This window comes from Leisingera sp. S232, from assembly GCF_049800895.1.
GTDB lineage: Bacteria > Pseudomonadota > Alphaproteobacteria > Rhodobacterales > Rhodobacteraceae > Leisingera.
The window spans coordinates 1-56,193 of the sequence record NZ_JBNAFX010000011.1; the positions used below are offsets into that span (position 1 = coordinate 1).

General features: G+C 61.6%; 55 protein-coding genes. 20 read left to right on the forward strand and 35 right to left on the reverse strand.

Annotated elements, in window-relative coordinates:
• The 4 genes from ACP151_RS09125 to ACP151_RS09140 form a co-directional block, all read right to left on the reverse strand.
• A partial coding sequence (locus ACP151_RS09125) for a transposase (RefSeq protein ID WP_424976771.1) occupies window positions 1–183 on the reverse strand: 183 nt, incomplete at its 3' end.
• The gene (locus ACP151_RS09130) at window positions 131–853 is read right to left on the reverse strand and encodes a PhzF family phenazine biosynthesis protein (RefSeq protein ID WP_424978578.1); all 723 of its coding nucleotides are present in this window, start codon (window positions 851–853) and stop codon (window positions 131–133) included. The genes ACP151_RS09130 and ACP151_RS09125, both read right to left, overlap by 53 nt.
• Window positions 854–968: 115 nt before the next feature.
• Window positions 969–1,193, reverse strand: a complete 225-nt coding sequence (locus tag ACP151_RS09135) for a DUF1150 family protein (RefSeq protein WP_424978579.1) — start codon at window positions 1,191–1,193, stop codon at window positions 969–971.
• A gap of 5 nt (window positions 1,194–1,198) precedes the next feature.
• A complete protein-coding gene (locus ACP151_RS09140) occupies window positions 1,199–1,612 on the reverse strand; it encodes an Hsp20 family protein (protein WP_019298576.1) in 414 nt (137 codons plus the stop codon).
• A 181-nt stretch (window positions 1,613–1,793) separates the two neighbouring features.
• Here ACP151_RS09140 and ACP151_RS09145 point away from each other — a divergent pair, with 181 nt between their 5' ends.
• Window positions 1,794–2,018, forward strand: a complete 225-nt coding sequence (locus ACP151_RS09145) for a YdcH family protein (protein ID WP_424978580.1) — start codon at window positions 1,794–1,796, stop codon at window positions 2,016–2,018.
• 230 nt (window positions 2,019–2,248) lie between these two features.
• Here the strand turns inward: ACP151_RS09145 and ACP151_RS09150 are convergent, their stop codons facing one another.
• Window positions 2,249–3,298, reverse strand: coding sequence for a helix-turn-helix transcriptional regulator (locus ACP151_RS09150; RefSeq protein ID WP_424978582.1), 1,050 nt, complete (start codon window positions 3,296–3,298; stop codon window positions 2,249–2,251).
• Between the two features lie 128 nt (window positions 3,299–3,426).
• On the opposite strand from ACP151_RS09150, the gene ACP151_RS09155 reads away from it, so the two are divergent.
• Entirely contained in the window at window positions 3,427–4,452 is a 1,026-nt protein-coding gene (locus ACP151_RS09155; protein WP_424978583.1) for an alpha/beta hydrolase family protein, read from the forward strand.
• A 109-nt stretch (window positions 4,453–4,561) separates the two neighbouring features.
• Here ACP151_RS09155 and ACP151_RS09160 read toward each other — a convergent pair whose 3' ends face one another.
• Window positions 4,562–6,631 (reverse strand): FAD-dependent oxidoreductase, encoded by a 2,070-nt coding sequence (locus ACP151_RS09160; protein ID WP_424978584.1) that lies wholly within the window; start codon window positions 6,629–6,631, stop codon window positions 4,562–4,564.
• 207 nt (window positions 6,632–6,838) lie between these two features.
• Between ACP151_RS09160 and ACP151_RS09165 the strand changes: the two genes are divergently transcribed.
• Entirely contained in the window at window positions 6,839–8,125 is a 1,287-nt protein-coding gene (locus ACP151_RS09165) for a uracil-xanthine permease family protein (protein ID WP_424978585.1), read from the forward strand.
• A 36-nt stretch (window positions 8,126–8,161) separates the two neighbouring features.
• Here ACP151_RS09165 and ACP151_RS09170 read toward each other — a convergent pair whose 3' ends face one another.
• The gene (locus ACP151_RS09170) at window positions 8,162–8,476 is read right to left on the reverse strand and encodes a DUF1272 domain-containing protein (protein ID WP_424978586.1); all 315 of its coding nucleotides are present in this window, start codon (window positions 8,474–8,476) and stop codon (window positions 8,162–8,164) included.
• Between the two features lie 291 nt (window positions 8,477–8,767).
• On the opposite strand from ACP151_RS09170, the gene purE reads away from it, so the two are divergent.
• On the forward strand, window positions 8,768–9,256 hold the full coding sequence (gene purE, locus ACP151_RS09175) for a 5-(carboxyamino)imidazole ribonucleotide mutase (protein WP_424978587.1): 489 nt from the start codon (window positions 8,768–8,770) through the stop codon (window positions 9,254–9,256).
• On the forward strand, window positions 9,249–10,325 hold the full coding sequence (locus ACP151_RS09180; protein WP_424978588.1) for a 5-(carboxyamino)imidazole ribonucleotide synthase: 1,077 nt from the start codon (window positions 9,249–9,251) through the stop codon (window positions 10,323–10,325). Before purE ends, ACP151_RS09180 begins: the two co-directional genes overlap by 8 nt.
• Window positions 10,326–10,454: 129 nt before the next feature.
• Here the strand turns inward: ACP151_RS09180 and ACP151_RS09185 are convergent, their stop codons facing one another.
• The 8 genes from ACP151_RS09185 to ACP151_RS09220 all read right to left on the reverse strand — a co-directional run bounded on the left by ACP151_RS09185 (window position 10,455) and on the right by ACP151_RS09220 (window position 17,671).
• Window positions 10,455–10,688, reverse strand: a complete 234-nt coding sequence (locus tag ACP151_RS09185; RefSeq protein WP_424978589.1) for a hypothetical protein — start codon at window positions 10,686–10,688, stop codon at window positions 10,455–10,457.
• Window positions 10,689–10,806: 118 nt separating this feature from the next.
• Window positions 10,807–11,955 (reverse strand): alpha-D-ribose 1-methylphosphonate 5-triphosphate diphosphatase, encoded by a 1,149-nt coding sequence (locus ACP151_RS09190; RefSeq protein WP_424978590.1) that lies wholly within the window; start codon window positions 11,953–11,955, stop codon window positions 10,807–10,809.
• Entirely contained in the window at window positions 11,952–12,728 is a 777-nt protein-coding gene (locus ACP151_RS09195) for an esterase/lipase family protein (RefSeq protein WP_424978591.1), read from the reverse strand. Before ACP151_RS09195 ends, ACP151_RS09190 begins: the two co-directional genes overlap by 4 nt.
• A gap of 45 nt (window positions 12,729–12,773) precedes the next feature.
• Window positions 12,774–13,631, reverse strand: a complete 858-nt coding sequence (locus ACP151_RS09200) for a DMT family transporter (protein ID WP_424978592.1) — start codon at window positions 13,629–13,631, stop codon at window positions 12,774–12,776.
• Between the two features lie 49 nt (window positions 13,632–13,680).
• Window positions 13,681–14,262, reverse strand: coding sequence for a GNAT family N-acetyltransferase (locus tag ACP151_RS09205; RefSeq protein ID WP_424978593.1), 582 nt, complete (start codon window positions 14,260–14,262; stop codon window positions 13,681–13,683).
• A 199-nt stretch (window positions 14,263–14,461) separates the two neighbouring features.
• Window positions 14,462–16,114, reverse strand: coding sequence for a chaperonin GroEL (groL, locus tag ACP151_RS09210; protein WP_424978594.1), 1,653 nt, complete (start codon window positions 16,112–16,114; stop codon window positions 14,462–14,464).
• A 66-nt stretch (window positions 16,115–16,180) separates the two neighbouring features.
• On the reverse strand, window positions 16,181–16,468 hold the full coding sequence (groES, locus tag ACP151_RS09215; protein WP_424978595.1) for a co-chaperone GroES: 288 nt from the start codon (window positions 16,466–16,468) through the stop codon (window positions 16,181–16,183).
• A 531-nt stretch (window positions 16,469–16,999) separates the two neighbouring features.
• Window positions 17,000–17,671 (reverse strand): DUF2161 domain-containing phosphodiesterase, encoded by a 672-nt coding sequence (locus ACP151_RS09220; RefSeq protein WP_424978596.1) that lies wholly within the window; start codon window positions 17,669–17,671, stop codon window positions 17,000–17,002.
• Between the two features lie 148 nt (window positions 17,672–17,819).
• On the opposite strand from ACP151_RS09220, the gene ACP151_RS09225 reads away from it, so the two are divergent.
• The 3 genes from ACP151_RS09225 to ACP151_RS09235 all read left to right on the forward strand — a co-directional run bounded on the left by ACP151_RS09225 (window position 17,820) and on the right by ACP151_RS09235 (window position 20,865).
• Entirely contained in the window at window positions 17,820–18,803 is a 984-nt protein-coding gene (locus tag ACP151_RS09225; RefSeq protein WP_424978597.1) for a TraB/GumN family protein, read from the forward strand.
• Window positions 18,804–18,847: 44 nt separating this feature from the next.
• Window positions 18,848–19,828 (forward strand): TraB/GumN family protein, encoded by a 981-nt coding sequence (locus ACP151_RS09230; RefSeq protein WP_424978598.1) that lies wholly within the window; start codon window positions 18,848–18,850, stop codon window positions 19,826–19,828.
• Between the two features lie 116 nt (window positions 19,829–19,944).
• Complete coding sequence (locus ACP151_RS09235; RefSeq protein ID WP_424978599.1) at window positions 19,945–20,865, forward strand: manganese-dependent inorganic pyrophosphatase; 921 nt, start codon at window positions 19,945–19,947, stop codon at window positions 20,863–20,865.
• 234 nt (window positions 20,866–21,099) lie between these two features.
• Here the strand turns inward: ACP151_RS09235 and ACP151_RS09240 are convergent, their stop codons facing one another.
• Window positions 21,100–23,043: a methyl-accepting chemotaxis protein gene (locus ACP151_RS09240; protein ID WP_424978600.1), complete on the reverse strand. Its 1,944-nt coding sequence runs from the start codon at window positions 23,041–23,043 to the stop codon at window positions 21,100–21,102.
• 196 nt (window positions 23,044–23,239) lie between these two features.
• Here ACP151_RS09240 and ACP151_RS09245 point away from each other — a divergent pair, with 196 nt between their 5' ends.
• Both ACP151_RS09245 and ACP151_RS09250 read left to right on the forward strand, forming a co-directional pair.
• Complete coding sequence (locus ACP151_RS09245; protein ID WP_424978601.1) at window positions 23,240–24,115, forward strand: TIGR01459 family HAD-type hydrolase; 876 nt, start codon at window positions 23,240–23,242, stop codon at window positions 24,113–24,115.
• Between the two features lie 200 nt (window positions 24,116–24,315).
• Window positions 24,316–24,759, forward strand: coding sequence for a MaoC family dehydratase (locus ACP151_RS09250; RefSeq protein WP_424978602.1), 444 nt, complete (start codon window positions 24,316–24,318; stop codon window positions 24,757–24,759).
• A gap of 549 nt (window positions 24,760–25,308) precedes the next feature.
• Here the strand turns inward: ACP151_RS09250 and ACP151_RS09255 are convergent.
• Window positions 25,309–25,929 (reverse strand): hypothetical protein, encoded by a 621-nt coding sequence (locus ACP151_RS09255; RefSeq protein WP_424978603.1) that lies wholly within the window; start codon window positions 25,927–25,929, stop codon window positions 25,309–25,311.
• A gap of 169 nt (window positions 25,930–26,098) precedes the next feature.
• Between ACP151_RS09255 and ACP151_RS09260 the strand changes: the two genes are divergently transcribed.
• The 4 genes from ACP151_RS09260 to ACP151_RS09275 all read left to right on the forward strand — a co-directional run bounded on the left by ACP151_RS09260 (window position 26,099) and on the right by ACP151_RS09275 (window position 29,159).
• Entirely contained in the window at window positions 26,099–27,031 is a 933-nt protein-coding gene (locus ACP151_RS09260) for a bifunctional riboflavin kinase/FAD synthetase (protein ID WP_424978604.1), read from the forward strand.
• Complete coding sequence (locus ACP151_RS09265; RefSeq protein ID WP_424978605.1) at window positions 27,028–27,507, forward strand: YcgN family cysteine cluster protein; 480 nt, start codon at window positions 27,028–27,030, stop codon at window positions 27,505–27,507. The genes ACP151_RS09260 and ACP151_RS09265 overlap by 4 nt, the downstream gene beginning before the upstream one ends.
• 25 nt (window positions 27,508–27,532) lie before the next feature.
• The gene (locus tag ACP151_RS09270; protein WP_424978606.1) at window positions 27,533–28,567 is read left to right on the forward strand and encodes a threonine aldolase family protein; all 1,035 of its coding nucleotides are present in this window, start codon (window positions 27,533–27,535) and stop codon (window positions 28,565–28,567) included.
• Window positions 28,568–29,006: 439 nt separating this feature from the next.
• Window positions 29,007–29,159, forward strand: coding sequence for a hypothetical protein (locus ACP151_RS09275; protein WP_424978607.1), 153 nt, complete (start codon window positions 29,007–29,009; stop codon window positions 29,157–29,159).
• 99 nt (window positions 29,160–29,258) lie between these two features.
• Here ACP151_RS09275 and ACP151_RS09280 read toward each other — a convergent pair whose 3' ends face one another.
• Together ACP151_RS09280 and ACP151_RS09285 are read right to left on the reverse strand one after the other, a co-directional pair.
• Window positions 29,259–30,017 (reverse strand): nuclear transport factor 2 family protein, encoded by a 759-nt coding sequence (locus tag ACP151_RS09280; RefSeq protein ID WP_424978608.1) that lies wholly within the window; start codon window positions 30,015–30,017, stop codon window positions 29,259–29,261.
• Between the two features lie 247 nt (window positions 30,018–30,264).
• The gene (locus ACP151_RS09285; protein WP_424978609.1) at window positions 30,265–30,867 is read right to left on the reverse strand and encodes a 2-hydroxychromene-2-carboxylate isomerase; all 603 of its coding nucleotides are present in this window, start codon (window positions 30,865–30,867) and stop codon (window positions 30,265–30,267) included.
• Between the two features lie 107 nt (window positions 30,868–30,974).
• Here ACP151_RS09285 and ACP151_RS09290 point away from each other — a divergent pair, with 107 nt between their 5' ends.
• Window positions 30,975–31,997: a ribose-phosphate pyrophosphokinase gene (locus ACP151_RS09290; RefSeq protein WP_424978610.1), complete on the forward strand. Its 1,023-nt coding sequence runs from the start codon at window positions 30,975–30,977 to the stop codon at window positions 31,995–31,997.
• Window positions 31,998–32,181: 184 nt separating this feature from the next.
• The gene (locus tag ACP151_RS09295; RefSeq protein ID WP_424978611.1) at window positions 32,182–32,418 is read left to right on the forward strand and encodes a hypothetical protein; all 237 of its coding nucleotides are present in this window, start codon (window positions 32,182–32,184) and stop codon (window positions 32,416–32,418) included.
• Window positions 32,419–32,424: 6 nt separating this feature from the next.
• Here the strand turns inward: ACP151_RS09295 and ACP151_RS09300 are convergent, their stop codons facing one another.
• The 7 genes from ACP151_RS09300 to ACP151_RS09330 all read right to left on the reverse strand — a co-directional run bounded on the left by ACP151_RS09300 (window position 32,425) and on the right by ACP151_RS09330 (window position 40,265).
• Window positions 32,425–32,775: an H-type lectin domain-containing protein gene (locus tag ACP151_RS09300; RefSeq protein WP_424978612.1), complete on the reverse strand. Its 351-nt coding sequence runs from the start codon at window positions 32,773–32,775 to the stop codon at window positions 32,425–32,427.
• Window positions 32,776–33,079: 304 nt separating this feature from the next.
• Window positions 33,080–34,297: a PAS domain-containing protein gene (locus ACP151_RS09305; RefSeq protein WP_424978613.1), complete on the reverse strand. Its 1,218-nt coding sequence runs from the start codon at window positions 34,295–34,297 to the stop codon at window positions 33,080–33,082.
• Window positions 34,298–34,412: 115 nt separating this feature from the next.
• Window positions 34,413–36,014 carry a class I SAM-dependent methyltransferase gene (locus tag ACP151_RS09310; RefSeq protein ID WP_424978614.1) on the reverse strand — a complete coding sequence of 534 codons (1,602 nt, stop codon included), beginning with the start codon at window positions 36,012–36,014 and terminating at the stop codon, window positions 34,413–34,415.
• Window positions 36,015–36,079: 65 nt separating this feature from the next.
• The gene (locus ACP151_RS09315; protein WP_424978615.1) at window positions 36,080–37,087 is read right to left on the reverse strand and encodes a glycosyltransferase; all 1,008 of its coding nucleotides are present in this window, start codon (window positions 37,085–37,087) and stop codon (window positions 36,080–36,082) included.
• Window positions 37,084–38,082: a glycosyltransferase family 2 protein gene (locus ACP151_RS09320; protein WP_424978616.1), complete on the reverse strand. Its 999-nt coding sequence runs from the start codon at window positions 38,080–38,082 to the stop codon at window positions 37,084–37,086. Before ACP151_RS09320 ends, ACP151_RS09315 begins: the two co-directional genes overlap by 4 nt.
• A 20-nt stretch (window positions 38,083–38,102) precedes the next feature.
• Window positions 38,103–39,026 carry a glycosyltransferase family 2 protein gene (locus tag ACP151_RS09325; RefSeq protein ID WP_424978617.1) on the reverse strand — a complete coding sequence of 308 codons (924 nt, stop codon included), beginning with the start codon at window positions 39,024–39,026 and terminating at the stop codon, window positions 38,103–38,105.
• 3 nt (window positions 39,027–39,029) lie between these two features.
• On the reverse strand, window positions 39,030–40,265 hold the full coding sequence (locus ACP151_RS09330) for an oligosaccharide flippase family protein (RefSeq protein ID WP_424978618.1): 1,236 nt from the start codon (window positions 40,263–40,265) through the stop codon (window positions 39,030–39,032).
• Between the two features lie 200 nt (window positions 40,266–40,465).
• Here ACP151_RS09330 and ACP151_RS09335 point away from each other — a divergent pair, with 200 nt between their 5' ends.
• Window positions 40,466–41,662, forward strand: a complete 1,197-nt coding sequence (locus ACP151_RS09335) for a polysaccharide biosynthesis/export family protein (protein ID WP_424978619.1) — start codon at window positions 40,466–40,468, stop codon at window positions 41,660–41,662.
• On the opposite strand, the gene ACP151_RS09340 is transcribed toward ACP151_RS09335, so the two are convergent.
• From ACP151_RS09340 to ACP151_RS09355, 4 genes are all read right to left on the reverse strand, one after another.
• A complete protein-coding gene (locus ACP151_RS09340; protein ID WP_424978620.1) occupies window positions 41,659–44,154 on the reverse strand; it encodes an ATP-binding protein in 2,496 nt (831 codons plus the stop codon). The two genes, ACP151_RS09335 and ACP151_RS09340, sit on opposite strands and share 4 nt — an antisense overlap.
• Window positions 44,155–44,247: 93 nt before the next feature.
• Window positions 44,248–44,742, reverse strand: coding sequence for a molybdopterin-dependent oxidoreductase (locus ACP151_RS09345; RefSeq protein WP_424978621.1), 495 nt, complete (start codon window positions 44,740–44,742; stop codon window positions 44,248–44,250).
• A 114-nt stretch (window positions 44,743–44,856) separates the two neighbouring features.
• Entirely contained in the window at window positions 44,857–45,744 is an 888-nt protein-coding gene (locus tag ACP151_RS09350; RefSeq protein WP_424978622.1) for a UTP--glucose-1-phosphate uridylyltransferase, read from the reverse strand.
• Window positions 45,745–45,767: 23 nt separating this feature from the next.
• Window positions 45,768–47,159 carry a WecB/TagA/CpsF family glycosyltransferase gene (locus tag ACP151_RS09355; protein WP_424978623.1) on the reverse strand — a complete coding sequence of 464 codons (1,392 nt, stop codon included), beginning with the start codon at window positions 47,157–47,159 and terminating at the stop codon, window positions 45,768–45,770.
• Between the two features lie 247 nt (window positions 47,160–47,406).
• Here ACP151_RS09355 and ACP151_RS09360 point away from each other — a divergent pair, with 247 nt between their 5' ends.
• From ACP151_RS09360 to ACP151_RS09370, 3 genes are all read left to right on the forward strand, one after another.
• Window positions 47,407–48,021: a response regulator gene (locus ACP151_RS09360; RefSeq protein WP_424978624.1), complete on the forward strand. Its 615-nt coding sequence runs from the start codon at window positions 47,407–47,409 to the stop codon at window positions 48,019–48,021.
• A 132-nt stretch (window positions 48,022–48,153) separates the two neighbouring features.
• The gene (locus ACP151_RS09365; protein ID WP_424978625.1) at window positions 48,154–49,596 is read left to right on the forward strand and encodes a hypothetical protein; all 1,443 of its coding nucleotides are present in this window, start codon (window positions 48,154–48,156) and stop codon (window positions 49,594–49,596) included.
• On the forward strand, window positions 49,593–50,849 hold the full coding sequence (locus ACP151_RS09370; protein ID WP_424978626.1) for an O-antigen ligase domain-containing protein: 1,257 nt from the start codon (window positions 49,593–49,595) through the stop codon (window positions 50,847–50,849). Before ACP151_RS09365 ends, ACP151_RS09370 begins: the two co-directional genes overlap by 4 nt.
• Before the next feature lie 319 nt (window positions 50,850–51,168).
• Here the strand turns inward: ACP151_RS09370 and ACP151_RS09375 are convergent, their stop codons facing one another.
• The 5 genes from ACP151_RS09375 to ACP151_RS09395 are packed head-to-tail and all read right to left on the reverse strand — an operon-like array spanning window position 51,169 to window position 56,073.
• Window positions 51,169–51,582 (reverse strand): F0F1 ATP synthase subunit epsilon, encoded by a 414-nt coding sequence (locus ACP151_RS09375; RefSeq protein WP_424978627.1) that lies wholly within the window; start codon window positions 51,580–51,582, stop codon window positions 51,169–51,171.
• Between the two features lie 55 nt (window positions 51,583–51,637).
• Window positions 51,638–53,062, reverse strand: coding sequence for a F0F1 ATP synthase subunit beta (gene atpD, locus ACP151_RS09380; RefSeq protein WP_424978628.1), 1,425 nt, complete (start codon window positions 53,060–53,062; stop codon window positions 51,638–51,640).
• A 21-nt stretch (window positions 53,063–53,083) separates the two neighbouring features.
• Complete coding sequence (locus tag ACP151_RS09385) at window positions 53,084–53,959, reverse strand: F0F1 ATP synthase subunit gamma (RefSeq protein ID WP_424978629.1); 876 nt, start codon at window positions 53,957–53,959, stop codon at window positions 53,084–53,086.
• A 14-nt stretch (window positions 53,960–53,973) separates the two neighbouring features.
• On the reverse strand, window positions 53,974–55,512 hold the full coding sequence (gene atpA / locus ACP151_RS09390) for a F0F1 ATP synthase subunit alpha (RefSeq protein ID WP_424978630.1): 1,539 nt from the start codon (window positions 55,510–55,512) through the stop codon (window positions 53,974–53,976).
• Entirely contained in the window at window positions 55,513–56,073 is a 561-nt protein-coding gene (locus ACP151_RS09395) for a F0F1 ATP synthase subunit delta (protein WP_424978631.1), read from the reverse strand.
• Window positions 56,074–56,193: the final 120 nt, after the last annotated feature.

Below are 56,193 nucleotides of genomic sequence, written 5' to 3' on the forward strand. Positions count from 1 at the left end.
ACTAAGGCAGAACTGGATGGCCGCATCGGAGAAGGTCTCCGGTCGTCCGCGTTTGCCGCATCGCTCGGCGAACCAGGTCATGTCGCGGTCAAACCAGACCAGCAGAGAGCCGCGCTTTCGAAGTGATGCGTTATAGTTGGACCAGTTCGTTGTTCGATAGCGGGAAGAGGCAGGCTTCGGCATGCCGCCGATCTAACCTACGGGATTCGCAAAGTGAATCCTCTACGGCCTTTGTGCAACAACGCCCCGTCGCGCCCTCCAGCGTGACCAGAAACGGCTCCATCATGTCGATGCCATCGGCGCCCAGCGATTTTTCCAGCGCCGCAAGCGCCTCCAGATTCAGCTCTGCCGCCTCCAGCGCCGCGCGGTCCTTCAGCACGGTGACGCAGAACGGCAGCCCGGTGGACACCTTCTGCGGCCGTCCAACGATGGCCTCCACCGGCAGGTTCACCGCCGCCGCCACCAGTTCCGGGTTGGCAAAGGGTCCGAACTCCGGCGCCACTTGCGTCATCTCGATCAGATCACCGTCCAGCCGCACCGGCACGATGCCGGCACCGGTTTCCAGAGTGATGCTGTCGCCCGCAATCAGCCCCCGGCCCCGCATCGCCGCCACCGTTGCGATGGTCGGATGGCCGGCAAAGGGGATCTCGCGGCTGGCCAGGAAATAGCGCACCTTCACATCCGCCACCTCCGACGGGCCGGTAAAGGTGCATTCCACCAATGAGGTTTCCCGGACGTAAGCGGTGCAGACATCCACCGGCAAATGCGCCGCGCCATGCACAACCGCACAGCCGTTGCCGCCAAAGGCCCGGGCCGAAAAGGCATCCACCCAGTCAAAATCATTGCGCGCCATCTGCAACTCCCGGCTTGAAAGCATCAAAAAGACGGGCCTTCGCCCGCCTTATGCAACATTGAGACCAAAACCCTAGCGTCAATCCGCTGCCTCAGCATCAGGCCGCAGACTAGGCTTAGTGCACCGCAACCGGCGTCATGTCGTTTTGCCGCGCCAGCACAAAGGCCAGGTTGCGGTCAGCCACCAGCGCCAGCTGGCCGCCTGTCGCGTCATGCACCGCATAAAGCTGCGCGCGATCACCGGCGCTCTCCTGCACCTCCTTGGGAAGATCCGCAACCGCAACCGCCTTCACATAAACGGTCCGGTCGCCAGTCTCCTTGAAATCAAACGGTGTATGCATTGCTCTTACCCCTTTCTGATACTGATCGTCTGGACCACGGTTTCGGGCCGTGCGCGGGTCAGATCCACATGCAACAGCCCGTTTTCCATCACCGCCTCGCCCACTTCAACGCCATCAGCCAGCACGAACATGCGCTGGAACTGGCGCGCCGCGATGCCGCGGTGCAGGAACACCCGCCCTTCGCTGTCATCGCGCTGGCGGCCGCGGATCACCAGCTGGCGGTCCTCGACGGTGATCGCCAGATCCTCTTCGGCGAAACCGGCCACAGCCAGGGTGATACGGTAGGAATGATCGGAAGTCTGTTCGATATTGTAGGGGGGATAGCCCTCGTTGCCCGATTTTGCCGAGCGTTCCAGAAGGCGTTCCAGCTGCTCGAACCCCAGCATATGCGGGTAGGAGCCCAAAGTTAGTTTCGACACGCTGTTCGTCCTTTATGCCAAAGCGACGGATATGCGCGGCCCCGCTTCCGGCAGCCGCCTCATTGAGAATATGGGAAGTTCTTGCAGGTTTCACAAGAGCATGCACTCTCAGGTCTAGCGGAAAAGCCGTTAACGAAGTATCTTTGACGCCACTTCATTCATCAGCCTGATTGAGTCGCCCATGAATGCACCTACAGATGTGTCAATGAAGACCGATGAGGTCCTCAAGATTGAGCTGGAAGTTTTCCGCACGCAGCACAGGGATTTGGACGATGCGATCAGCGCGCTGGAAGAGCGCGCTGTCAGCGACCAACTCACGATCCGCCGCCTGAAGAAACAAAAGCTGATCCTCAAGGACAAGATCGCTCTGATCGAAGACCGGCTGACGCCGGATATCATCGCCTGACCAAGTGCCGTCCCAACGGCGCCTGATACCGGCCAAAGCTGCCGGTTTACTGACTGCAGAAGGCAGCCTTCCCCAGTTTTCGCAGCGGCGCTCCCGCCCCCTAGCCAAGCAGCAAAGCTGCCCGGCCCAGGCGTTGGGCGTGGCAGCACGCCTTGCGGCGCGCTGTGGGCCCACCTGCTTCTTTCTGGGTGAAAATACCCCCGCCGGAGGCACCGCGCGTCAGCGCGGGTTCAAGCGTCAGCTTCTTTTGCCGCGCGCGACTTGCGGTATTGCGACGGCGTCTCGCCGTAGACCCGCTGAAACGCGCGGTAGAAATTGGACCGCGACAAGAAGCCCGATCCGGCGGCGATATCGGTGACACTCCTGTCGCTGCTTTCCAGCAGCCCGGCCGCATGCGCCAGGCGGAAGCGGTTCACATATTGCGACACATTCTGGCCTTGCGTGCGGTTGACCGCAGCGGACAGCTCCCGCGCGGGGATATGCAAACGTTTGGCCAGCCGCTGCACCGATAGATCCGGATCCAGAAACAGCTGCTCCTCCTGCAGCAGGTGCCGCAGCCTCTCCTCGGTGTCGGCAGTCACCCTGCCGGCGGGGGCTGCGGCTGCGGCTGCCCGACCCGGCGCGGAAAACACCGCAGGCAGGACGCTCAGCAGGGCCAGCAGCATGACCAGCAGTGGCACCGTCCCGGCTGAAATCAACGCTGGAACATGGCTGCCGCCGAACAGGGCGAAATCGGCGGCGATGGCCGTGTCCAGCAGCAGCACGAACACCAGCAGACCCACCGCCCGCAGCATCCACCGGTGCAGCAGGCCCGCCCGGTCCAGCCGCGCCTGCGCCAGCGCGTCCGGCCCCTTGCGCCAAAGCCGTAGCAGCGCCGCGGCATAGGCGAGGTAGCTGGCGCTGATCAGCCAGTCCAACTGCCGCATATCCGCAACCAGCAGCCAGAACAGCGCCAGCGCCGCAACAGGCGCCGCCAGATGCCGCAAAGCCCGGCGCAGAAACCCACTGGCATCCGGCAGTAAGGCCGCAAACCCCAGGTACAGAAACGGCCCGAAGTAAAGCGGCAGGATACGCTGCAGCGGGATCAGCGGGCTGAGGCCATAGCCGAATCGCAGACCGACCAGAAGAGACGACACTGCACTCAGGCCAAAAAACGCGACAAACAGCAGGTTCGCCCGGCGGCAGCCAAGCTCTGCCCGCCAGACCAGTACTGCCAGGGCGCTGCACAAGGCTGCGGTCATCACCGGCAGCGGAAAGGTGAGCATTGCACTGCTGTCCATCTGTCCTCTTTCACGGCTGTTTTGTCCTGCATCAGGTTTCAGGACAGCTATAGGGCGCCCCGGCCATTGCTGCAATCGCGCCGCCGGCGCAGGTTCCAGGACATCCAAAACAGAACCCGGAGACCATCATGAAATCCTTCCTGCACCTCCTTGCCTTCCTGTGCACTGCCGCATCGGCAACCGCCCAGGATTACATACCCGGCCTGCGGGACCTGCATATCCCGGCCGCCGCAGACAGCCGCCCGCTTGACGGTCTTCTCTGGTATCCAGCAGCAAACGCCGCAGCGCTGGAGCCAATCTATGACAGCAAGGTCTGGGAGGCGCCCCTGGCCGCACGGGAGGCCGCGCCTGCCACCGGTCCCTTCCCGCTGGTGGTGCTGTCGCATGGCATGTACGGAAACGCGCTCAATCAGGCCTGGCTGGCGGAGGCGCTGGCGCGGCAGGGCTTTGTGGTGGCAGCCATCAGCCATCCGGGCACCTCCACCTGGTCGCGCGAGCCGGATCTCAGCCGCCAGCTGTGGCAGCGCCCGCGCGATATCTCCCGTGTCATTGATCACCTGCTGGCGGCGCCACAGCTGGCCGCGCTGGCTGATCCGGCCCGCATCTATATGGCCGGGCACTCGCTTGGCGGCTTTACCGCTGCCCTGCTGGCTGGCGCGCGCTATGATGCGGACAGGTTCTCGCAAATGTGCGACACGCTGCCGGATGACCTGGTCTGTGGCATCCTGAAAGGCTGGAAAATCGCTGAAACACCTGAAGATCGCGCCCATATGCAGGCGGAACTGTCCGACCCGCGGATCAGGGCCTTTGCCCTGTTCGACCTGGGCGGCACCCAAAGCTTTTCAGAGGATAGCCTGGCACGGATCACACGTCCGATGCTGGTCTACGGCGCCCCCATTATGAATTCCGGCCTGACACTGGATATCGAATCCCGGGCGCTGGTTCAGGCGCTGTCAGCCGCCGATGTACGCTATGTCGAACCACAGACACTGTCGCATTTCGATTTTCTGGGCCAGTGCCAGCCGGACGGGCTGGCAATCCTGGCTGCAGAAGCCCCCGGTGATGAAATCATCTGCCGCGGCGGCGGCATGGAACGGGCCGCCAAACACCAGCAGATCATTACGGAAGTTGCCGCCTTCTTCCACAGCAACTGAACCACCAGCCAGGTCTCCCGCCCCCTGCGCCCGCAGCAAAGCTGCCCGGCCCAGGCGTTGGGCATGGCAGCGCGCCTGGCGGCGCGCTGCGGAGGCGTTGGGCAGCAGGCTACAGATCCTTGCAGAGCCGCAGCGCGTCATAGACGGCAGCATGGATATTGCGGCCCGCCACCGCATCACCTGCACGAGCCAGCCAGAATTGCCCTTCGGGGTTCGTTTGCGCAAAAGGGCTGCACCCGGCAATCATTGCCTGATGATCCAGCTGACCCAGATTGCGCGATGCGGGTTTCAATGCGTGATACAGATCCTCGGCCGGCACCACCCCATGCTCGCAAATCACATGGTCCACGGTCCTTTCGCTCTGAGCCCCCGTCAGCACATGACGCAGGGTGACACGCTTGCGGTGACCTGCGGCGGCCACCGACACAGGCTCCAGCAGGTTTTCGAACACCACCCCCTGCCGCGCCAGATCCCGCAGGACCACAGCAGAATTTGTCGGCCCCAGATCATGCCCCGCCATCCGGTCCGGTGTCGCCAAAGTGACAGACCCCCCTGCCCGCGCCATCACATCGGCGCAGACCAGCGCCGCGTGATCTCCGACCTCGTCCAGCAGCAGCACCTCGCCTGAAACCCGCGCCTCGCCGCCCAGCACTTCCCAGCTGGAGGTGATCAGATGCCCACCAGGAATGTCCAAACCTTCCGGCCAGCCGCCGGTGGCGACAATCACCGCATCCGGGTTTTCCCCCAGCACGTCCTCTGTCTCAGCATAGGTATTGAGACGCAGATCCACGCCCAGCCGTTCCGTTTCGGAGATCAGCCAGTCTGCCACGCCCCAGATCTGCCGCCGCGTCATGCCTTTGGCCGCCAGCGCAATCTGGCCGCCAAGATGCCCGCTGGCCTCAAACAGCACCACGTCATGACCGCGCTCTGCCGCCACACGTGCCGCCTCCAACCCCGCAGGGCCGCCGCCGATCACCACCACCTTGCGCCGCACCTCTGCAGGCGCAATGACATGCGGCATCACCCTTTCGCGCCCCGTCGCCGCGTTATGACCGCAGACCGCCGGTTTCCCCTGATTGACCCGGTCGACGCAATAGCCCAGCGCCACGCAAGGACGGATGCGTTCCTCCGCGCCCTGCTGCAGCTTCTGCACCAGATAGGGATCGGCCATATGGGCGCGGGTCATGCCGATCATGTCGGCCTGCCCCTCGCGGATGGCGTGACGCGCGGTGGCAATATCGGCCACCCCGCCCGCATGGAACACCGGCAGATCCACCGCCGCGCGGATCGCGCCCGCCACATTCAGATCCGGCGCCGCGGGCATGCCCATCGGCGCCACCCAGCCGGCCAGGCCCAGATCGTCATAAGGCGCGCCTGCCAGCACGTTCAGGAAATCCACCGCACCGGTCGCGGCAATCTTCTGTGCCGCCTCGATGCATTCGGCAGCACTGAGCCCGCCCGCCGCCAGCTCATCCCCCGTGATCCGCATGCCGAGGATCAGATCCGGCCCTACCGCCGCGCGCACGGCCTCCAAGACCTGCAGCGTCAGCCGCAACCGGTTATCCAGCGAGCCACCATAGTCATCCTCGCGCGTGTTCACCAAAGGCGACAGAAACTGCCCCAGAAGATGCGAATGCGACAGCAGTTCGATCCCATCAAACCCGCCCTGCTGACAGCGCTCCGCTGCAGCGGCGAAATCCCTGATAACGCGGGCGATATCCTCCGGCTCCATGACCTTGGGAAACGCGCGATGCGCCCGCTCGCGCCGCCCGGACGGCCCCAGAACCGGCAGCCAGTGCCCGTCGTCCCAGGCGGTACGTCGGCCCATATGGGTGATCTGGCACATCACTGCCGCGCCATGGCTTTGCACCCCTTCCGTCAGTTTCTGAAACCACGGGATGATACTGTCATCCCCCGCATACAGCTGCCCGAAGACCGAAGGGCTGTCCGGCGCAATATTGGTCGAGCCGCCAATCACCGTCAGCGCAACACCGCCGCGCGCCTTCTCCTCGTGATACAGCCGGTAGCGGTCGCGCGGATGGCCGCCTTCCTGGAACGAAGGCGCATGCGCCGTGCTCATGATCCGGTTGCGCAGGGTCAGATGGCGCAGCTGCAGGGGCTGGAGAAGCGGGTCGCTGTCGTGGCTCATGGCGCAGGTTCCGTCAGTGGCTTTGCTCAAGGATAAGCCTCTGTGCGCGCCCTGTCAGCTTGCAGAAAACCGGCATCCGCCCGCCCCAGTTGCGACACCCTGTTCGGGGCCTGCGGTTTCTCCTTCTGACCGGATGGTCAAAGCCGGATTTTCCGGTTAGGAGCACTGCAATTTTGCCCGAAGCACTCGCATCAGCCTGCCTCGGGCAGACTTCAAAGACCCTGGAAAAGAACGAAAATGACCTCCGCAAGCGATCCCTCCCCCGCGCCCGCACCCGCCGCCGGCAGCGAATACATATTCTCCCCGAAACAGGCGCTGATCGGCGCCCAGATGCTGTTTGTCGCCTTCGGCGCGCTGGTGCTGGTGCCGCTGCTCACCGGGCTGGACCCCAGCGTTGCGCTGTTCACCGCAGGGCTTGGCACGCTGATCTTTCAGATCGTGACCCGCGGCCAGGTGCCGGTGTTCCTGGCCTCTTCCTTTGCCTTCATCGCGCCGATCATCTACGGCGTGCAGACCTGGGGCATGGCGGCGACGACCGGCGGGTTGGCGGCAGCGGGCCTCCTGTATGTCGCGCTCAGCTTCGCCATCCGCGCCTTTGGCGCAGGCTTTCTGCACCGGCTGCTGCCCCCCGTTGTGGTCGGCCCCGTGATCATGGTCATCGGCCTGTCATTGGCGCCAGTTGCGGTCAACATGGCCACCGGCCTGGCAGGCGACACCCAGGTGATGCCGCGCAACACTGCCCTGCTGCTCGCCGCCGTTTCGCTCGGCACCACCATGCTGACGGCAATCCTGGGCCGCGGCATCATGCGGGTGGTCCCGATCCTCGCAGGCGTCGCAGCGGGATATATCGCTGCGCTGGTGCTGGGTGCCATCACCGGCGAGGCGCTGGTCAACACCGCGCCCCTGGCCGACGCACCCTGGTTCAAGGTCCCCGGCTTTGTCGCGCCTGAATTCAATCTCGCCGCCATCCTGTTCATCCTGCCGGTTGCCATTGCGCCTGCGATTGAGCACTTCGGCGACATCATGGCGATCTCCAATGTGACCAAGCGCAACTATATGGAAAAGCCCGGCATCCAGAACACCATGCTGGGCGACGGTCTTGCCACCGCCGCCGCGGGCCTCTTGGGCGGGCCGCCCAACACCACCTATTCCGAGGTCACAGGCGCCGTCACTCTGACCCGCGCCTTCAACCCGGCGATCATGACCTGGGCGGCAATCTTTGCCATTGCGCTCTCCTTTGCGGGCAAGCTCTCCGGTGCGCTGTCGACCATCCCGATGCCGGTGATGGGCGGCATCATGATCCTGCTCTTTGGCATGGTCACCGTGGTCGGCCTGTCGGTGCTCGCGAAACTGGGCGAAAGCCTCTCTGAAGCGCGCAACATGGTGATCATTTCCACTGTGCTGATCATCGGTCTCGGCGGCCTGACCCTGCAATTCGGCGAAGGCCTCACTCTCGCAGGTATCGGCCTCTCCGGCGTTGCGGGCTTGCTGCTCAATCTGATCCTGCCGCAGCAGCGGGACTGATCCCGCAAAGGTGCAGGGCCGCGCAAGCGGCTCTGCTCAGCGCTCCTCCGGCTTCAGATGCCGGATCCGCGCCACATGCGCGGCGATGTCCGCGCGGCTGAATTTCGAATGCACCTGTGTCCCTGACGCTGGATGGTTTTCCAGCCCCAGTTCCAACTCCGGCCGCCACGCCTGCTTGGGCCGGACAGGGCGCGGCGCAAAGCCGCCGCCGCAGGTCGGGCAGACATTCTGCAGCAGCTGCTCCACGCACGCCGCGCAATAGGTGCACTCGTATGTGCAGATCCGCGCATCCGCCGCATCCGGCGGCAGGTCCTTGTCACATAGTTCGCAATTAGGGCGCAGTTCCAGCATCTTGCTCTCCTTATCCGGCGGCCACCCTGCCCCGCTTGCCAATGTCCCGCAAGCCCCGCCATGGTCACCCGCGCCGCGCACCAGCGCGGCGCCACGCCCAACCGCGGGGCGGGGCGGGCCTGGCCGCATCCCGCACGGGCGGGAGCCCGCCCCTGCCCCAAGGCCTGTGGCACAGTGCCAAACCCTGCAAAACAGGGAAAATCCCGTGGTTTTCCAGCCCGGCCCGCATTGCGAAAACCGCAACGTTCCCTATAGTGCGCGCTCCACAAGCCGCGACAGGAGCCACCATCCATGGGTGACATCAAAGTGGGCATCATCATGGGCAGCCAATCCGATTGGCCCACCATGAAGGAAGCCGCCAATATTCTGGACGAACTGGGCGTTGAATACGAGGCCAAGATCGTCTCTGCCCACCGCACCCCGGACCGGCTGTGGAGCTACGGCAAATCCGCCGCCGGCCGCGGCTTGCAGGTCATCATTGCAGGCGCCGGCGGGGCGGCCCACCTGCCTGGCATGGTCGCCTCCAAGACCCGCGTACCCGTCGTGGGCGTGCCGGTCCAGACAAAGGCATTGTCCGGCGTCGACTCGCTTTATTCCATCGTGCAGATGCCCAAGGGTTTCCCGGTTGCCACCATGGCCATTGGCTCTGCTGGTGCAGCCAACGCAGGCCTGATGGCCGCAGGCATCCTGGCACTGCAGGACGCGGATCTGGCCCAGCGTCTCGACGACTGGCGCGAAGCACTCTCTGCCTCCATCCCCGAGGAACCCTCTGATGACTGATCCCCTCGCACCCGGCGCCACCATCGGCATCCTCGGCGGCGGCCAGCTGGGCCGCATGCTCTCAGTTGCAGCCTCCCGCCTCGGCTTCAAAACCCATATCTTTGAACCGGGCACCAACCCGCCCGCAGGCCATGTCGCAGACCGCGTGACCACCGCAGGCTACGAGGACGCCGAGGCACTGACCGCCTTCGCGGCGTCTGTCGATGTGATCACCTATGAGTTCGAGAACATCCCGACCTCCGCCCTCGACCTGCTGGAGTCGCAAAAACCGATCCGCCCGGGCCGCGAAGCCCTGCGGATCAGCCAGGACCGGCTGACCGAGAAGACATTCCTGCAGGATCTCGGTCTGCAAACCGCAGCTTTTGCCGACATCACCGACCAGGCCAGCCTCGATACAGCGCTGACAGAGATCGGCGCGCCCTCGATCCTGAAGACCCGCCGTTTCGGCTATGACGGCAAGGGCCAGGCCCGCATCAAGGCAGCAGAAAACGCAAGCGAAGCGCTCGCCGCCATGGCCGGTGCGCCCTCGATCCTCGAAGGATTTGTGAACTTCAGTCACGAAGTCTCGGTCATCGCCGCTCGTGGCACTACTGGCGAGATCGCCTGTTTCGACCCGGGCGAAAACGTCCACCGCGATGGCATCCTGCATACCACCACCGTGCCCGCAAGGCTGAGCACCGGACAGCGCATGGACGCAGTGCTGATGGCCGGCAAGATCCTGAACGCGCTCGACTATGTCGGTGTTCTGGGTGTCGAACTCTTCGTCACGCCTAAGGGTCTGATCGTCAACGAGATCGCGCCGCGCGTCCATAACTCCGGCCACTGGACCCAGAACGGCTGCACCGTGGATCAGTTCGAACAGCATATCCGCGCTGTGGCAGGCTGGCCGCTCGGCGACGGCCAGCGCCATTCGGATGTGGTGATGGAAAACCTGATCGGCGCTGACGTGGACCGCATTCCGGCGTTGGCCAAAGAGGCCGATTGCGCCATCCACCTGTACGGCAAGGCAGAGGCCAAGCCGGGCCGCAAGATGGGCCATGTGAACCGTGTAGTGAAGGCGGAAGGCTAACCGCACCCAAATCTGGGGGCACCAGCGCCCCCAGATTCACCGAAGTATTGAAGACCAGAAAGAAGCAGGCGGAGGCAGCTACCTTCTGGAACACCCCGCAATCCCTACGGCGGACAGACTAGCCTCAGGTCAGTCAAGCTCGGTGCTCTTCCCTTGTGATTTCCGCCACTCACGCCACAGGTAATACACAACTGCCCAGGCTAACGCGCAGCAAAAAGTTGCAAGGAACGCCATATTGTGAATGGATTCAAACCAATAGCGCAGTGCAGTTGTCTCAGCCCATTCAGCAGGTTCTCGGCCTAGGCGAAGCAAGAGAAGATAGCGCCCCTCATCAGTTTTGGTGTCCAGCACGTAGCCGTCCAAGAAAATCGCAGCCCATAAACCTGCTGCAAGAATTGCCCACAAAGCATAAGCGACAATATCGCGTATTTTTCTAAGCGCACAACGCATATCTAGCCCTACTAACCGAGGCGGAGCGCAGCTACCCCACAAGCCGCGCGGCGATATCGCCCGACATATAGCTGATGCGCCCGCCGGCAATTGTTGCCGCAACCCGCTGGGTCTGCTTGTCCAGCACCACGATATCGGCGCGTTTGCCAGCTTCCAGCGTGCCGCGATCCGTCAGACCCAACAGCTGTGCAGGCCCGTCGGAGACCATCCGCCAGGCGCCCGCCCAGTCCAACAGGCCCGAGCGTTCCAGCATCAGCGCCGCGCGCCGCGGGCTGGGATAGTGGTAATCCGAGGCCAGTGCGTCGCACAGCCCCATGGCGATCAGCTCCACGGCTGAAGCATTTCCCTTGTGCGAGCCGCCCCGCACCACGTTGGGCGAACCCAAGATCACCGGATCACCAGCGCCCCGTGCTGCCTCCGCCGCCTCCAGCGTCTCTGGAAACTCGGAAATCCGTGCACCGCGTTCGCGCCAGACTGTGCGGTCTTCAGCCGTCTTGTCGTCATGGCTGCCCAGCCGCACCTCCAATGCCGCCAGTTCGCGGCACAGCGCATCCAAGAAGCCCGGCACTTCATCCCGGCGTGCGTGCATGTCTTTCAGCATCTGCCAGTGGACGTCCGGGTTGCGCCCCGCCTTCAGCGCCTGGCCGGTCAGCCGCGGCGGCTTCTTTCCCTGCGCCAACCGCTCATGCGGCAGGTGGTCATTGAACACCACATAGGGCACCTGCCATTCCGCCACCCTGACCGCCAGCCCGGCGTAATCCTCCAACATATGGATCTCAAACCGCAGCTGCGGCAGCAGATCTGTCACCAGCGACCCGCGAACCGCCTTGATGCCCTCAAACACCTGCGCTGCAAACTCCGGGCCCCGCAGCCCCCCTTCCCAGGAATAGAACTGCGCCAGGACGGCTGTTGTGATCCCGTTGGCTGCCAGTTCTGCCTCGGCGGCAACAACACCTTCTGCCATCTGTTTCATCGCCCCGCGACGCGGCGCCAGATGGCGCTCAAACCCGTCGCCATGCACATCCACAATACCCGGCAATACAAGATAGCCAGAAAGATCCACAACCCGACCCGCAGATGTCTCTGCCACCAGCCCGTCCGCAATGGCGAGTTCACCGCCCATCTCCAGCCCGCCCGGGCGCAGCACATCACCGCCCTGCAGGGTCAATTCCAGCGTCATTTCTTTGCCTCTTCACAGCCGCCATTCAGTTGGCAGGCCTCGCTGATAATCTCTTCCACCGCCGCCAGCCAGCCCAGGCCGGGCTGAAACCGCCCCTCTTCCAGAAAATGCAGCGCCTGCGCCATAACTTGCGGGTTGTTCATCATGAACGTATGGGTGACCGGCAGTGTCAGATGCGCGGTCATGCCCGCCACTCTGGTACTTTCAACAGAGACCTTGCCGTCATCCGCGCCGGGGATCAGGCTCGAGAACACAGGGTTCAATGTTTCGCTGCCCGCAATCACGCCCAGCTCGAAATCCACCGGCGGCAGGCTTTTGGGCAGGCTGTCCGCCCCGGTTCCCAGCTGCAGCCCGGCCGGTCCGTTCAGGTAGCCAAAGACCTCCCAGTCCCCCAGCTCATCCACCAGCTCGCTACCCTGGTTTGGCGGCCCCATCATCACCACCCGGCCCAGAGTGTCCGGTCGGTTGTCCTGCAGCCAGCGGCGCAGCAGAATGCCGCCCATCGAATGGGTCACCACATGGGCTGTCGCTCCACCGCAGGCGGCAAAGGCCTCCGGCAGGGTTTGCTCTGCCAGCACTTCAACCGGCTGTTCGGTCGAAGGGTATCCGGGCCGCACCACGTCAAACCCGCGCGACTGCAGCACCTCCTCCATCACTGCAAAAGACCTCTCGGACCGCGCCAGCCCGTGCAGCAGGATCACACAATCAGCGGCCGCCGGCAGCGGCAACAGCACCGCAGCAGCGGCAAAGAAGGATTTCAGAACATCACACATGAGGCCCAGATAAGCGCAAGCGGCGGCGCAGGAAAGACCCAGTCGCTATTTGACGGCCAGCGCCTTTCGCGCCGGTGCCTGCAGCACCACCAACGCGATGCCGCCCAGAACCGCAGCACTGCCAAAGATCAGCCGCAGCCCGATTGCCTCGCCCAGCAGGACCGCCCCGGCCAGGATTGCAATGACCGGCACGCTCAGCTGCACCGTGGCGGCCACCGCTGGCAGGATCTGCGGCAGCAGCCGGTACCACAGCGCATAGCCGATGCCGGAGGTCACCGCGCCTGAGAGAACCGCCAATACCGCACCACAGAGGCTCATTGTGCTGCTGCCCAGCCACAGGGCAATCGGCAGAAACATCGCCGTGGACCACAGGAAATTCACCGCCGTCGCCGCCAGCGGCTGCGCCGCCCCGCGCCCCAGGATGCTGTAGATCCCCCAGCCCAGGCCTGCCGCAGCCATCAGCAGTGACGCGCCCAATGGCACTGCGCCGGAACCATCAGGCCAAACCACATAGGCCAGCCCCAGAAAGGCCATCACCGCACCGGCCACCTGCCCGCTGCTGACCGCAGTGCCCCGCAGAACGCCCCAGACAAACATCGACATCTGCACCACACCAAACAGCACCAGCGCCCCTAGCCCTGCATCAAGCTGCTGATAGGCCAGCGAAAACCCGGCGATATAAAGCGTCAGCGCCGCACCGCCCTTCAGGCTCGCCCGCAAATCCTGGCGGGCCGCCACCCCCTGCATCCGGCACAACACCATCAATACGGCAGCGCCAGACGCCAGCCGCAGCAGGCCAAAACTGCCCGCATCCATATGCTCGGACCCAATGGCCATCCGGCTGAGGATCGAGTTCGCAGCAAAGGCGATCATGGTGAGGCAGACGAGACAAAACAGGCGCATGGCGCACCGGTAGCCTGCAATCTCCGGGCGGGCCAGTGATATTTTCGTGTTACTGGCCTGCGAACGCCCGTGGATAGATCAGCTCACCCTCCGGCACGTCGTCGCCATGGCGCAGGATCAGCGTGTATTCCAGCGGAAAAGGACTTTTGAGCCGGCGTGCCCGCTGCTGACTGAAACCATGGCGCCCATAAAAAGAGGGGTTGCCCAGAACGACAATCGCTTCAGGCAAACGCTCCCGAACCTTTTCGGAACGCAATTCGTACCAGCTTTCAAGCTCCTGCAGCATCCGGGTCCCAAACCGCCACGGGCGGCGATACAATTCATCCTTAGGCCCGCCAACTTCCATATTCGGATTGTTCTCGGCCAGTTTCCCACCCTGCCACTCGGGCCGCACCGCCATCGGTGCCAGACAGGCCCAGCCGTTGGGGGCCTGCATCCGGCTCAGAGCGAAGTATCCCCCGATCCTGCCATCCCAGGGCTTGCGGCACTCAAACCACATGTCCCCATCTGCCCGCAGCTGCCGCACAAGCCGAGCCTCAGCATCCGTAGGGAACGCCGCCTTCAACAGCGCATCCACGTCTTCATAATGCTCTTCTTTTACGCTGCTTGAAAAATCCGGCCCAACAACCATGCCCTGGCTCCCGCTTCTTTCTGGTTCAAAATACCCGCGCCGCAGGCAGGCCCGCAAGGCGGGCCATTCCTGATCCAAAAGAAAAGGGGCTGCCCAATGGCAGCCCCAAATCTTGCAGTCATCAGCGGTGGGCTTCCGGCAGATTGGCCTGTTTGGCCAATCGCCTGTCGCCTGATCCCAAATCCCAAAGGATTTGTGATTACATCATGCCACCCATGCCGCCCATGCCGCCCATGTCGGGCATGCCGCCACCGGCGCCTGCGCCGTCTTTGGACGGTTTGTCAGCAACCATGGCTTCGGTGGTGATCAGCAGGCCAGCAACCGATGCCGCGTCTTCCAGCGCGGTACGGGCGACTTTGGCCGGGTCGATCACACCAAAGGAGAACATGTCGCCATATTCTTCGGTCTGCGCGTTGAAACCAAATGCGCTGTCAGAGCTTTCGCGGACTTTGCCCGCAACCACAGCACCGTCAACACCGGCGTTTTCAGCGATCTGGCGCAGCGGCGCTTCGATGGCTTTGCGCACGATGACGATACCGGCGTTCTGGTCGGCGTTGGCGCCTTCCAGGCCTTCCAGTGCCTTGCCGGCCTGAACCAGAGCAACACCGCCACCGACGATCACGCCTTCCTGCACAGCTGCGCGGGTCGCGTTCAGAGCATCGTCCACACGGTCCTTGCGCTCTTTCACTTCGACTTCGGTCATGCCGCCGACGCGGATCACGGCAACACCGCCTGCCAGTTTGGCAACACGTTCCTGCAGCTTCTCACGGTCATAGTCAGAAGTGGTTTCTTCGATCTGCGCACGGATCTGGCCAACACGGGCTTCGATCTCGGCTTTCTCGCCTGCACCGTCAACGATGGTGGTTTCGTCTTTGGTGATTTCGATCTTCTTGGCGGTGCCCAGCATGTCCATGGTGACGGACTCGAGCTTCATGCCCAGATCCTCAGAAATCACCTGGCCGCCAGTCAGGATTGCGATGTCCTGCAGCATGGCCTTGCGGCGGTCGCCAAAGCCCGGAGCCTTGACAGCAGCAATTTTCAGGCCGCCGCGCAGTTTATTGACAACCAGAGTTGCCAGCGCTTCGCCTTCAACGTCTTCTGCAATGATCAGCAGCGGCTTTTGCGACTGGATCACCTGCTCCAGCAGCGGCACCATGGCCTGCAGCGAGGACAGTTTCTTTTCGTGCAGCAGGATCATGCAGTCATCAAGTTCTGCAATCATCTTGTCTGCGTTGGTCACAAAGTAGGGCGACAGGTAACCACGGTCGAACTGCATGCCTTCGACAACAGTGGTCTCGGTTTCCAGACCCTTGTTTTCTTCGACGGTGATCACACCTTCGTTGCCGACTTTCTGCATCGCGTCGGCAATCTGCTGGCCGATTTCAGCTTCGCCGTTGGCAGAAATGGTGCCAACTTGCGCAACTTCAGCGGAGTCTTTGACTTCGCGCGCCATGTCCTTGATGCCTTCGACGACTTTGGCAGTTGCCAGGTCGATGCCGCGCTTCAGGTCCATCGGGTTCAGGCCCGCTGCAACCTGCTTCAGGCCTTCTTTGACGATTGCCTGCGCCAGAACGGTCGCGGTGGTGGTGCCGTCACCGGCTTCGTCGTTGGTGCGGGAAGCAACTTCCTTCACCATCTGGGCGCCCATGTTCTCGAACTTGTCTTCCAGCTCGATTTCCTTGGCAACCGACACACCGTCTTTGGTGATGCGCGGCGCGCCAAAGGATTTGTCCAGAACCACGTTGCGGCCTTTCGGGCCCAGGGTCACTTTCACAGCGTCAGCCAGCACGTTCACGCCGGCCAGCATGCGGTTGCGGGCATCAGTGGTAAATTTGACGTCCTTAGCAGCCATTTGTCACTCTCCTAGAGAAATTCTGTAATTGTCAGCGATAGTTGGGATCAGAGCAGGCCTGCGGGCTTACTCGATGATGCCCATGATGTCGCTTTCCTTCATCATCAGCAGCTCTTCGCCGTCGACGGTCACTTCGGTGCCGGACCATTTGCCGAACAGGATGGTGTCGCCGGCTTTGACAGCCATTGCGATCAGCTCGCCGCTGTCTTTGCGCGCACCTTCACCGGTTGCGACAACTTGGCCTTCGCTCGGCTTTTCCTTGGCGGAATCGGGGATGATCAGGCCGCCAGCGGTTTTTTCTTCGCTTTCGGTGCGGCGCACCAGCACACGGTCATGAAGCGGTTTCAATGCCATCTTTGCAGCTCCTTAAAGGCTCAAAGGTTATTATCTTTTGCCCCGCTCCCTGGCGGGGCAGTTATCACTCACATCTGCTGAGTGCTAACGAGGGGAAGCTAGGAACGCCCCCGGTTCTTGTCAACACGGAATCTGCAAAAATAATGAGGGCACCTAACCGCCCAGGTTCCTGCCTTGCCCGCCGCCTTATGCAGCCGCGTCTTTCAGATGCGGAAAACTGTCCTTGAACTGGCCAAATCTATACGCGCAGCATGTTACAGGCTGGTAGCGCGCCGGGGCCTCCGGGCTGACGCAGACCGGCAGCGGCTCAAACCGGGCGCCCGCAGGCGATCCCAAGGCCGGTCAATGTCCGGTTCTGCCAATCCTGTCGCCCCTTGTGCAAAGCTGGCGCAGTCATCAGCGCAGACAAGGGCTTTCTCAACAGGAAAATGCGCCCCAATTGAAGTCAAACAATGTGTGTGTGCAAATTCACCTAAAACCAGATCGATCTCCGAGAATATGCATTACCCAGAACAGACGACCGACTGAAATTCACTCTTCCGTCCAGCTCTCAGCCCAATGCACCAGCCCGGCCCGGCCTGCGTCAGTCAGCTGGTAGACACCGGTCGCCACGCGGTCGAACCAGCCATAGTGATTATCAGCCATCAGCCGAGTAGCCCGTGCAACGCCGGTGGCTTCAGCCACGTCCCGGCCACGCGATGCACCGGCCTCTGCCAGATGCGCCGCGCAGACCAGGGCATCCTGGCGGTAGGCGGTCACGATTCCGTGCCGCGTGGCTCCGCCCGCATTGGGATCCCCCCGCAGAGCTTGGAATTCCCGCAAAAGCCGCGCCTGTTTCTTCTTCGATTTGCGCGGAGCGTAAGCTCCGGGATCGCAGTGCACCTCTGCCCGCCCGTCTGCCAGCACCGTGATCAGGCCCAGCCCCAGTCGTCGGCACAGGCCCAGATTGTCCTTCATCATCCGCCGTGCCTGCCGGCCGCCGGGGCGCGGCACTGCAATATAGACGTGATCTGTGACCGAAAGCCGGGCAATAGCCTGATGAAACAGCGACAGCGAGAACCTCAGCTTCAGCTCGACAATCACCGGCGGCTCAGCGCCGCGGACAGCCATCACATCAGCGGCACCCACCTCGCCCTTCACCGCATAACCCTGGTCCTCCAGCAGCGCCTTCACCGGCGCATACAGCTGATCTTCGCGCTCCATGCCCCATGACTGGCAGGAAGCGCGCGCCTTGGCAATCCACCGCCGGGTTTTACGGGGCAATGCAGGGTTTTACATTGCCGCCGCCCCTGCCCCGCCCTAGGCTTTTATGTTCAGGCCATAGTTCCAGCACATTGGGAAAGGGCACTTGATGAAACTGTTTGCACTGGCATTTGCTCTCCTGCTTCCGGCCTCTGGCCTATTCGCGGCCTGCCGCGGCATCGACTACCGCGACCATCTGCCATCCGCCACCCGGGCACAGCTGGACCGCGAAATGGCGGCCACTCCGTTTTCCGACGGCAACCACTGGGTCGCCACCAGGGGGAACCGCACCATCCATGTGATTGGCACCATGCACGGCGGCGATGCCCGCATGGCCAAGGTGATGCGCACCCTGCGCCCGGCGCTGCTGTCAGCACAGGCGATTTTTCTGGAAACCTCCGACCAGGATATGGAGCGACTGGACCGGATGCCAACGGCGCTGACTCGCAGCTTCCTGCTGCCGCAAGGCCGCGAGCTGCGGCACCTGCTGACGCCCGAGGCCTGGCAGCGGTTCAAACTGACCGTACAGGCCACAGGCGCCAACCTGGACAGCATGAACCGGATGCAACCCTGGGCCATCTCGATGTTCCTGGTGCAAAGCGGCTGCCGCCCCTACGGCTTTGGCCTGCGCCGCGGGCTGGACGACCGGATCGCCGGGTTTGCCCGCCGCAAGAAAATCCCGCTGGGGGCGCTGGAAACGCCGGAACAGGCGCTGGCAGCCATCTCTGGCATGCCCTTGCGGGATCAGGCCCGGATGCTTGAGCTGGAACTGCAGCTGGTGCAATCGGACATGCCCGAGGACGCCACCCCGGTTGAAGCTTACTTCGATCAGAGCGTCTGGACTTCCTTTGTGCTCGCTCCCTGGATCAGCGCCCGATACAGCAGCTTCTCTTACGCTGAAACCAAGCGGCTGTGGGCGCAATACAACCGCCGCCTGCTGGACCAGCGCAATATCCGCTGGATGAAGGTGATCGGCGGGGCGTCTCAGGACCGCTTTGTGGTCGCCGTCGGCGCGGCCCACCTGCCGGGGCGCAACGGGCTTCTTAACCTACTGAAGGCCAAGGGCTTCAGCCTCAGCCGGGCTCCGTGGTAGCTGCGCCGCAGCGGTAACCCGATTCACATTTCAGGATTTTCTTCATGCGCTTCCTTCTTGCCTTTGCCTTTCTTTTTCTGCCCGGGGCGCTTTGGGCTGCCTGCACCGGCACCGATCAACGGCTGGCGCTAAGCGCACAGGACAGGGCAGCCATCGATGCCCAGGTTGCCGCCACGCCTTTTGCCGAAGGCAACCACTGGATTGCCCGGCGCGGCAGCCGTACCCTGCATGTGATCGGCACCATGCACATCAATGATCCACGCCTTGATGCGGTTTCTGATGCTTTGGCGCCGGTCATTGCCCAGGCCGACCTGCTGCTGCTGGAAGGCACCAAGCGCGAAATGGCAGAACTGGTGACAGCCATTGGCCGGGACCCGTCGCTGACCCTGATCACAGAAGGCCCCAGCCTGATCGACCGACTGGAGCCTGCCGAATGGGAAAGCCTGGCCGCCACAGCGCGCGCCAATGGCGTCGCACCCTGGATGGCAGCCAAGATGCGGCCCTGGTTCCTGGCGGTTTCCATGGCGGTGCCGCCGTGCCTGCGGGCCTCGCCAGAAAGCACCAAAGGGCTGGATAGACGACTGGAACAAGCCGCGGATGAAGCCGGGACCGCAACCCGGGCGCTGGAAAGCCCGATGACCCTGTTCGAGGTGTTCAACAGTGAGCCGCTGGAGGAACAGGTCCGCCAGCTGCGCGCCTATCTGACTCTTCTGGGCGGCGAGCAGGACGCGGTTCACACCATGATCGAAAGCTACTTCGATGAACAGGCGCTGACCTATTTCACCATCTACCAGCGCGATTTTCTGCAATCGGATGCGCTGCCACCCCAGGAGACCCGCCGGATCTGGCAGGAGACGATGATGGCCCTGCTGGACAACCGCAACCGCGCCTGGATCCCGGTGATTGAGGCCGCAGAGGGTGACCTTATCGTGGTGGCCGCCGGCGCCCTGCACCTGCCGGGCGAGACCGGCGTGCTGAACCTGTTGCAGCAGGAAGGCTACAGCCTGGAGCGCGCGCCGTTCTGAGCCCTTTCAGGCACAAGGCCGCATTGCAGAAGCTGCGGGGTGACAAGCCTGCGCCCCAGCCCTATAAGGCGCGCAAATCTCCCCTTTCTGACCTTATGCAAAAACAGGACAGCCCCATGACCATCCAAGTTTTCGGCCATAAATCCCCCGACACGGACTCCACCGGCTCGCCCATCGTCTGGGCCTGGTATCTGAACGAAGTGAAGGGTGTGGCCGCTGCCCCCAAACTGCTGGGCGAGCCGAACACCGAAGCCGCCTTCATGCTGCAGCGCTGGGGTCTGGAAAAGCCGGAAATCATCGCTGATGTCGCCGATGACGCAGCTGTGGTGATCGTTGACACCAACAACCCGGCTGAGCTTCCTGCCAATATCAACGGCGCCGACGTGCAGGCGATCATCGACCACCACAAGCTGGTCGGCGGCCTGGAAACCAAAGGTCCGATCGACATCACCATCCGCCCGCTGGCCTGCACCGCCACCATCATGCACGACCTGATGGGCGCGGATGCCGCCAAGATGCCCGAAGCCGTCAAAGGCGCGGCGCTGACCTGCATCCTGTCCGACACGCTGGAGTTCCGCTCCCCGACCACCACCGCGCATGACAAGGCCGTGGCCGAAAAACTGGCGGCTGAGCTGGGTATCGATATCGCCGAATACGCCGCCGAAATGTTTGCCGCCAAATCCGATGTGTCCTCCTTCTCCGATGCGGAATTGATCCGCATGGATTCGAAAGAATACGAAGTCGACGGCACCAAGTTCCGCGTCTCCGTTCTGGAAACCACCGCGCCGGGCGTGGTGCTGGACCGCAAAGCGTCGCTGATGAACTCGATGACCTCCGTCGCGGCGGAAGATGGTGTCGATCAGGTGCTGCTGTTCGTCGTCGACATTCTGAACGAAGAAGCCACTCTGCTGGTCCCGAACGACCTGGTGAAAACCGTTGCTGCCAAGTCCTTTGGCGCCGATGCGGCCGGGGACACCGTGGTGCTGCCGGGTGTCATGTCGCGCAAAAAGCAGATCATTCCGAACCTCAAAGTCTGATCCCGCCCTTTTCGCAACCATAGAGGAGGCACCCCGCTGGGCGCCTCCTTTTTTGGTGGTGGAGACCAGCCCCCTGTGCCCGCGGCCGACGTCAGGCCCGATGAAAACCCTCTAAAGAAGTCTCAGCACCTGAACAAAATGGCAGCCCGCAATCATGTTGCACAGCCCGCCATCAGCACTGACCCGGCAGCTGCCGCAACTGCCGCAACTGCAGGGGTTTTTCAGCAGTTTGATTCAGGCTGAGCGGGGTTGCGGCTCTTCCTCATCGAACGGCCAGTCTTCGCCTTCATCGTTGAAGTCCTCCCAGCGCTCATTGCCCTGCGCCCCGTCGCCGAAGTCCGAAGATCCAGCCTGCGGCTCCGGCAGCGCACCGTGATCGAACCCGGTCACCTCTGCCGCCGCCGAGGGAGCCTGCAGACCGTCTGCACTCTGGGCCAGGTCACGCGGCTGGTTGTCTCCCAGCAGCACGAACTGCCCGACCATCCGGTTCAGTTCCACCGTCTCTCCGTTCATGGAGCGGATCGCATTGCCGGTCTGCTCCACCATAGAGGCATTCTGCTGGGTGACCGAGTCCAATTGCGAGACGCCGATGTTGATCTCGTTCAGCCCCTGCGCCTGTTCTGCCGACTGTTGGGAAATGCCGGCCACCAGCTCAGTGATGCGGCTGACCTGGCTGACCACGGTGTCCAGCGCCTTGCCCGCGCCATCCACCTTGTGCACACCGTCCTGCACATGGGACGAACTGGCGCTGATCAGAGTTTTGATTTCCATTGCCGCATCCGAGGAACGCTGTGCCAGCGCCCGCACCTCTGAGGCCACCACCGCAAAACCGCGACCAACCTCGCCGGCGCGGGCGGCTTCGACGCCCGCATTCAGCGCCAGGAGGTTGGTTTGGAAGGCGATGTCGTCAATAACCCCGATGATCTGGCCGATCTGGTTCGAGGAGTTCTCGATCTCATTCATGGCGGCAATGGCGCCCTCGACCACTTCGCCGCTGCGTTCCACATCGGCGCGGGCTGACTCGACGGCGCCTTGCACCTCCTGCGCATTGCTGGCCGAGGAATTGACGCTGGCGGTCATCTGCTCAAGCGCAGCGGCCGTCTGCTCCAGCGTTGCCGCCTGGCTTTCGGTCCGGGCCGACAGGTCCTCCGACCCTGATCCGATTTCCTCGGACTGCCGCTGGATGCGGCCGCCGGCCTGAACCACCTGGGCAATCAGCTCGTTCAGTTTGTCGACAGTCTCGTTGTAGTTCACCCGCAGGGGATCGTAGTCGCCAGTGAACGGCTCTTTGATCTGGTCACTGAAATCGCCGCGTGCCAACCGCTGCAAGGCGGCGCGAAGACGATCGATCACTTTTTCGCCTTCCTCCCGCAGCACATTCTGTTCGGCAAGCGCATCCACCACCCTGCCGGAGACAGCATCGATGTCTTTGGCGATTTGACCGAATTCATCAGACCGCATCCGGTCGGCGACCTTGAGGCCGAGATCCCCTTCTGCGACTTCCCGCAGCGCCGCCCGCAGCCGTTCGATGGGTTTGGTTATGGTCAGCGACACCCTGCGGGAGTTATGCGCCATGATGAGTGCGGCCACGGCAGAGATACCCAACATCAGATACAGAAGGTTCTGGTCGTGCTGACGGGCGCTCTCTGCTGTTTCTGCCGCAGACTTCTTGATGGCGGCACCCAGCACCACGAGCTTTTCCGTGACATTCGCGGAGTAGGACTGGAAAGCCGGCAGCGCATCGGTGGCGTCACCGGTGTTCTTGAACGCAAGCCCTGCAACCTCTGCAGCGGTCTCGTTGAACCCGTCGATTAACGGCAGCAGCGATGCCACCATGCGGCGGATGTCAGCCGGCAGCTCCAGCGCAAAAAGCGCATCCATCTCGGAGCGGAACTTGACCATATCCTTTTCCATCCGGGCGAGATGTGCCGCCTGGTCTTCGGCGGAACCTTCCAGCCCGAGCACAATGGCTGAGACAACCGCGGCCTCGATCTTGCTGTGCTCCATATCGGCAGTCAGCTCATGCCGGACCGCCTGGGTCACATTGATCTGCCGCTCCAGTTCCAGTTCGCTTTGGTGCAGGCTGTAGATGGCAACGCCGGCCAGGATAAGCACCGACGCCATGGAAACGACGGCAGAAAACAAAAGACGCGCCTTAAGCGTTAGTGTGCGAGACATGATACACTCTTTACATGGTTGTTTTGCCTGATCCAAAAGCAAACGGGTTAATTTTCCCGAAACATCAGCTCCAGAGTAATCTTTTTACGGTAGCTGCACTGTTGCCTCCGCCAGCTGGTGCCGATGCCGACCACTGGCCTTCTGCTGCCGTCTCTGCCATAGCTGCGCCAAGTGAATTATGCGCGAAGGCCCGGCCATGACCCAGATCATCACCTCCCTTTCCGACGTTTCCAGCCGCTACAAAGCGCTGTTCGTAGACCTGTGGGGCTGCGTGCACAACGGCATCACCGCCTTTCCCGAGGCGGTGGCAGCGCTGAAAGCCTATCGCGAAGCTGGCGGTATCGTGGTGCTAGTGACCAATTCGCCAAAACCGCGCGCAGGCGTTGCGGCACAACTGGGGCAGTTCAACGTGCCGGATGATGCCTATGACACGATCTCGACCTCGGGCGATAGTGCGCGCGCGGCGATGTTTACGGGTGCGGTGGGAAACAAGGTCTATTTCATGGGCGAGTGGCAGCGGGACGCAGGTTTCTTTGAGCCGCTGCATGTGATCCACGATCCGGTGGAAATTACCCGGGTGCCACTGAAGGAGGCCGAAGGCATTGTCTGCTGTGGCCCGTTCGACACCATGGCGGACCCAGAGGTGAACCGGGCGGATTTTCTGTATGCCAAGCAGATGGGCATGAAGCTGTTGTGCGCCAACCCCGACATCATTGTCGACCGCGGCGAGACCCGGGAATGGTGCGCAGGCGCGCTGGCGCGGCTCTATACAGACATGGGCGGCGAGAGCCTGTATTTCGGCAAACCGCATCCGCCGATCTATGACCTGGCCCGGCTGCGGCTGCAGGACGTGGCGCCGGGGATTGGTGATTCCGAGATCCTGGCAATCGGCGACGGGCCGCATACGGATATTGCCGGCGCCATGGGTGAAGGCATCGATTCCCTGTTCATCACCGGCGGCCTTGCAGCCAGAGAGACAAAGACATCGGTCCAGCCGGATGCGGATGCGCTGGCAGCATATCTGGCGCAGGAACAGTCAGCGCCGACATATGCCATTGGTTTCCTGCGATAAAATTGAAAATCTGCAAAGATTGAGGCCACTCCGGCCGTGCCACCCTGCCCGTTTCGGGCGGGGTTTTCTTTTGTCAGAAATCTCTTGATTTTCTGCAGTTGCAAAGTAATAAAGTTGCGCAATCAGGCATCTTGATGCGCAAAAGTTATAACGCCAGACGGTCACCCCATGTTTGCGGGACCAGGCGAACGGAGGATGAAATGTTGGACAACATGCCGCGTGGAACCATCTGCATCGAAGACATCGAGATGGGCATGGTGCGTTATCTGCGCAAGGTGATCACCGATGAAGATATCGAGAAGTTCGCCGAAGTCTCCACCGACCGCAACCCGGTGCATCTGGATGATGATTATGCGCAGGACACGATTTTCGAAGGCCGCATTGCACATGGGATGCTGACTGCCGGCCTGATCTCGGCGGTGATCGGCGAGCAGCTGCCGGGCCATGGCACCATCTATATGAGCCAGTCGTTGAAGTTCCTGGCGCCGGTGCGCCCCGGCGATCTGGTGCTGGCAGAGGTTGAAGTCACCGACATCGTGATCGAAAAGCGTCGCGTGAAGCTGGAGTGCCGCTGCATCGTGGATGGCAAAAAGGTTCTGGTCGGCGAAGCCATGGTGATGGCGCCATCGCGCAAGTTCGACTGAGCTGGCCGCAAAGCCTGGACAGGGGGCGCTGCCCCCTCGCGCCTTTGGCGCGCTCCCCCGGGGTATTTCGGACCAGAAAGAAGCGCATGGGGCAGGCTAGCCCCGCCCGCACAGCACTTTGAGCCGCCGGGGCCTTTGCCCTTGGCGGTTTTTTCTTGCCGTGACTGTAGTTCTGTTCGTTCCGTTCGGTTGTTGCGCTTTGGTCCCAATTAAGGGGGCGGCGCCGCCGGGTGGAGGTGGACAGACCCCGCCGGGGGCCTGCTCGGACAGGATATCCTGGACGACCCCCTTTTTATCAGGGCCGGTCTCCGGGTGTTGCCCATTCAGCCGCACAGATGCCTGGGCCTCGTATCATGGCCCCGCGCGCGGGAACCATGGCTGGGGGATCGCGATCATTTGGGAGTATGGCAAAGAGCCATGAGGATCGCGTGAAGGCACCGTACGGTGGGTGCGCAACACCTGTCGGCTCAGATCGCTTTCACACCGATTACACAGCCAATCCGTCCTATCCAAGGCGCTATCTCAAAGGAGCAAAACAGTTCCGCCCGCTCATTCCGCCGTCAAACAGAAAGAGTTTTCTTGGCAGATATCTGTGTCTAATCCGAAGACGCTGATCATCGTGTTGTTGATGGCATGAGGGCCGCCCTTGCCACTTGCAGCCATCGTGAAGATAACCCACTCGCGACGGCCGTTTGAATCTTCGACAAATGAATAGGAATGAGCCTGGCTGACAGGTGGCAGCAAGCTTAAGTCAATTACGCTGCCAAGTGACAGACCATCATCAATTGGCTTTCCGATGCCGGACCATACTTTGGACGCCTGCTGGAAAACCTTGTCGCCAAACGGCACGGTTTCCTGAACGCATTCTTTGACAAGCTGATTTGGTTCCTGTTCGGCAGCAAGGAGAAGCAATTTCGGTGCGGGACCTCTGGCAAGATCAGTTGGAACAAACTTATGCGGCCCGTCCATGATACGAAATTCCGGGCGAATCCGGATAGCTTCTTTGAGGAAGCCCTTGAGACGTTCCGCGTTCAACTGCGGGTACTGCGAGCACACAACAATGTTTCCGACCCTGAAACCGCTCAAATCAAACCGTGCAGTCAGCTCTGCGCGGGGCGATGTGGCCATCGCCGCCCACATCGCCAAGGCAGTCAGAACTTTCAATCGCACAATGTCGCTCCTTGGAATTGGTATCCGCATTGAAAATCTCTCTTCTTCTAGACCATTCCACCGAACTCGCACCAGCCTGAGCAGACACTGGTCCGGAACATGACGCTCTCCCACCCTCCCCCGCCACTGGCCGCTTGAACCGCCGCGCGGGTGCGGATAGGCATGCGCCATGCGTATCGTCAGAGATTATGAATTCGTCGAAGACCAGGACCGGGGCGCCACTGTTGCCATCGGCAACTTCGATGGTGTCCATCTGGGCCATCAGTCGGTGATCGAGCTGGCCCGCCAGGCCGCGCCGGGCGCGCCTTTGGGGGTGATGACCTTTGAGCCGCATCCGCGGGAGTATTTTACGCCGGATGCGCCGGCCTTCCGGCTGATGCGCGCCGAGACCCGCGCCCACCGGCTGGAGAAGCTGGGGGTGGAGCGGCTTTATGAGCTGAACTTCAACACCGCGCTGTCGCGCCTGACGCCGGAGGAGTTCGCCCGCGATGTGATCTCCGAGGGGCTGGGGCTGCGCCATGTGGTGGTGGGAGCTGATTTCTGTTTCGGCAAAGGCCGGAGCGGCACACCGGAAGACCTGCAGCGTTTTGGCGCCGCGTACGGCTTTGGCGTCACTATTGCGCCCTTGATGGAATATTCCGAGCACGCGGTCTCCTCCACTGCGATCCGCAATGCGCTGAGCGAGGGTCGGCCTGCGGATGCCAAGGCGATGCTGGGCCATTGGCACCGGATCGAGGGCACCGTGATCGGCGGCGAGCAGCGCGGGCGGGAATTGGGATTTCCCACTGCCAATATGTCGATCGACGGGCTGCACCAGCCGCGGTTTGGCGTTTATGCGGTGCTGGTGGATGTCCTGGACGGGCCGCATGCGGGCGGCTACCTGGGGGCTGCGTCAATCGGGGTCCGGCCGATGTTTGACGGCGAGGTGCCCAATATCGAGACCTTCCTGTTTGATTTCTCCGGCGATCTTTATGGCGCGACACTGTCGGTAGGGCTGATTGCGTTTCTGCGGCCCGAGATGACGTTTGACGGGCTGGATGCCCTGATTGCACAGATGGATGCGGATTGCGCCGAAGCGCGCGACATTCTGGCGGCGCTATGAAACCTGCAAAAGACGTCATCGACCGTACGGGCCTGGGCCAGCGCTTCTGGGAGAAGAAGCCGCTGGACAGATTGAGCCAGAAGGAATGGGAAGCGCTGTGCGACGGCTGCGGCAAATGCTGTCTGAACAAGCTGGAAGATGAGGAGACCGGCGAGGTTGCGCTGACCCGGGTTGCCTGCCGCCTGATGGATGACAGCACCTGCCGCTGTGCGCAGTATCCGATCCGCCATCAGTTCATCCCCGAATGCATCGTGCTGAAGCCTGAAAACCTGGACACCCATGCCTATTGGATGCCACAGACCTGCGCCTATCGCCTGTTGTGGCAGGGCAAACCGCTGCCCAAGTGGCACCCGCTGCTGACCGGCACGCCTGAAAGCGTCCATGAGGCTGGTGTTTCGGTGCGCGGCTGGACGGTGTCGGAGTTCGAAGTTTCCGAGGATGAGTGGGAAGACCACATCATCGACGAGCCCATCTGATAGTCTTCCCGCAGGAGTTTACCCCATGCATTTTGCCTCTGACAATTCCGGACCGGTTTCCCCGCAGATCATGGAGGCTCTGACCAGGGTGAACCAAGGCTATGCCATGGCTTATGGCGCAGACCCGGAGATGGAGGCGGTGACGGCGAAAATTCGGGAGATTTTCGAGGCACCCGAGGCTGTGGTCTATCTGGTGGCCACCGGGACGGCGGCCAATGTGCTGGCGCTGTCCACCCTGACGCAGCCCTGGCAGACGGTGTTCTGCGCAGGCCCAGCCCATATCAATGTGGACGAATGCAACGCGCCGGAGTTCTTCATGGGCGGCGCCAAGCTGACGCTGGCGACCCGCGCGGACAAGATGACGCCTGCAGATCTGCGCGCCGCCATCGAGGGCGAGGAGACCCGTGGCGTGCATGGGCCGCAGCGCGGGCCGGTATCACTGACCCAAGTGACAGAATTCGGCACCCTCTACGGCGTTCCGGAACTGGCAGAATTGTGCGACGTGGCAAAAGCTTACGGGCTGCCGGTGCATATGGACGGCGCACGCTTCACCAATGCGCTGGTATCTTTGGGCTGCACGCCTGCGGAAATGACCTGGAAAGTGGGAGTCGATGCGGTCTCTTTCGGCGGCACCAAGAACGGCTGTATGGGAGTTGAAGCGGTGGTCTTCTTTGATCCCGACCATGCGCAGGAGTTTGAATACCGCCGCAAGCGCGGCGCGCAGCTGTTTTCCAAGCACCGCTACCTGTCGGCACAAATGCTGGCCTATCTTAGCGATGATCTGTGGTTGGAAAATGCCCGCGCGGCCAATGCCAAGGCGACAATGCTGGCGGACGGTTTACGGGCCGCCGGGGCAGAGTTCAGCCATCCAACGCAGGCCAATATGATTTTTGCCGCCCTGCCCCGCGCCCGGCATAAGGCGCTGTTTGCAGCCGGTGCCGCCTATCACCTGTGGGACGGCGGGCTGGAAGGTCCGGATGAAGAGCCGGTGACAGCCCGTTTTGTCTGCGACTGGTCGCTTCCAGAGACGGATATCCAGGCGTTTCTGTCCCTGTTGTAACTGTCTCAAGGGGGCGCTGCCCCCGGCCCTTTACGGGCCTCCCCCGGGGGTATTTCAGACCAGAAAGAAGCTGAAAATCTCCGGCTGATTGCTGCCTTGCGCCCAAGAAAATGCATCCTCGCGCCGGATGGTGCCCCGGAGGATCTCTGTGCCTTCGGCCAAGCTGGGCGCGCCAAAGACGCCCAGCCTCATGACATCCTCTGTTCCATCGGCCAACATCCCGGTGGATCTGATCAAGGCGGCCCTGCCTAAACCCGGGCCGGGCCCTGACCTGCGGTCTGGAGGGGGGCGCCAGGGTTCGGATCTTCGCCTGCGGAGCGGCTAGGCTCGAACTCTCGAACTCTCGAACCAGCAGCGGCAGGCGGCCTGGGGCCGCATCCCGACCTTCGGACATGCCCGGCACCAGTTCCGGCAGCAGATAGGGCGCAGGCAGGCGCATATGAACGCCATCGCGCCTGGTGCGGCGTTCGATATCACGCCACAAATAGGTGGTCTTTTGCGGTTTTCCCTTGAAGGAGATGCCGTTTTGCACAGTCATCCGATGGCGCAGATTGAACTCCGAAAATCGGTTTCAGGCAGAATAGCCGATTGATGTTAGCTGCGCGCGCCCTGTTTAAAGACAGACCGAGCGCCCGTCATCGCCCCTGCGGCGCGTCGAAGCGGTGTTTCGAGCAGGGCGCGCGCAGCTTTTTCAGAATTTGCCGTTATCGTTCTTCCAGTCACTGCGCGGCGGAATGGTTTCCACCGTATCCCAGTGTTCTGCGATTTTGCCGTCTTCAAACCGGTAAAGATCATAAAAGCTGGTGCTGACGCCATTGCGCTGCCCCTCGCTGGCACAGAGTACGAAGTTGCCTTCTGCCAGCACTCGGTGGAGTGCCTGATACAGAGTAGTGGCTGTGCCGTTCACCGTATCCACCAGGGTTGAGCGCAGCGCGGGCAGCCCGTCGGGCAGATCCGGGCTGTGCTGGATTAGATCCGTGCGGACATAGTCCGGCAGGAGGTCCAGTTGCCGCCCAATCAGCACCTGTTCGGTGTAGTTCCGCGCCAGTACCCGGTTCTCCTCGGTTCGGTCGAGATCGGCAATTTCCGCAGCTCCATCCTGCATACTCCGCCCCGACGGGTTGGGGCCGCGCAAGGGCTGGATATTGTCCCAATGCTCCACTGCCTTCCCCTCCTCAAACCGGAACACCTCAAAGGCGGCGCGCAGGGAAGAGAAATCATATTCGATATGGGCAAAGGCAAAGTCGCCATCTTCAAACACCCGTTTGAAAGTGACTTTCGGGGAGGTTTTGGCAAGGCGGGCGAACAGCACCGCCAGCCCTTCGCTGCCCTCATGTGTCTGCGGGTTGTGCTGGATGTATTTGTCCTCGTTGACAACCGCGGCCGCAGCGGGGTCACCGGTCTCCAGACCCTTGAGGAGGGTTTTCAGCAGATCCTTCTTTGATGCCATGTGCACCGACTCCTTGATGCGGGTTGCGTTCCACCATCCTGCAGCAGCCATGGCGGCGGTGCAAAGGGTCAGATCGGCCGCCAGAAGCGGCACAGCAGCACAGCGGCTGCCGTCGGATGGGTGACCGGCCGCATTTGCGCGGTGCCCGGCACCGCACCAGGCACTGAACCGGACCAGCAGGCAATGCAGGGGCAAAGCAATCCGGAACCAATGCCCGAAATGCTTGGCAATACGCGCAAGGGGGCGCTCACCCCGCCTGACCTGACAGATGCGCGTCCAGATCCGCGAGCCGGTCCTGCCCCCAGAACCGGGTGCCGTCCGCAGTCACCCAGAACGGCGAACCAAAGACGCCGACACTGACAGCATCCTCGAGGTTTTGCGCATAGGTTTCCGCGCCGGCCAGGAGTCCGCTGTCAACCAGCGCTGGGTCAAAGCCGGCGCCCTTTAGACAGCCGCGTATGACCGCATCGTCGGCGATATTCTTTTCTTCGGCCCAGCAGGCGCGGAGAATCGAATGCACCAGATGGCCCATGTCGCCGCCGCCAGCAGCCTGCGCCGCGATGATGGCGTAAGACGATGGAGCGGCATTGGTGGGCCAATGGGCAGGTTTCAGATTGAGCATCATGTCCAGCCTTGCCGCCTGCCGCTCCATCTCGATCAGCCGGTATTCCTGGCGCGACGGGTGGCGCTGGCCCGGCGGCACGCCGCCGGTGCGGGCAAAAAGCGTCATGATGTCCAGCGGCCTGCAATTGATCTCCGCGCCGTGGCGGGCGGCAATCTCCCAAGGCCTTGTGCCGGCCAGATATGCATAGGGAGACAGGGTTGAGAAGTAATAATCGAAAGCTGCCATTGGTTGTTTCTCCCGCTTAGAACTTTGCGCGAGAGTAAGTGCATGATAAGCGGGGTTCAATATCACGAATCTGACACATTGCCATTGCTGCCTGGGGATATCAGCCAATGCCGACCTTGAACGAACCCAAGCTTATCGCTGGGAACGCCAACCTTCCTCTTGCCCAAGCCATTACCCGCCGCATGAGCCTGCACCGCGGTGTCGATCAGGGGCTGGTGGATGCCCGCGTCGAGCGGTTCAACGACGGGGAAATCTTCGTCGAAGTCTATGAGAACGTCCGTGGCGAGGACATGTTCATCATCCAGCCGACCTCCAACCCGGCTAATGACAATCTGATGGAGCTGTTGATCATCGCCGACGCGCTGCGCCGCTCTTCGGCCCAGCGCATCACCGCTGTGATCCCCTATTTCGGCTATGCCCGCCAGGACCGCCGCACCAAGGCGCGCACCCCGATCTCGTCGAAACTGGTTGCCAACATGCTGACCGGTGCGGGCATTGAACGGGTGCTGACCATGGACCTGCACGCCGCCCAGATCCAGGGGTTTTTCGATATTCCGGTGGACAACCTTTATGCTTCGCCGATCTTTGCACTGGACGTGAAGGACCAGTTCAAGGACCGGATGGATGAGCTGATGGTGGTGTCGCCCGATGTGGGCGGCGTTGCCCGCGCGCGCGAGCTGGCCAAGCGCATCAACGCGCCGCTGTCGATTGTCGACAAGCGCCGCGAGAAGGCCGGTGAAGTGGCCGAGATGACCGTGATCGGTGATGTGAAAGACAAGATCTGCCTGATCATCGACGACATGTGCGACACCGCCGGCACCCTGTGCAAGGCAGCGCAGGTGCTGCTGGACAACGGCGCCAAGGAAGTGCACGCCTATATCACCCACGGTGTGATGAGCGGCCCGGCGGTGGAGCGTGTCACCAATTCGGTGATGAAATCGCTGGTGCTGACCGACTCGATCCAGCCGACCGAGGCCGTGGCCGCCGCGCCCAATATCCGCATTCTGCCGACCGCGCCGCTGTTCACCCAGGCGATCCTGAACATCTGGCACGGCACCTCTGTGTCGTCGCTGTTTGAGGACAAGACACTGGTTCCGATCTACGAGAACCTGTATTCCAACGGCGGCTGAGTTAGCCCCGCTTCCCGGACTTCAGAAAGCCCCGCCTTTTGCGGGGCTTTTTATTCGCGCAGTGTCGCAGCGGTGTCTGCCACCTCGCCACTGCCGAAAACCCAAAGCAAATTTCCACCCAAGACTGCCAGCCGCTGATCACCGTGACCTAAATGCGGTGGGAAAATGGTAACTCTTTGCCTCCATGCACGATCGCAACGTCATGAATTTCAATGCTATGATAGGCGGTTACATGTTTTTGCCATTTGGCGCCGAAACTGCGGAACCAGATGCTCACATTTTGGCAGCCAACCTACGGCCAGCCATCGCCACTTTTGCCACTGTTGCCGGTGAGAGTGTCATGGTCTGCCCCGCCTTTCACAAAGCCGGTGTCGGGCCCACCGTGCAATGTGGCGTTACTGTCCCTGACGGTGCCCTGTGACAGTCTTCAATCCACATCCCAGTCGTCGGCATACGGCAGTTCGCCGATGGCCATCCATGTGGCGCGCAGACGGGCGGCGCGGCTGTCGGCCCAGGTTCGGAAAACAATATCAAAGCCCTGGCAGGTGATGTTCTCTGCCACCAGTTCAGCCCGAATGGCTGCCGACGTGTCCATGTCCCAGAGCGACACCGATACATGCACTGCCGGCGGACGGGCAAAAGCCGAGGAAAACTCCACCCCCCGGCGCCGCATGCGCGGGCCTGAGCCGGTCCACATCTCGCCGCCGCTCTCGAAATCCGAGAAGACTTCGGTATCGCCCTGTTCGACCCCGGTTCGGGGATTGCGCAGTCTTTTCATTCCGGCTCCCAAGCGTATTGCCTGCCAATCAGAGTAAGCCATACAGCAGGGAGTTCTAGAAACCAGTCCTTTCCGCAGCTGGCCTGTTGCTGATCGACCTCTTGGCCGGGCGGAGGTCTTTTGCACGGGTGTGCTGCCGCCCCCCCACCAGATGACATTTCGCAAGCGGGACAGCTCTCTGAAAGGCAAACTGGTTTGCGATTGGGGTCTGAGCGATGTTTGAATACCCTCAAATCATCCTCCCAGTGTCCAAACCGGCGGCAATGAACATCATCAGGGCGAAACAGGCTGCCAGGGAACAGGGTCAGCTTTCTTCCGAGGCGAGCGCGGTGCTGAGTTCAGTGATTTGTTCCAGCCGGGTGGAAATCCGGTCCTGGAACACGCCCAGTTCATCGATGATCGAATTCAGCGATTCCCCGACATTGCCCAGCCGCGCGCATTCGATCTTGCACAGCACACGGGTCGTTGTGAGCGCCATGAAATGCCGGTGCAGGGTCTGGCAGGCTTTCTGGATGCGGTCGGCCTCAAACCGGATGTCCTGCAGGCTGCGCCGGGCCTTGCCGAACTGTTCCTCTGTCAGTTGGTTCAGAATACCCTGCTCATGCGGGATATCGACCGCAGCAACGGTGCCTTCCTGCTCCAGCTGGCGGGCGCATTCGGTCAGAATTCGGGCCAGGCCCTCAACAAAAGTGGCGGCTGTAACCGTGCCTTTGATCGCACGGAAGTTGCTGTCCTTGCCCCAGACATGGGCTTCGAACCAGTTCGACATATCGCGCGACATCGCGCTGTAGTTCTGGGACAGGACCGTCACCGGGCCACCCGCAGGTTCAATCCGCGAGGCAATGACCCGCAGATTATGCGGAATGGTGCGCATGGATTCGAATTCCTGCACCAATGCCTCGGTTTCCTCAAACAGCTGGCTGGCGGTGCTGTGCATTTCACGATGAGCTGCCAGCCGCGGACAGGCCGGGCGGTTCAAGCCCACATCGCGGGCCAGCAGTTCCTCCGCCAGAGCGTGACCTGCAAAATCATTGTAGGTGGCAAAGCCCAGCTCCTTGAGGCGGGCCAGCAGCCGTGCAGCGCTGGCCGATGGATTCAGCTCCTCTGCCTGCTCTGCCTGGCGCAAGGTCGCGTATTCCTGCACGACTGTCTTGAACAGCGGGCTGGTCGGCTTGATCCGGGCAGACAGGTAGCCGCCGTCGCAGGGCGTAACCACCGCAAAGACCCAATAATAGCTGCCGTCCTTGGCGCGGTTTTTGACATAGGCACCGACAGTGCCGCCGGCGTTGATGGTGTCCCACAGGATCTGGAACACGGCGCGCGGCATATCCGGGTGGCGGATGATCTTGTGCGGGGCGCCCAGAAGCTCCTCCAGCGGGTGTTTGGCAACCCGGCTGAACACGGCATTCCCGGCCGTAATCACACCGCGGGTGTCGGTGCGGGAAAAGAACACTTCATCAAGGGCAAAAGCCGATTCCCGGCCATTGGATTGAGCAGCCAGAGCGCGGTCTTCAAAGGACACGTTACGGTTCCTGTTAGTGGTTGTCTCGTACAAACCCTGTTTTACTGGTGACTGCTTTTCAAATTGCTAATGCGGGGCGGGCCATACATGTTTTTCCGCCCCGTGGCTGCCCGGTTCAGGCAGCGGTCCCCTTTGCCTGTTCCTGATCCTGTGCAGGAACGCATCCGGGAGCCTCCAGCGTCAGGCCAAGGCTTTCGCAAAGCGGTAGGCGGCGGGCGGCGAAATGGCTCGCGCGGGCGCGCAGCAGTGCCAGGTTTTCCTCTTCCGTCTCCAGCACCCGGCCCTCGTGCTGCAAGCGCTGGCCCTGCGGGGCCAAGATGCGCCAGGCCAGATCCGCCCATTCTGCAGGCGTTTCCAGCCCTTTGCTGCGGGCCAGAAGGAACAGCTGTTCAAACCGGTCCAGTTCCACACCGCCACCAGTGACAGGAGAGGCCAGATGACGCAGCACATCGCTTTCCTCCGCGCGTTTGCAGATCGCCAGGTTGAAGGCACGGCAGGCCGCGGCTCGGCTCTCCAGCCCGTCCAGCGGCAACGCAGGGGCGATTTGGCCGACGCCTGCCAGCACCGTCAGCATCCGGGTGATATCCCCCCACTGCATCGTGCCGAACGCGCCCTGATCCAGCAGGCTGCGCACGGTGGCGGGACCTTGGGCAAGCGCCTGCAGAACCGGTGCATACTCTGCCTGATCCAGCGGCACATCCTGACCACGATGATGGAATTTGAGCACCCCGCCGCTGTAGGGTCGGGTCAGTGCCAATGTGGCGGCGAACCAGGCTCCGACTTCACCCCGCGGGGTATGGGCGCGCCCGCCCTTGACAAAAACGTCGCTGCGGAAGTGCTCGTCCAGCAGAACGTCACGCAAGCCTTCTCGGCGGACCGGGTCGCCTTCCTCATCCAGCAGGGCCTGCTGCTGCGGCGTGAAACGGACACAGTCCAGATTGTCCAGCAGGCTGACAGAACCTGCAAAGCTGAGCTTGGCCGAGCCCAGCTCAGCCGCCAGATCTTCAAAGAAGAAAGGGGTCCAGTCCTTGTTGAAATACTCATGCGCCGTGTAATTGTCAGGCATAGATGCCAGATGATCGAGGCGAGCGGCAGCCGCCGGGTTCTTCCCGAAGTAGCCGCCACCGGCACCGGCCAGACGGCGGGCAAACCCCATCGCCTCGCTGATCCGTTCCGGCAAGGTGCCCCTGCCCTGTTCTGCCCGGCTGGTGAGAATGCGGCGCAAGGGGACAGAAGCCGCCCAGCCCGGCTGCGTATTGCAGCTGACATAGACAAGACCGCCGGGTTTCAGCCGGTCGGAAATGAAGTTGAGAATATGCTGGCGGTTTTCCTGCGAGACCCAGCTGTAGACCCCGTGCAGCGCGATGACGTCGAAGGCGGCCGGCAGGCCCGAGGTTTCGCCAAAATCCTCAAAGCTGCGTTCGTGAAAGCGGATGTTGTCCAGCGCAGCCTCCTGCGCCAGTTCGCGAGCGCCCGCAATGTGGGAGGGGCTGAAGTCCATCGCGTGAAATTCAATATGCGGATTGGCGGCTGCCAGAAGGTTGGCGGAAAACCCCTGGCCGCAGCCCAGTTCGCAATAGGTAAGCTGGTCGCCATCCAGCCCGTGCCTGAGCCCCTGGCGCGTTGCAGTGAAGCCCAGCAGCGACGGTGTCAGCTGGCGATGGAAGTCATAGGTATAGTCGATGCCGGCGACATAGCCGGAAGTCCAGTTTGTCACGGAAAATCCTGCAGATTGGGAACATGTCATGCAGGGCAATTTCGGAAAATTTTGTAAGAATTGGGTTAAGAAGCGCAGGATTTTCCGCGGCGCCCGGTCTCGGGACGCAGGCACAGTGCCTTCCAACTGTCGGCAAAAAGTTTTTCGTAGTTATGAGTGCTGCCTGGCCTGCAGGGGCGCGGCGGGGCTGCAAAGAGGTCTTCCAATGCGTTCTGCCAGGACTTGTTTCCCAGGCCGTCGACCAAGGTGGCGCCTTGAGCCACATGGTCCGTCAACCCATCGGCATCACTGACAAGCAGCCTGCGCCCCGCAGCCAGGGTTTCAATTGAAACCAGCCCGTAGGCCTCCCACCGTGATGGCATCATAACCGCATCAAGATCGGCCATGGCTTCCACCGGGTTGGCGGAAAAGCCTTTGAAAAGGATGCGGGGGTCGCCAGCGGCGAGGCTGCGGAGCGATTGCTCTTCCGCCCCTTGCCCATAGATATGCAGGACAGGACCCGGGCCGCGAATGCCGCGAAAAGCCCGGATCAGAATATCAAAGCCCTTTTGCGGCTCCAATCGCCCAATGGCTCCGATTGTCAGCACTGCGCCCGCCGGAGGAGCCAGTTTCCGGAAACCGGACAGATCCACGCAGGACGGAATGACATGCAAGGCGCCCGGCCGCACAAAGCCCTGTCTTCGCAGCCACTGGCCTTGTGCGGCGCTGACGGCAACAACATCGTGGAACACAGCATACGAGAGCTTGAGAAGAGCTTCGAACCGCCCTTTGCGCCTGACATTCAGGGCAGTGAAATTTCGGGTGTAACTGTGCTCAACGTGAACAAGCCGGGCCGTGGGGTTCAGGGCTCGCAGGGAGACCAGATAGGGGAGAAGGCGCCAGCTGATCGCAAGATGCGATATGATCACATCCGCCTCGACCCGCGCCGCGCAACGCTTGTTGCGGTTCAATTCCAGCAAGCTGTGGTTAGCCGCCTGCGCCAGATCCGGTGTTGTCATCATGTGGTCGATAACGCGCATCACGCCGCCGGCAGTGGTGTCGTCGACCAGGTGGGTTACGCGGACAGGGTTCATGACATGGCCTCAGGCCGGGTGGTCCGGGCGGCCAGTTTCATTGCTTTGCGCAGGGGTTTCGGCCCAGAGATGGCAAGCAGCGCAGTTGCCGCCAGCGTTGCCCCCGATTTTAACGGTTCCTCCCAAAGCGGCCGCCGGGCACAGGCAAGCCATGCCCTGGCAAGATGTACGGCACGGCGGCGGTCCAGATCGCTGATGGCGCGCCGGTTGAGGTAACGGAGCTGATAGGCCCGTGCCACAACCGTTTCTTCAGCAAAAAACTTGGGACTGATCCGGGACAGCTTGCTCACCATCCGTTCCCATGCAGCAAGCTGGCGGTCTGTCGCCGCCGAAAGCCCGCCGGAATTGATCCGGTAGCGTGTGAGCAGGCCCGGGATTCCTTCGAAGGCCCAGCTGGTTGTCAAGGCAATCCGCAGCCAGCACTCGATGTCCTCGGATTGGCGGAATGTTTCATCAAAATACCAGTCGCGTTCGGTTTCGGACCGGGGTCGGAAGGCAATTTCGTCAAACACTGCCCGACGGATCACGGCGGCAGATCCGTTTCCGACCGGGTTGCGTTTAAAAATATGCCCCGCATCAACATTGTGCAGCCTTGGCCGCTGCGCCTGGCCTGTCAGCACGCCGTCTTCCGAAATCAAGGCGGACCCGGCATAGCTGATCCCCACCGTAGGGGAGGCCGCCAGATGGCAGCGATGACAGGCCAGCTTTTCAGGCTCCCACATATCGTCTGCGTCGCAAAAGGCCACGAGATCCCCCTTCGCCCGGGCAATCCCTGTATTGCGCGCCCCGGCCAGGCCACGGTTCTTCTGGTGGATCACGTGGAAACGCGGATCACCACAAAAACCAGCAGCGATGGCGGCGGTTTTGTCAGAGGAACCGTCATTGACAACAAGGACCTCAAAGTCTGTACAGGTCTGACGTTGCAAGGAGCAAAGCGTATCAGCGAGAGTTTTCTCGGCATTGAAAGCGGGAACGACAATCGATGTGAAGGCCATGGATGAGTACCTCGGAAAAGTTAGCGGGAAAACAAGTTCCGGCGCATCTGCCGGGGCAGGACCGGTGCCAGCAGTGAGCCAGCTAATGTCAGGCTTCCGCGGCGGAACGGGGAAAAAAATCCGCGCGGGCTTTTGAAAATGCCGCACACGGCTTGTTTCAAGGCAAAAGCCGGAGGCCCATTCAGGCGGAGCGCCCGGCGGGCAAGATAGCGGTGATGAATGGCATGCGCGGCGGCGCTTGGAACCACGCCAAAGCGCGCAGCGGTTGCAATTGCCTGTTCACGGCCTGCCCGCATTGCCTCAAGATCCGACGACAGACCGCCAACAGACGTGCGGTAGTAGGTATGCAGGCTGTCTATTCCGATCACCCGCGCACCGCTGCCGACCAGTCGGATCAGCCACTCCAGATCTTCATTATGGACCATTGTTTCGTCAAAGCCGCCGGTTGCGGCAAAGACGCTGCGCCGCACGGCAATGTTCGACATCGTGCAAACCGGGTTTTCCCCCAGCAGCATGCCGATTGTCACATCGCGACCGGGCACCGTTGAAAACACATGGGCATCTGAAGGTGCTGTGCGGAAAAAGCCGATCCGACCATAGGCACCGTGCACCGAAGGATCCTTGAAACTGCTTGTAAGCCCGGCAAGTTTCCCGGGATGCCAAATGTCGTCTGCATCGCAAAATGCGATCACGGCGCCTCGGGCGTGTTCCATCGCGCCAAAATTGCGGGCCGCACTGGGGCCTTTCCCGGGGTTGCAGACCAGCCGGATCCGGGTATCCGACCGGCCCGCGTGCGACACCAGGGAGCGGGTCTCGTCCGTTGACCCGTCATCAACCACGATGGCCTCCCAGTCGGTGCAATGTTGGGACTGAAGCCCCGCCAGGGTTGCCAGGATCGTGGTGGCAGCGTTGAAGCTGGGGATGACGACGGAGAAAAAGGGCATGTCTCAAACCTCTGCGGTGCGGTGGCGGAAGGCCGTGGAGAGGGTCGGCAGCGATGCCAGGGTCATCATCAGCGTGGCGACCGTGGCATAGCCGGCGGCAACGGCTGTCAGGCCGTAGGGGGCAAGCAGGCAGGTGTTCAGGATCAGCGCCCCGGTGGTGGCAAGCGTGACCCGGAATTCCTGCCCAGGTCGGCCGTTTGCCCGCAGCCAGCCAGCGGTGGCGGACCACAGCGTAGTCGGGATCGCCACAAGGCACAGGATCGACACCACGCCGTCGATGCCTGCCCAGCGCGCCCCGAACAGGACTGGGACATAGAGCGGGGCCAGCAGCGATTGCGCGATGACGGCCGGTGCGATGATCGAAACCGCCAGCACCACGCTTTGGCGCAGCGCCTGCAGCTTGTCGGCGCTGGCACAGAGATGCGGAAACAGAACCGTCGAGAAAGCCACGGTGAAGGAGTTGGACAGGCTGAGACCGGCATTGAAAGCCATGAAGTAAAGGCCCAGCGTCTCTGCCCCCATCAGCGCGCCCACGACAACCTTGTCTGCCTGCAAGCGCAGCGCTTTGACCAGTTCGACGCCCAGAACCGCCCATCCATAGGACAGGAACGGGCGCAGCGGCGCATGCCCCTGGGACGGATCGGGGCGCCAGGGATGCAGGCGGCGCATGGCAATCAGCCAGAGCAGCGCTGTCAGCAGCCGCGGCAGCACCAGCACAAGAGCCGACGGCCAAAGCAGCGCCAGCACAACCGACATCAGGTTCGAGGCCACGATCTGCGCACCCGAAATGGCGGCAGTCTGGCGCAGCTTTCCTGCTCTCATGGCAAGGCCTGCCTGCACCAGACCGGCGGGCATGAACAGGTATTCACCCGCCAGAATAAGGATCAGTGCCAGCAGCATTTCGCTGCCGCCGTTGGCATAAAGTACAATTCCAACCAGCGACTGAAACAGAAACAAGCCGGTGCACCAGACCCAGAAAATGCGGTGTGCAGTTGCGCAAATCTGCTGCAGCTGAGCCTGCGGCGCCGCGATGATCTTTTGAATGACGCCGTTTTCCGTCAGCGATTTGACAATGTCAGCGACAGCCAAAGCAGCCGCAGCTATACCGATCTGATCCAGGTCCAGCGTGCGGGCCACAGCGACAACCACAAGAAGCCGCGATATCTTGGCAGCCGCTTCTGACGCACCATAGGCAAAGAGGTTCTTTGTGAAGCAGGGAATGTGCAAAGTGCGAGGCATCGGGACCTGTCCATAATGTGTAGGATCAAGTCATACCGGGCAGACGCACCTGCCGTCCCTTGCCCCCCGGGACAGGGCATTGGTGCAACAGAACTGGCACATATCCCTTTGGATAGCGCTGCAATATCAACGGGCTCTCGACCGCTGTGGCCGAATTCCGTATCACAAATGCAACCCGCAGTGATCCCGCGAGAATTTCAATGAAGTCACCTCTCAGAAATGGAACGGCAATTCTGGCGGTTTTGTCTTTGGGCGGCTGCGTGCAGATCGACCCGCCGGACAACCTGGAACCGGTTGCCTCTGGTGACGGGTATCAGGCGCAATACCGTGAACCTGAGGTCTCTCGCAGCGCAGCCGGTTTCCTGCAGTCGCAAAGAATGAACGAGTCCAAGTGCCGCCCTGCCGCGGGCGGAACCGGCGGCAAAGGGGCCGGAACCGCACAGGCTGCGCTGGCAGGTGAACGGTTCTCACGCAATGATCTGGTGAACCTGCGCATCGGTGATGATGAGACTTTCAATGGCGATTATGTCATTTCGCGGGATGGCACGCTGAAACTTCCCTTCCTTGCGCCGATCCGTGCGCAGGGGCGAACCGCCATCCAGATCGAGAACGACATTGCTGCGAAACTGATCGCCGCTGATTTCTATTCTGACCGGCCGCGTATATCGGTCCGGGCCGCTGATTTTGCCTCAGTCACGGTGGGTGTTTCAGGAGCCGTTTTCGAGCCCAAGGCTGTGGAAATCGGCGGTGTCCCGGGGGACATCGTGGATTCCCGCAGGCAGGGCGCACTGGGGGCCTCAACCGAGGCGCGCAACCTGTCGGCCGCATTGCGTGCGGCAGGCGGGGTACGTCCGGATGCAGATATTTCAGCAGTTGAGGTGCGGCGCGGCAGCAGCCTCTACCGGCTGGACATGCGCGGCGTGTTCGAAGGCCGGAACGCCGTCGACATCATGCTGCTGACAGGTGATCAGGTGCATGTGCCCAGCCGCGGGTGTTTTCAGGAAGATCTGATGCGGCCCAGCCCCATCAGCCCGCCAGGGGTGACACTGTTCTTGTCGAACCTCACCCAGCCGGCAGCTGGTAACGCGATCTCTGCGATTGGCCGCGAGGTGCGCGAGTTTCCCTATGGCACGCGGTATCTGCAGGCAGTGGTGGATACCAACTGCGTCGGCGGCGCCCGCGCCACAAGCGCACACCGATCTTCCGTCCTGTTTTCCCGCAACCCTGTTACCCAAGTGTCGGTTGTGATCGAACGCAGGATCGAAGACATGCTGCGCCGTGCCGACAGGGATGACTATGACCCTTTCCTTCTGCCCGGGGATGCCATTGCCTGCTATGACAGCACACTCACCAACCTGGGAGAGGTCGGCCGTCTCATCGGCGCCTTCAACTACTAGGTCGGGTTGAGCACCGGCCTGGTGGCGACCCAGGCATCTCGCAAAGGATTCAGCGCGTCATTTGCCGCCTGACGGTCCTGGCTGAGTGCCGCTTTTTCGAGACGGATCAGAGCACTTCGCAGCTCTGGAAGCCCGAAGGTTGCGGCGCTGCCGGCGATCCGGTGGGCTTGGGTTGCGGTTTCATTCGCTGCCAAATCCTGCCCGTTTTCAAGGACTTTGAGGAAGTCTTCCATTTCGGCTGCAAAGCGGTCCAGCAGCGGTTGCAACGTCTCGGCACCAACTGTTTCTTCCAGTTCAATTCGCTGCTGCGACCACTGTGCAGCTCTGGCCGGTTCTGGCAGAGCAGGCGGAACCGGGGAAGACTGGTCTGCAATCAATTGCAGCAGGCCATCACGCGTCAAAGGTTTTGTCAGCACATCATTCATGCCGTCCTTCAGAAAGGCTTCCTGTTCTTCGGCCATTGCGTTTGCGGTCACCGCGACAATCGGTGCGCGCGCTGACGCGCCGTTACCTGCCCGGATTGCCCGTGTAGCACTGCGCCCGTCCATGACCGGCATGCTGATATCCATCAGAATCAGATCAAAAGCCGTGTCAGCGGCGATCTCAACCGCTTGCTGCCCATTATGCGCTTCGGTCACAAAATGCCCCTGAGCGGTCAGCATCTCCCGCGCGACATAGCGGTTGATTTCATTGTCCTCCACCAGAAGGATGTTTGCCCGTTTGCCGTCGGCCTGAGCATCCGGGGCTGTCCCCTGCTGTTCAGGTGGCGCAATGGGCTGAACCGGGAAACTGACATCAAACACGCTGCCTTCGCCCGGGGTGCTTTCAACTGTGATGTCGCCGCCCATGGATTTCGCGAACCGCTGGGCAATGCCCAGACCCAGCCCTGTCCCCCCGACCTCTCGATCATAGGAGCTGTCCCCGGTTGCGAAATCATCGAAGATATGCGGCAGCAGGTCTGGATCGATCCCTGGGCCGGTATCCTGCACTGAAATGCACAGGGTGCGTTTTCCTTCCGCTGCTGCAGTGGACTGAGCAGTGATGGAAATCCGCCCGTTTTTTGTGAATTTGACCGCATTGCCAACAACGTTCATCAGAATGTGCTGAATGCGGTCCTGATCTGCGTGCACCCAGTTGAGCGGCGCCCCGGTCCAGCCCCACTCCAAGGTGCTGCCGTTGCCCGCCGCTGCGCCGCTGAGACTGTCCACGATGTCCTTCAGCACATCGCTGATGTTCATGTCCACCCTGCGCAGATGCAGCTTGCCCGCATCGAATTTCGTGATGTCCAGAACATCCGAAATATGGCTCATCAGCAGCTTGCCGGACGTCTGCATATTGCGGATGTAACGGGATTGCCGCGCGCTGAGCCGGGTATCCTCCAGCAGTGTCAGATTGCCCAGCAGCCCGTTCAGCGGAGTCCGGATTTCATGGCTCATGGTGGCCAGAAAATCGGTTTTGGCTTTCTCGCCGGCCATGGCCCGGTCGCGGGCCAGAACAAGCTCCGCCTCGGCCTGCACCTGACTGGAGATATCCCGTAGAAACGCGATGTAAATGTCACCTTCCCTGGTCTGCGCTGACTGGATGGCCAGCTCCACCGGGAAGACTTCGCCGCTCGCCCGCACCGCTTCGAGCTTGACCCGCCCGCGGCCCACGACACGTTTTTCCCCTGTTTCGCGCAAACGCGCCATGCCAGCCTGATGCGCAGAACGGAGATGTTCGGGCACAATCAGCCCGCCCAGATCGCACCCCAGCGCGTCTTTGGCAGAAAAGCCGAAAATCTGTTCGGCGGCGGCATTGAAATCCATGATCCGGCCCTGCGTATCTGCAACGATCACCGCATCCAGGGATGTGCCTGTCACAATATTCATCCGCTCACTGGCTTCAATGGCCTGGGTACGCCGCCGCACGTTTTGCGTATTCAAAACCGCAAGATAGCAAGCCAGCACCGTCAAGGCGGCAACCAGCACTGCAATCGCAACAGCCAGCTGCTTCAAGGTTCCAGACAGGGCGTTGCGCCGGAAATCCGATTCCTCGGCAAAATAATTGAGACCGGAAACAGAGAGGCTGCGGACATCCGGGCGGATTGCCTCCGATTGCGCCTTGAGGATAGGCAAGGCTTCCTGCAAGGCGCTGGTCTCACTGTCGATGTCAGGCACGACCGCTTTCAGGTAGGCGTCGACTGTTGCCAGATTGGCGGCAAACTCTGGGACTTGACGCAATTCGCTGTAGATAGACGCCTGCTGCAGCGTCCGGATGCGGCTGAAAAACACATCAAACCGCCGCCGGAGGCTGCGAAAGTCCGGTGACTGTTCCAGCTGCGCCTGCGACAACTCCAGGTTGAACTGAAGGAACTCCACTTCGGTCTGAGACAGGTTCCATTGAATATTGTCGGAACTGGCTGAGTTCAGCCGTGTGATGTCGCGGGACACATTGAGCGCCAGGACAGCAATGGCAGCCAGGCCCAAAAGGGCCGGCAGGACAAAGGCACCCAACCGCAACCAGATCCTGCTCCGTCTTCTGCCGACCATTGCCTTCCTACTCCTATGCGGGCAGCCAGGCGAACGCATGCGCTGTCGAACGGTTCGCTACTTGATCACATCGATGCGGTCGAGCTGCCAGATGCTGCGGGAATAAACCACCTCTGATTGATATTCCGTTTTGCTGTCATAAGGGTAAACAATCCACAGCGGCCCCTTGTCACGCACAGACATTTCCCTGCCATTATGCTTATAGGCAATGATCGGCCCCCCTTGGACAGCATCCGCCAGTGGGATGTCCACCGCATAGTCGTTGATCGCGGTGGCCCGCAATGTGGTTCCAGTGATGCCCAGATGGTCAACCAGCTGAACCAGCGGCACCCCTTCAAAACTCTGTACGCCCTGCGTCCAGATTGTCGAGGTTTCAAACTCCACTGACCTCAGCTCAGCCAGCATGCCCAGATCGAACCGCACGGCTCCTCCGGCGTCTTCCGCTGTTGGGGCGCCGGTCACGGTCAGAACCACCTCACCGGCGGGGTGGCCCAGGTTCCCCGCTGCCAGCGGCTGCGCGGCAAAAACGGAGATTGCAAGTAATTTGAGCATTTTAAAGAGCATTGCACGGCTTCCCTTGCTGATTGACCCAGATATGGCACAACCTGGCGCAGAGGCCAAAAGGTTACACGGATACCCGCCTATCCTTTCGAATAGGTCCCGCATTCATGCCGCCTGCGGAACGGGTGCGACACGTCCGGCAAGAAAGCCGGACAATTCGTGGGCCAGCTCCGGCCGGTCCAAAGCAAAGGCTGCCGTCGCCTGTACAAATCCTAGTACACTGCCGCAATCAAACCGTTCGCCGTCAAACCGGAACCCGGTTACGCCGGCTGAGGGAAGATCCGCATTGATGGCGTCGGTCAGCTGCAATTCTCCGCCTGCGCCCGGTTTCAAGGCGGCCAGAGCGGTGAAAATCGAAGGCTCCAGAATATAGCGGCCAACGACTGCATGTGCTGAGGGAGCCTGTGCGGGCTCCGGTTTTTCAACCATTCCGCGGGCATGAGTGAGTTTTCCGACCTCACGCGCAACATCCAGGATGCCGTAGGAGGAGGTTTGGTGGCGTGCAACTTTCATGGTTGCCACCATGTGCCCAGGGTTTGCGGCATGGGTCTCCACCATCTGGCGCAGTGCCCCGCGCGGCGCACGGATCACGTCGTCCGGCAGCAGTACCGCAAAGGGTTCATCTCCGACCAGACGGGCCGCCAATCCCACAGCGTGGCCCAGGCCCAAAGGCTTGCTTTGGCGCACAAATGACAATGTCCCCTCTGGCATCCGGGTGCGTGCGATGGCCTCAAGCGCCGCTGTCTTGCCGCGCGATTGCAGGGTGTTTTCCAGCGCAGCGGCAGTGTCAAAGTAATCCTCCAGCGCAGCTTTGCCTGCGGCCGTGACAAAGATGAACTCTTCGATCCCCGCCTCCCGCGCCTCATCCACCGCGTATTGGATCAGCGGACGGTCCACCAGCGGCAGCATCTCTTTGGGGATGGATTTGGTGGCGGGCAGAAAACGGGTTCCCATGCCGGCAACCGGGAAAACAGCTTTGCGGATATGTGTCATTTCTTGTCTCCTGGAATGTAAAGTCAATAGGCACCGCGGCCGGAAATGACCGCGCCAAAGGTTCTAAGGATGAGCTGGAGGTTCAGCTTGAGCGAGCGGGCCTTGATGTAGCCGAGGTCCATCTCGATCATTTCTTTGAAGCCGACTGCGGCCCGGCCGGACACTTGCCAGACGCCAGTGATACCCGGCTTGACCTTCAGACGACCAAGCGCCCGGGGCGGATAATCTGCAACCTCGCAGGGCAGCGCCGGACGCGGGCCGACGATGGACATCTCCCCGCGCAGCACGTTGAACAATTGCGGCAGCTCATCAGTGGAGGTCCGGCGCAGCCAGCGGCCAACACGGGTAATCCGTGGATCCTGACGCGATTTGAAGCAGAGCCCGTCCCGGTCTGAGACGTTCAGGACATCCGCCCGCCGGGCTTCGGCATCTGTCGTCATCGAGCGGAACTTGTACATGGTAAAGGTCTTGCCGTTCAGCCCGACCCTCGTCTGTTTGAAAATCGCCGCCCCCTTGCTGTCTGCCCTTACTGCCAGTGCAGCCAGCAGCAGCAAGGGTGACAACAGCAGCAGCGCCGAAAATGCCAGCGTGATATCCAGCGCACGCTGCTGAAGGTCGGCGAGTCGCTTGTGCCGCAATGCTGCCAGCCCGGCATGGGCCAGAAAGCTGACGTTTCCGGTCAGGTAGCGGCGTGCCATCCGTCGCGGTTCCATCGCCAGCCGCCACACCCATTCCATCCTTGCTGCCCTGACCGGTTCCGGCGCCCGTGCAACTGAACCGGACAGAAAGTCAAACAGCGCACCCACTCCTAGGGTCAGGTCGGCCTTCAGATGTTTTGCATTGCGGTGCAGCCAAAGTTCCTGCTTCGGCACACCAAGCGCGACCAGCAGGATACTGGCGCCGCTTTCGTTGATGTCTGCGATCACCGCCCGGGTGTCCTGCGCGCCCTGATACCCGTCACGGGTGCCGGCGATACGCAGGCCGGGGATGTCATAGACCAGCCGCGCCGCGGCGGCATCGGCCACGCCCGGCCGACCGCCGAACAGAAAGACCGATTTTCCCATGCTGGCTGCACGTTGCAACAGCTGCGGCACAAAATCGGTGCCGTTCAAATTCGCGGTCAGCGAGTGACCGGTGAATTTCGCCGCCAGTTCAACTCCGATACCGTCCGGCAACAGGAGATCTGCCGCTGCGACAGCCTTTGCGTATTGCGGGTTACGGCGGCGGACATTGCAGCAATGCGCATTTATGAAAAACACACGTCTGCGGCCTGGCGACAGCAGCTTGGCAACAGCCTGATCGGTGCTGCCGTCAGCCAGGTTGAGGTCCAGCGCAGGCAGGTAAGCCCTGTCCAGACGGCGGGGTTTGACCGCACAGCCATCACTGAAGATGGAAGAGGAATATGCAAGTGTCATCTGCTAAGTCCTTGAGCTACCAGTGGTTGCTCTCAGACTGTTGCAAGCGGCTCCGCCCCTCAACGGAGCGGGCGGACAGGTTTGGCCCCCGTTGGCATTCCAGGCTTGCCTTGCGGCCTGTGCACCTATCCGCCCGGATCTGAATCTATCCAAATGCTTTCCAGGCTGCGGCGAAAACGCACGACTTTTGCCGTGCAAGCGCCGCATTCACGCGCTACGTGTAAAGGAAGGGAGCAAGGAGCACGTTATGAGAGTACTGATTGCCGATGACCACGACCTGCTGCGCGATACGCTTGTTCTGTTCCTGGAAGGCCAAGGGTCGATCAAGACCAGCACCGCAGCGGATCTGGATCAGGCGTGCAAGCTGATTGAGACCGAAGATCCCTTTGATCTCATCCTGCTGGATCTCAATATGCCCGGCATGAATGGTCTGGCTGGCCTCAAGCGGGCGATGGCCATGAGAAACGGGCAGCGGGTTGCACTGATGTCGGGTGCTGCCACCCGCCAGATCGCCGAACAGGCGCTGGAGGCCGGCGCCGCCGGGTTTGTGCCAAAAACCCTGCCGGCAAAATCAATGATCAATGCAGTCAAGTTCATGGCGATGGGGGAACAATATGCCCCCATTGATTTCATGACCGCTGCAGATCCTGAAACAGACCACCCGCTGGCCGAAAAACTGTCACCGCGCGAGCTGCAGGTTCTGAAGGGCCTGACCGAAGGCAAGTCCAACAAGGAAATCGCCCGTGATCTGGACATTACCGAACCCACTGTGAAGCTGCATATGAAAACGCTGTACCGAAAGCTGGACGTTGCCAACCGCACCCAGGCAGCTTTGGCCGCGCGGGAGGCCGGTCTGTTCTGACTGCCTGCAAGGGGCAAAGACCTGTCTCCTACCCCATTGGATAGTCGCGAATACGGATGCGCAGCGGGATAACCTTGCGCGCAATCCCGGCAGGCAGCTGGCCAAGATAGTCTCTGATTGAAGGAGACTGACATGCTGCAGAAACTTGCCGGAAAACTTGATGCTCCGCAGCGGCTTTGGCACCGGATATCCCTCCGCCGTATCATTGTCGGGGGGAGCCTGGGCGACAGCAGCCGCCTCCGCCGCTATCTGGCGTTTTGCCTGCTGGGGCTGGCATTGATCTGGGCCCCGGTCAACGGCTACTTGCAGACGGCTCCGCTGGTTTTCAAGTCGCATGCGTCGCTCATCCTGCCCGGGTCCGGCGCCTCGGCCTCGATGAACCTCAATGGCATCGGCCAGGCGTCCTCCTATGCCAATTCCGCTTTTGCCAGCAACTCTGTCAGCCCGACCGAAACCTATAAGCGCCTGATCGGTGCCGACCGTATCCTAGCCGCTGCGGCCGCCGCGATGGGATTGACCCGCCGGGATTTCGGCAAGCCGCGAATCCGGCTGGTGGATCAGACCAGCCTGATCCACGTCGAGATGACCGGCACCAGCGCCCACGATGCCCAGCAGCGCGGCGACGCCCTGCTGCAGGCGTTCTTCGAGGAACTGGACGCGCTGAGACAAGATGAAAAGGCCACCCGCGAGGACAGCGGCCTGGCAGCAATCGTTGACTATCAGCGGTCTGTGGCGGCCACCCGCAGGGACATCAGCCAGCTGCAAAAATCCTCTGGGCTGCTGTCAGGGGATGAATTTGATGCGATGGTCGAAGACACCCGAGAACTGGAAGGCCGGGTTGAAAGTCTGGCGGCAGTCTTGCAGGAAAAAACACAAAGTGTCGCCGCACTTGAGCAAACCTTGGGCATCCCCGCCGCCGCCGCCGCGGCAACCTTGAAGCTTTTTGCTGATGCAGATTTCTTGGCCCTGAAAGACGAAAGCGCCGTCCACGCAGCAAAACTGGCCCAAGCCCGCGCGTCTTATGGTGAAGGGCACCCCAAGGTACAAGCCGCCCGAACTGCCCAGGCTGCGGCGGACCACAGTGCAAGCCAACAGGCAGCCGCCGTAACAGGGATCCAGTTTGATGAACTGAAAAGGCTGGATTTGGCCCCGGACGGAGCGCGGGCAGAGCTGCTGGCCCAGCTTGTACGGATGGATGCGGAACGCAGAGGAACCGCCCGACAACATGAAGCTTTGACCCAGCGTCTGGTGTTCGAGCAGACCCGTCTGCGGCGGTTGTCAGCCGGCGCGGCGCGGCTAAAGGATCTGCAGCGCGATTTTTCTGTGGCCGAAGCAGTGTTTGCCTCTGCTATCGCCCGAAACCAGTCCGCGAAATCGGATGTCTACGCCTCCTACCCGCTGGTGCAAGTGCTGGAGAACCCGTCCCTTCCAGAACGCCCCTCTTCACCTGATCGGATGCTTGCCTTTGCTGCCGGGGCAGCGGCCAGCTTCATGCTGCTGGTCGCGCTGATGCTGGGCTGGATCAGGTCGGCGGTGATCGGCCGTCTTCTGGTCGCTCCCAGGGCAGAAGCATGACCTCGCAGAACCCGGTAGAGCGGATGATCTACCGCGCCATGGTCCTGACTTGGCCTTTTTACGCGGTTGGTGCGCTTTACATTGTCGGTCCTGTTCTGGCCTGGATTCTGGGTGCACTGACGGTTCTGGCGCTGTATCTGGGCCCGGCAATCCGCCCGGATCTGCGTGCAACCGGACCGGTTCCAGCGCTGATCTGGGCCTGGATCATCGGCATGGCCATCATGCTTGTTGCGCTGTGGATCGGGCATCTCGACTGGGGGCTTGGCCTCAAGAAGACAATCAAGTCGTCGATCGGCTGGGCCAAAGGCTGGGCGCTGCTGGCCCTGTTCCCGCTCATTGGTGCAGTGCTGCCAATCCGCCGCGAGATCCTGATCCGGGGGCAATGCGTGATCGGGGCCTGGACCCTGGCCGTGGCGCCGCTTTTGCTGGCTGCGCCTTACCTTGGCTTGCCCGAACGCATCTTCACTTCGCCGCTGCAGGCGGTTGGCGGGCCGGGGCCGGAGTATTTCAGCCTTTACCTGTTCACCTATGATCCGGCCAGCTGGACACCGCGCTGGCAATTCTATGCCCCCTGGTCGCCTTTCGCGGCGCTGCTGGGTGTCATCATGGTGCTGTTTGCGCTGGAAGAAAAAGACCGCACATGGATGCTGGCCGGAGTTGCCGCAGGAGTCCTGATGATTCTGGCGTCAAAGTCCCGGATGGGGCTGGTGGGGCTGGTGGCCTGTACCGTTGCACCGCGCATGATGCCCCTGATCCTGCGCAGCTGGGCCTGGCATACCGCTGCAGGGCTGACAGCCTCGTTGGCGATCACTGGCAGCACATTGGCGGGGCTGGCTGGCGATGCGGTGGCCGCATTCAAATCGGCAAGGGCTGACAGCACCCGGGTCCGAGAGACTCTGCAACGGATCGCCAGCGAGCGCTGGCAGACCGAAGCCGTCTGGTTTGGCCACGGCACAGTTCAACCCGGATCCCATGCGGTTGAATATATGCCCATCGGCAGCCATCACACCTGGTACGGGCTGCTGTTCGTCAAAGGTGCTGCCGGTTTTGCGGCACTGCTCATTCCGCTAGTCTGGCATATCGGCTTTGTCATGGCAGATGCAGCAAAACACACACGGGGCCGCCTGCCGCTGGGAATACTGATGACAATGGTGCTGCTCTCGTTCGGGGAAAACATTGAAATCGAAACTTATATGCTTTGGCCGGGCCTGATCCTCCTTGGCGTTCATCTTCGCGAAGCTGACGCGACATAGGCCAGTGGCCGTTTCGTGCAGACAGACCTTCGCTTCAGCCTTACCTGCCGGCTAGGCTGCCAGCTCTGGACGGTGTCCGCAAAGCGGCGTGGAGCGTGGGCCAACACTTGTTTCTGAATTGCCTGTATCAGTCGGCAGGTCCGGCAGCTTTTCCCGGCCCGATCTGTGCGGCTTTACAGCCGTGATCGCGCGCTTTTTCGGCGTCTCTGCCATGCAGCAATGCCTGTGCGTCCGTGCTGATAGACGGGCAGGCCCTGCCCTAAAAAGAAACCGGCCCCAAACAGGAGCCGGTTTCAAAATCGTCCAGTCCGCATATGGATCAGAGGGACATGTGGGTGCCCAGGGCTTCCATGTCGGCGAGCAGCTTGGCTGCGTCCTCGACCAACCCGTGGGGCTGGTCTTCCTCTTTTGCGGTCTTGTACATCTCGCGAGCTTCCTCGATCAGCGTGTTCATCTGATCGCGGGTCATTTCAGCCATCGGGATCGCACGTTCGGCCAGAACCGACAGGCTGTCGCCTGCGATTTCAGCAAAACCGCCGGTGACCAGATAGTCCGCGTTGCCTTCGGGGCTTTCGACCTTCAGCACGCCGGGGCGCAGGGTGGTGATGGTCGGCGCGTGCTGAGGCATCGCCGTCATGTCACCCTCGGCTCCGGGGATCTGAACCGCGCTGGCCTGCAGCGAAGCCAGGCTCCGCTCGGGGCTGACGAGGTCGAATTGCATCGTTTGTGCCATTGGGGCCTCCTTTCAGGGTTCCCCCGCACCTTGAGGCCCGGGGGAAATTCCGTTCTTAGGCGGCTTCCGCAGCCATCTTCTCGGCTTTGGCGATCACTTCGTCGATGCCGCCAACCATGTAGAAGGCGCCTTCGGGCAGGTGGTCGTATTCGCCGGCCACAACGGCCTTGAACGACGAGATGGTGTCTTCCAGGGAAACCTGGACACCGTCGGAGCCGGTGAAGACCTTCGCAACGTCAAACGGCTGGGACAGGAAACGCTGGATCTTACGCGCACGCGCAACAGTCAGCTTGTCCTCTTCCGACAGTTCGTCCATGCCGAGGATCGCGATGATGTCCTGCAGCGACTTGTAGCGCTGGAGGATCTGCTGAACGTCGGAAGCCACTGCATAGTGCTCTTCGCCAACGATCTGCGGGTCCATCAGGCGCGACGAGGAGTCCAGCGGGTCCACAGCCGGGTAGATGCCGAGTTCCGAGATCGCACGGTTAAGAACGGTGGTCGCGTCGAGGTGGGCAAAGGTGGTTGCCGGTGCCGGGTCAGTAAGGTCGTCCGCCGGAACGTAAACCGCCTGGATCGAGGTGATCGAGCCGTTCTTGGTGGAGGTGATGCGTTCCTGCATGGCGCCCATGTCGGTGGCCAGGGTCGGCTGGTAGCCCACCGCCGAAGGAATACGGCCCAAGAGAGCGGACACTTCCGAACCCGCCTGGGTAAAGCGGAAGATGTTGTCCACGAAGAACAGAACGTCGGTGCCGGACTGGTCGCGGAACTGTTCGGCCAGGGTCAGGCCGGTCAGTGCAACACGGGCACGGGCTCCCGGAGGTTCGTTCATCTGACCGTAAACCAGGGCAACCTGGGATTCTTCCAGGTTGTCGGGCTTGATCACGTTGGATTCGATCATTTCCCAGTACAGGTCATTGCCTTCACGGGTCCGTTCACCAACACCGGCAAACACGGAGTAACCCGAGTGCACTTTGGCGATGTTGTTGATCAGTTCCATGATCAGAACGGTCTTGCCCACGCCAGCGCCGCCGAACAGGCCGATTTTGCCGCCTTTGGAGTAAGGCGCCAGCAGGTCGATAACCTTGATGCCGGTCACCAGAACTTCGGATTCGGTGGACTGGTCGTTGAATTCCGGTGCGGGCTGGTGGATCGCGCGGGTCTCGGTTGCGTTCACCGGACCCTTTTCGTCCACGGGCTCACCCACGACGTTCAGGATGCGGCCCAGGGTGGCGTTGCCGACCGGGATCGAGATCGGGGCGCCGGTGTCTTCCACCGCCTGACCGCGGACCAGGCCCTCGGTCGCGTCCATCGCGATGCAGCGGACAGTGTTTTCGCCGAGGTGCTGGGACACTTCCAGAACCAGGGTCTTACCGTCGTTCTCAGTGTTCAGTGCGTTCAGAATTGCGGGCAGGTGGTCGTCAAACTGGACGTCCACAACGGCGCCGATGATCTGAGTCACCTTGCCTTTTGCATTTGCCATTTGTTGGTCTCCGGTTGTCTCTTAGAGCGCCTCAGCGCCCGAAATGATTTCAATCAGCTCATTGGTGATCACGGCCTGGCGCGAGCGGTTGAACTGGATGGTCAGCTTGTCGATCATGTCGCCCGCGTTGCGGGTCGCATTGTCCATCGCGCTCATCCGCGCACCCTGTTCGGATGCACCGTTTTCCAGCAGAGCCGAGAAGATCTGGGTCGCCACGCCGCGCGGCAGCAGATCCGCAAGGATCTGCTCTTCGCCGGGCTCGTAGTCATAGACGGCACCAGTACTTTCGCCTTCCGATGCTTCGAACGAAGCCGGAATGATCTGCTGTGCGGTTGGGATCTGGGTCACAACGTTGACGAACTCCGCGTAGAAGATCGTGGCAACGTCGAACTCACCTGCGTCGAAGCGGGTGAGGATACCCTTGGCGATGTCCTGCGCGTTGGCATAGCCCACGCGTTTGACTTCGCTCAGGTCCACATGGCCGATGAAGTCATCACCCAGGTCGCGTTTCAGGGCGTCGCGGCCCTTTTTGCCGACAGTCAGAACCTTGACTGTCTTGCCCGCGGCCTTCAGCTCTTCCGCCTTTTGGCGGGCGAGCTTGGCAATGTTCGAGTTGAAGCCGCCGCACAGGCCGCGTTCGGCGGTCATGACGACAAGCAGATGGGTCTGATCGCTGCCGGTGCCGCGAAGCAGCTTGGGCGCTGACTCGCTGCCGCCGACCGAGGCCGCCAGCCCAGCCATTACGGCATTGAACCGCTTGGCGTAGGGACGGGAGTCCTCGGCAGCTTCCTGGGCGCGGCGAAGTTTCGCCGCGGCCACCATCTGCATGGCTTTGGTGATCTTGCGGGTCGATTTGACCGACTCGATCCTGTTTTTAAGGTCCTTAAGACTCGGCATTGCCTCGTCCCCCCTTAAGCGAAGCTAGCGGCGAACTCGTCCAGCGCAGCCTTAACCTTGTCAGCCAGCTCGTCTTTCACCTTACGGTCGTTGTTGGTGATGTCAGCAAGCAGGTCGGCATGTTTGCCGCGCAGGTGGCTCAGCAGGCCGGTCTCGTAGCGGCCAACGTCCTTGACGTCGACCTTGTCGAGGTAGCCGTTGGTGCCGGCGAAGATGACGCAGACGATTTCGGCGTTGGTCAGCGGCGAGTACTGCGCCTGCTTCATCAGCTCGGTCAGACGGGCGCCACGGGCCAGCAGCTGCTGGGTGGCGGCGTCCAGGTCGGAGCCGAACTGCGCAAAGGCAGCCATTTCGCGGTACTGAGCCAGCGACAGCTTAACCGGGCCTGCCACGGAGGACATCGCCTTGGTCTGGGCCGAGGAGCCAACGCGCGAAACCGACAGACCGGTGTTCACGGCGGGGCGGATGCCCTGGTAGAACAGTTCGGTTTCCAGGAAGATCTGGCCGTCGGTGATCGAGATCACGTTGGTCGGAATAAACGCGGACACGTCGCCGCCCTGGGTTTCAATGATCGGCAGCGCGGTCAGCGAGCCGGCACCGAAGTCTTCGTTCAGCTTGGCCGAACGCTCCAGCAGGCGGGAGTGCAGGTAGAAAACGTCGCCCGGATAGGCTTCACGTCCCGGCGGACGGCGCAGCAGCAGCGACATCTGACGGTAAGCAACCGCCTGTTTGGACAGGTCATCATAGATGATCAGCGCGTGGCGGCCGTTGTCGCGGAAGAATTCCGCCATTGCGGTTGCGGCGTAAGGTGCCAGGAACTGCAGCGGTGCCGGGTCGGACGCGGTTGCGGCCACAACGATGGAGTATTCCATCGCGCCGGACTCTTCCAGCTTCTTCACCAGCTGGGCAACGGTGGAGCGTTTCTGGCCAACCGCGACGTATACGCAGTACAGCTTCTTGCTCTCGTCGTCGCCTGCGGCGTCGTTGTAGGATTTCTGGTTCAGCATCGCGTCCAGAGCAACGGCGGTTTTGCCGGTCTGACGGTCGCCGATGATCAGCTCGCGCTGGCCGCGGCCGATCGGGATCATCGCGTCAACGGACTTGAGGCCGGTTGCCATCGGCTCGTGAACCGATTTACGCGGGATGATGCCCGGTGCTTTCACGTCGGCAACGCCGCGGGTGACGTCTTCGATCGGGCCCTTCCCGTCCAGCGGGTTGCCCAGACCGTCAACAACACGGCCCAAGAGGCCGTTGCCGACAGGAACGTCCACAATCGCGTTGGTACGCTTGACGGTGTCGCCTTCTTTAATGTCGCGGTCGGAGCCGAAGATCACGATACCGACATTGTCGGCTTCGAGGTTCAGGGCCATGCCCATGATGCCGCCCGGGAATTCGACCATTTCGCCGGCCTGGACGTTGTCGAGACCGTAGACACGGGCAATACCGTCACCGACGGACAGCACGCGGCCGATTTCTGCCACTTCGGCTTCTTGACCAAAATTCTTGATCTGGTCTTTCAGGATCGCAGAAATCTCTGCTGCTTGGATACCCATTTATCCGACCTCTTTCATTGCATTCTGTAGGGAGTTGAGCTTGGAGCGGATCGAGCTGTCGATCATCTTCGAGCCCACTTTAACAACAAGACCGCCGATGATGGAGGCATCGACGGAAGCATTGATTGTAACTTTCTTGCCCACGCGCTCGGCCAGGGTCTTGGCCAGTTTTTCGCTTTGGGTCTTGGTCAGCGCCTTGGCAGAGACCACTTCGGCGGTCACTTCGCCACGGGCATCGGCCAGACGGGCGCGCAGCGCCTCGATCAGCGCGGGCACCACAAACAGGCGGCGCTTGTCGGCCATCAGAGCCAGGGTATTGCGCAGGACGGGATCCAGCCCCATCTTCTCTGCCACCGTGGTGATGGCTGCGCCCTGCTCTTCGCGCGACACGAGCGGCGAGGTGATCAGGCTGTTAAGATCGTCACTGTCAGCCAGAGCGGCTGCCAGGTCATTGATGCTGGTTTCAAGGCTGTCGAGCGCCTTGTTCTCTTCCGCGATGTCGAACACCGCCGTGGCATAGCGCGCGGCAATGCCTGCAGAAATCGAAGCTGGTTCGGACACGTCCACCCTTCCGATATGTTTTTGGCCCCGGTTGGCATACCTGGCATCAGGTGGCGTCCGGGGGTGTGAGTCAGCCCACATGGCAGCGGGGCGTTGAAATCAGCGTGGGTCTAGCAGAGC

Bases quoted from the DNA above. Each gene is read 5' to 3' on its own strand.
- ACP151_RS09130 (WP_424978578.1), bottom strand. From the start codon at position 853: ATGGCGCGCAATGATTTTGACTGGGTGGATGCCTTTTCGGCCCGGGCC.
- ACP151_RS09135 (WP_424978579.1), bottom strand. From the start codon at position 1,193: ATGCATACACCGTTTGATTTCAAGGAGACTGGCGACCGGACCGTTTAT.
- ACP151_RS09145 (WP_424978580.1), top strand. From the start codon at position 1,794: ATGAATGCACCTACAGATGTGTCAATGAAGACCGATGAGGTCCTCAAG.
- ACP151_RS09150 (WP_424978582.1), bottom strand. From the start codon at position 3,298: ATGGACAGCAGTGCAATGCTCACCTTTCCGCTGCCGGTGATGACCGCA.
- ACP151_RS09155 (WP_424978583.1), top strand. From the start codon at position 3,427: ATGAAATCCTTCCTGCACCTCCTTGCCTTCCTGTGCACTGCCGCATCG.
- ACP151_RS09165 (WP_424978585.1), top strand. From the start codon at position 6,839: ATGACCTCCGCAAGCGATCCCTCCCCCGCGCCCGCACCCGCCGCCGGC.
- ACP151_RS09170 (WP_424978586.1), bottom strand. From the start codon at position 8,476: ATGCTGGAACTGCGCCCTAATTGCGAACTATGTGACAAGGACCTGCCG.
- purE (WP_424978587.1), top strand. From the start codon at position 8,768: ATGGGTGACATCAAAGTGGGCATCATCATGGGCAGCCAATCCGATTGG.
- ACP151_RS09180 (WP_424978588.1), top strand. From the start codon at position 9,249: ATGACTGATCCCCTCGCACCCGGCGCCACCATCGGCATCCTCGGCGGC.
- ACP151_RS09190 (WP_424978590.1), bottom strand. From the start codon at position 11,955: ATGACGCTGGAATTGACCCTGCAGGGCGGTGATGTGCTGCGCCCGGGC.
- ACP151_RS09195 (WP_424978591.1), bottom strand. From the start codon at position 12,728: ATGTGTGATGTTCTGAAATCCTTCTTTGCCGCTGCTGCGGTGCTGTTG.
- ACP151_RS09200 (WP_424978592.1), bottom strand. From the start codon at position 13,631: ATGCGCCTGTTTTGTCTCGTCTGCCTCACCATGATCGCCTTTGCTGCG.
- ACP151_RS09205 (WP_424978593.1), bottom strand. From the start codon at position 14,262: ATGGTTGTTGGGCCGGATTTTTCAAGCAGCGTAAAAGAAGAGCATTAT.
- groL (WP_424978594.1), bottom strand. From the start codon at position 16,114: ATGGCTGCTAAGGACGTCAAATTTACCACTGATGCCCGCAACCGCATG.
- groES (WP_424978595.1), bottom strand. From the start codon at position 16,468: ATGGCATTGAAACCGCTTCATGACCGTGTGCTGGTGCGCCGCACCGAA.
- ACP151_RS09220 (WP_424978596.1), bottom strand. From the start codon at position 17,671: ATGGAGCGCGAAGATCAGCTGTATGCGCCGGTGAAGGCGCTGCTGGAG.
- ACP151_RS09225 (WP_424978597.1), top strand. From the start codon at position 17,820: ATGAAACTGTTTGCACTGGCATTTGCTCTCCTGCTTCCGGCCTCTGGC.
- ACP151_RS09230 (WP_424978598.1), top strand. From the start codon at position 18,848: ATGCGCTTCCTTCTTGCCTTTGCCTTTCTTTTTCTGCCCGGGGCGCTT.
- ACP151_RS09235 (WP_424978599.1), top strand. From the start codon at position 19,945: ATGACCATCCAAGTTTTCGGCCATAAATCCCCCGACACGGACTCCACC.
- ACP151_RS09240 (WP_424978600.1), bottom strand. From the start codon at position 23,043: ATGTCTCGCACACTAACGCTTAAGGCGCGTCTTTTGTTTTCTGCCGTC.
- ACP151_RS09245 (WP_424978601.1), top strand. From the start codon at position 23,240: ATGACCCAGATCATCACCTCCCTTTCCGACGTTTCCAGCCGCTACAAA.
- ACP151_RS09250 (WP_424978602.1), top strand. From the start codon at position 24,316: ATGTTGGACAACATGCCGCGTGGAACCATCTGCATCGAAGACATCGAG.
- ACP151_RS09260 (WP_424978604.1), top strand. From the start codon at position 26,099: ATGCGTATCGTCAGAGATTATGAATTCGTCGAAGACCAGGACCGGGGC.
- ACP151_RS09265 (WP_424978605.1), top strand. From the start codon at position 27,028: ATGAAACCTGCAAAAGACGTCATCGACCGTACGGGCCTGGGCCAGCGC.
- ACP151_RS09270 (WP_424978606.1), top strand. From the start codon at position 27,533: ATGCATTTTGCCTCTGACAATTCCGGACCGGTTTCCCCGCAGATCATG.
- ACP151_RS09275 (WP_424978607.1), top strand. From the start codon at position 29,007: ATGAACGCCATCGCGCCTGGTGCGGCGTTCGATATCACGCCACAAATA.
- ACP151_RS09280 (WP_424978608.1), bottom strand. From the start codon at position 30,017: ATGGCATCAAAGAAGGATCTGCTGAAAACCCTCCTCAAGGGTCTGGAG.
- ACP151_RS09285 (WP_424978609.1), bottom strand. From the start codon at position 30,867: ATGGCAGCTTTCGATTATTACTTCTCAACCCTGTCTCCCTATGCATAT.
- ACP151_RS09290 (WP_424978610.1), top strand. From the start codon at position 30,975: ATGCCGACCTTGAACGAACCCAAGCTTATCGCTGGGAACGCCAACCTT.
- ACP151_RS09295 (WP_424978611.1), top strand. From the start codon at position 32,182: ATGCACGATCGCAACGTCATGAATTTCAATGCTATGATAGGCGGTTAC.
- ACP151_RS09300 (WP_424978612.1), bottom strand. From the start codon at position 32,775: ATGAAAAGACTGCGCAATCCCCGAACCGGGGTCGAACAGGGCGATACC.
- ACP151_RS09315 (WP_424978615.1), bottom strand. From the start codon at position 37,087: ATGAACCCTGTCCGCGTAACCCACCTGGTCGACGACACCACTGCCGGC.
- ACP151_RS09320 (WP_424978616.1), bottom strand. From the start codon at position 38,082: ATGGCCTTCACATCGATTGTCGTTCCCGCTTTCAATGCCGAGAAAACT.
- ACP151_RS09325 (WP_424978617.1), bottom strand. From the start codon at position 39,026: ATGCCCTTTTTCTCCGTCGTCATCCCCAGCTTCAACGCTGCCACCACG.
- ACP151_RS09330 (WP_424978618.1), bottom strand. From the start codon at position 40,265: ATGCCTCGCACTTTGCACATTCCCTGCTTCACAAAGAACCTCTTTGCC.
- ACP151_RS09335 (WP_424978619.1), top strand. From the start codon at position 40,466: ATGAAGTCACCTCTCAGAAATGGAACGGCAATTCTGGCGGTTTTGTCT.
- ACP151_RS09345 (WP_424978621.1), bottom strand. From the start codon at position 44,742: ATGCTCAAATTACTTGCAATCTCCGTTTTTGCCGCGCAGCCGCTGGCA.
- ACP151_RS09350 (WP_424978622.1), bottom strand. From the start codon at position 45,744: ATGACACATATCCGCAAAGCTGTTTTCCCGGTTGCCGGCATGGGAACC.
- ACP151_RS09355 (WP_424978623.1), bottom strand. From the start codon at position 47,159: ATGACACTTGCATATTCCTCTTCCATCTTCAGTGATGGCTGTGCGGTC.
- ACP151_RS09360 (WP_424978624.1), top strand. From the start codon at position 47,407: ATGAGAGTACTGATTGCCGATGACCACGACCTGCTGCGCGATACGCTT.
- ACP151_RS09365 (WP_424978625.1), top strand. From the start codon at position 48,154: ATGCTGCAGAAACTTGCCGGAAAACTTGATGCTCCGCAGCGGCTTTGG.
- ACP151_RS09370 (WP_424978626.1), top strand. From the start codon at position 49,593: ATGACCTCGCAGAACCCGGTAGAGCGGATGATCTACCGCGCCATGGTC.
- ACP151_RS09375 (WP_424978627.1), bottom strand. From the start codon at position 51,582: ATGGCACAAACGATGCAATTCGACCTCGTCAGCCCCGAGCGGAGCCTG.
- atpD (WP_424978628.1), bottom strand. From the start codon at position 53,062: ATGGCAAATGCAAAAGGCAAGGTGACTCAGATCATCGGCGCCGTTGTG.
- ACP151_RS09385 (WP_424978629.1), bottom strand. From the start codon at position 53,959: ATGCCGAGTCTTAAGGACCTTAAAAACAGGATCGAGTCGGTCAAATCG.
- atpA (WP_424978630.1), bottom strand. From the start codon at position 55,512: ATGGGTATCCAAGCAGCAGAGATTTCTGCGATCCTGAAAGACCAGATC.